This window comes from Nonomuraea sp. NPDC004354 (genome assembly GCF_053602555.1).
The window spans coordinates 228889-282653 of the sequence record NZ_JBSGDV010000012.1; the positions used below are offsets into that span (position 1 = coordinate 228889).

Consider the following 53765-nt stretch of genomic DNA (forward strand, 5'->3'; position numbering starts at 1 on the left):
GGCGGCCGACCGCCTCGATGACGACGTCGGCGCCGAACCCGCCGGTCAGCTCACGGACGGCGGCCACGGGGTCCTGCGTGCGCGAGTTCACGACGTCGGTGGCGCCGAAGTCGCGGGCCCAGCCCAGCTTCCGGTCGTCGACGTCGATCGCGATGATCTTCGAGGCTCCGGCGAGGGAGGCGCCCAGGATGGCCGCGTCGCCGACGCCGCCACAGCCGATGACGGCCACGCTGTCGCCGCGCGAGACGTTGCCCGTGTTGAGCGCGGCGCCGAGGCCCGCCATCACGCCGCAGCCGAGCAGGCCGGCCACCTCGGGCGGCGCCTCGGCGGACACCTTGGTGCACTGCCCCGCCGCGACCAGCGTCTTCTCGATGAACGCGCCGATGCCGAGCGCGGGGCTGAGCTCGGTGCCGTCCTTCAGCGTCATCTTCTGCGCGGCGTTGTGGGTGGCGAAGCAGTACCAGGGCCGGCCGCGCAGGCAGGCGCGGCAGTTGCCGCAGACCGCGCGCCAGTTGAGGATCACGTAGTCGCCGGGCGCCAGGCCGGTGACCCCCTCCCCGACCGCCTCGACGACACCGGCGGCCTCGTGACCGAGCAGGAACGGGTAGTCGTCGCTGATGCCGCCCTCCCGGTAGTGGAGGTCGGTGTGGCAGACCCCGCACGCCTTCACGGCCACGACCGCCTCGCCCGGCCCCGGATCCGGCACCAGCACCGTCTCGACGGTGACGTCCTGCCCCTTACCTCGGGCGACGACGCCCTGAACTTCGTACGGCATGCCGCTCATCATCCGCTCAGGACGAAGATCTTCGCAAGACATACGGCTGCACCACGCCGAGCCCTCGTGCGGGCCGGCGGCGAATCCTGTGCAGATCGACGTTCTCGCCTTCCAGACCGTCGGCCAGCTCGGCGTCGATGACGATGGTGCCCGGCCGCGCGATGGCCGTCAGCCTGGCGGCCAGGTTGACGGTCGTGCCGAACACGTCGCCCATCATCGGCAGCACGGGACCGTAGGCCATGCCGATGCGCAGCTCCCCCGTCTCGACGAGGTCCAGCGCGATCTCGGCGGCCTGCGCGGGCGTGGGCGCGGTGAACAGCACCTCGTCGCCCAGCGTCTTGACCAGCCGGGCGCCGTGGGCGGCGACCACGTCGGCGGCGCGCGACTCGAACCCCTCGACGAGCTCGGCCAGCTCCCGCTCCGACAGCTCCCTCGACCGCCTGGTGAAGGAGACGAGGTCGGCGAAGCCCACGGCCATCGACACGCGGGTGAGGACCCGCTCGTCGTTGATGTCGGCCATCGCGAGCAGGCGGGTGCCGGCCGCGGCCAGCTGGGCCCGCCAGACGTGCACGAGCACCTGCTCGAAGTCGGGAAGAAGCCGCTGTGACGTCTCCAGGATCCTGGCGAGGTCGCCGTCGGACGGCTTCTCGCCCGGCATCAGCGCCCCGATCATGATCTCGGCCTGCCACTGGGCGAGCCGCGCGGTGGTCTGGCCCAGCGCCCTGGCCAGGCGGATCACCGTGGGCTCGTCGAGCAGGCCGCTGTCGAGCATCGTGCGCACCCTGCGCAGCGTGACCACGTCGGCGTCGGAGAAGGCGACGGCGTCGTCGGCGAGCGTCGCGAACCCGAGCGCGCGCCAGATCCGCTCGGCCAGCTCCTGCGACACGCCCGCCCCGCCGGCCACCTCGCTCCTGGTGTAGCGGGCGGTGGTGCCGACCAGCAGGCGTTCGATCTCCTCCGCCGTGGGCCTCATCGCGCAGGTCTACTTTCCGTCGACGGCACCGTCGGAGACGTCCTCGACGGCGCGGAACAGGTCCGCCCGCACATCCTGGATCTTCGGGATGTCGCGCAGCGCGAGCTGGCCCTGGTCGCTGGCCGACTCGACGGTCAGCGTGCCGCAGCCCAGGATGCGCTCGACGAATGACTGGTCGGAGCTGACCGAGTTGACCTTGGTGAGGGGGATCTCGTCGGTCGACTTGTTCAGCACGCCGGTGCTGATCGTGAACCGGTGCGTGGTGAGCACGTAGCCGGTGTTCTTCCACTGCAGGTAGGGGACGAACGACCAGATCGTCAGCAGGATGACCGCGATGACGATCACCGTCGCCCTGCCGTAGAACGCGAACTCCCAGTCGCCGGGGATCAGGTAGAGGCCCGCGCCCATGGCGGCGAGGATGAGCACGAGCGCGACCGCGGGCCCGACGAGCCGCTTCCAGTGCGGGTGGAACGACCGGATGCGGCGTTCGCCCTGAGTCAGGTGGTGATCCGGGAGAGTCATGGCAGAAATCGTGGCACGGACCCCTCGCCGAACGCTATGACGACGGGCGAACGTGGACCACGTCCCCCGCGCTGAGCGTCTGCTCGCCGACCTGCAGTCGCCCGGACGGGTCGATGCCCGTGGCCGTGCCGGTCAGCGTGCGCTCGCCGGGCAGCTCCACCCGCACCTCGCGGCCGATCGTGGCGCTCGAGGCCTGGTAGGCGGCGCGCAGGCCCGCGGCGTCGGGGTCGCCGCCGACCGCGATCCAGTCGCGGTAGTGGGTCTCGATCTCCCGCAGGATGGCCCTGATCAGGGGATCCCGGTCGGTGCCTCTGGCGCGCTCCCGGTCGGGCTCGGCCGTGGAGGCGCCGAGCTCGATGGCGATGGAGGTGGCGGTCTCGACGGGCAGCTCCTCGGGGCGGAGCGAGACGTTCAGCCCCATGCCGATGATCACCGCGCCGTCCTCGATCCGCTCGGCCAGGATGCCCGCCAGCTTCCGATCGCCGACCAGCAGGTCGTTCGGCCACTTCAGCCTGACGTCCAGCTCGGCGACACGCCGGACGGCGGAGGCGGCGGCCACGCCGAACAGCAGCGACAGCCAGCCCTGCCGGGAGGGCGGCACGCCGGGGCGCAGGAGCACGGAGAAGGTGAGCCCGGACCGGGGTGGCGCGTTCCAGGTCCTGCCCAGCCTGCCCCTGCCCTTGACCTGCGTCTCGGCGATCAGCACCGTGCCCTCCGGCGCACCCGCCCTGGCACGCTCGGTGAGGTCCGCGTTGGTGGAGCCGGTACGGTCCACGACGGTGATCTCGGTCCACAGGCCGCCGGGCCTGACCAGGGCGCGGCTGAGCGCCGCCTGGTTCAGCGGCGGGCGGTCGAGGTCGGTGAAAGGTGAGTCGGACACCTGTCCATCCTCTCCCATCGCCCTGCGCCGCTGTATCGGGGCGCACCACAACCTTTCCCCAAGGTCGTACGCCCCTGACCACTCCGACGGACCTCCGGCGGCACCCCCGCCGGCTCGACGGCGGGGACGGGGCGACCTCGGCGAACGGTCCTGCGTAGGGTACGAAAGGTGACAACGCCCACCACGCGCGCCCAGATCACCGTCCTGTCCGGGAAGACCGCCCGGGATCGGCGCGATCACCTCGCCACCGAGGAACCCATGGAGATCCGCGTCACCTCCCCGGGTGGCGAGCGCAGGACCGTGGCGATCACCATGCGCACGCCCGGCCACGACTTCGAGCTGGCGGCCGGGTTCCTGCACGGCGAGGGGGTGGCCGGGCGTGGCGAGATCAGAGCCATCGGCTACTGCACCGACGAGGACGTGCCGCCGGAGGCCCGCTACAACACCGTCACGGTGGCGCTGGACCGCCCGATTCCCGACCTGCCGGCCCTCGACCGGCACTTCGTCACCTCCAGCGCCTGCGGGGTCTGCGGCTCGGCCAGCCTCGACGCGCTGCGCGACCGCTGCCGCCCGCTGCCGCAGGGGGAGCTGTCGATCACCCCCGAGACCCTGTACGGCATGCCGCACCGGCTCAGGGAGGCTCAGGGCGGCTTCGGCAAGACCGGTGGCCTGCACGCGGCCGGGCTGTTCTCGGCCGACGGCGCGCTGGTGGCGCTCAGGGAGGACGTCGGCCGGCACAACGCGGTCGACAAGCTGGTCGGATGGGCGTCCCTGACCGGCGCGGACCTGGCCGGGCACGTGCTGATGGTCAGCGGCAGGGCCAGCTACGAGATCATGCAGAAGGCGCTGGCCGCCGGCATCCCGATGGTGTGCGCGGTGTCGGCGCCGTCGTCGCTGGCGGTGGAGCTGGCCAGGGAGTTCGGGATGACGCTGGTCGGGTTCCTGCGCGAGGAGCGGTGCAACGTCTACGCCGGCAGGGAGCGCATCGCCCTCTAGCCGTTCGCGGCCCCTTCTCCCGCAAGATCGGGTCATGTATGGTCGTGGCGTTCGCCGAAGAAAAGTTTCAGGTAAGGAGAGGTAGTGGACAAGAAGCTTCACATGCTGGCGTTTCCCATCGCGGCCGTTGCGCTGTCCATCCTGCCCACCACTCCCGCCCACGCCGCCGACGGCTACGACCGCTGCCGCGCCGGCTACTACTGCATGTTCTCCGGCCTCGACGGCACGGGTGACATCATCGAGATCCAGGCCAACACGCCGGATCTCGCCGCTTTGAACATGGCCGACCGGGCCAAGTCCGACTGGAACCGTACGAGTTCGATCATCCACCTGTACTCCGAGGCAAACTACGGCGGCTGCTCGGCGGTGACCTCTCCGGGCGGCAAGGGCAACTTCTTCAGCACCTACCGCGACTTCTTCGACTCCGTCCGGATCGGTGGCCCGAACGGTCCCTCCTGCTACGAGCCCGAGGTCCTGGTGAAGGCCCACTGACACAGGCGGAGAACGGCCCGGCATGGCGAGATGCCGGGCCGTTCTTCTGTGGGCACCCGTGGCGGGTGTCCGGGGGCTCCGCGTCCACGGCTACCCGCGCGTCCCTGGCGATCCGAAGGGCGAAGGCGGGGACGACTTTGGTCGGATGCGCGAGGGCCCGAGGTTCGATGTGCCGTGCCGCGGGCGATCTCTAGCGTCGTCGTCATGACGCAGACCGTGGCACCCCCGACCAGGCGCATCCACGAGATAGACGCCGTCCGCGGCTTCGCCCTCGCCGGCATCCTGCTGGCGAACATCGGCTTCTTCGCCGACCCCGGCGCCGCCGCCGGAGGCGCGGCGCAGATCCCCGAAGGCGCCGTGGCCTCGGTCGTCACCACTCTGGTCCTGACGAAGTTCTACGTGATCTTCTCCTTCCTGTTCGGCTACTCCTTCACCCTCCAGATGCGCTCGTGGGGCGACCAGGTCAGGGGGCGCATGCTGCGCCGCTGCCTCGGCCTGTTCGCGCTGGGCGTGGCGCAGGGCTTCCTGCTGTGGATCGGCGACATCCTCACCCTCTACGCCGCCCTGGGGTTGATCCTGCTGGCCATGCGCAACGTCCGCCCGCGAACCGCCGTCATCACCGGTGTGACGATCATCGGTGTGCTGACGGTGCTCTGGCTGGCGCTGGCCGGGCTGACCCTGCTCGACCCCACCGCCGCCGCGGACCAGGCCGCCGACCCCACCGAGGCCGCGAGGGCGCTGGCGCTGTTCACCGGGAGCCCGCTGGACTTCCTGACCTACCAGGCCGAGACCTACCCGATGCTGGCGCTGTTCGTCTGGCTCGGGCAGGGGCCGATGGCGATGGCGTTGTTCCTGTTCGGGATGGCGGCCGGCAAGTCTCGGCTGTTCGAGGAGCCGGAGCGGTGGGCGCGCCTGGTGCCGCGCATCCAGCTCGTCGGCTTCGGCGTCGGCCTGCCGGCGGCGGCGTTCTTCACCTGGTCGAGCACCGCGTCGGGGAGCTGGGTGCTGGTCGGCGTCGCGGTCAACAACGTCACGTCGCTGTTCCTGTCGGCCGCCTACGTGGTCACGTTGCTCCAGCTGGTCAGGCGCTTCCCCCTGGTGGGCACGGTGCTGTCCGGCCCCGGCCGGGTGGCGGCGTCCAACTACATCGGCCAGTCGGTGCTGATGTGCCTGGTCTTCACCGGGTACGGCCTGGCGCTGGCCGGCCGGCTCGAACCGATCGCGGTGATGGGGGTGGCCGCGCTGATCTACGCGGTGCTGGCGGCGCTGAGCGCCTGGTGGCTGCGCGGGCACCGCTACGGCCCCGTCGAGTACGGCCTGCGCGCCCTGACGAACCTGCGGTGACGCCCGGGGCGGCCGCCGCTGACCGGTGGCCGCCCTGCGGAAGGCCGCGCGGGCCCCGGGCGAGGGGGAAGGGCCTGGGGCACGCGCGGATCGCGCCCTGGCGTGCGGGCGCTCACCGCCATTGTGGTCCGGAAGCACGCCAAGCGTCCGCTTTTCCGGATATTTCGGTAGTTGGGTTTTTCGCCGGCTCGGCCGGCTAGAGCTCCTTGCGCATGAAGACCACCTCGCGCGGCCCGACGGCCTCCACCGAGGTGACGGTGTAGCCGAGCCGCCGGTAGAGCGCGATGTTCGGGGTCATCTTGGCGTTGGTGATCAGCCGCAGCGCGGGCAGGCCCAACGCCACGGCCCGCGACTCGGCGAAGGCGAGCAACCGTTTCCCCAGGCCCTGGCCGTGCTGGTCGGGCCGGACCGCCACGTTGTCCACGTACAGCACGCCGTCCTCGGGCACCAGCACGATCAGGCCGCGCAGGTCGTCGAGGACGAACACGTGACCGGCCGCGAGGTGGGCGGCGTAGTCGTCGTCCATCGGCTTGGGGCGGATGCCGATGACCTCCGCCCACGGCTGGTAGGCGGCGGCGACGATCTTCTCGATGGCGGGCAGGTCGTCGGGGTGGGCGAGTCTGATCATCCGGTGTTCTGCAATCCCGCGGCGACGCCGTTCACCGACAGCAGCAGCAGCGTCGACAGCCGTTCTCGTTCGGTCTCGGTCAGGTCGTCGGTGGTCCGCAGGGCGGTGAGCGCGCGCAGCTGCAGGTGGGAGAGCGCGTCCACGTACGGGTCGCGCAGCTGGACGGCCCGCGACAGGACCTTCCTGTTCTCCAGCAGCCGGGAGTGCCCGGTCACCGACAGCACCAGGCGCCTGGTCCTGTCGTACTCCTCCAGCACCTGCGCCGCGAAGTCCGTCCTGCCGCCCAGAGCGAGGTAGCGGGCCGCGATGGACCGGTCGGTCTTGGCCAGCGACATCTCGACGTTGTCGAGCAGCGAGGCGAACAGCGGCCACTCCCGGTAGGCCGCCTGCAGCTCGCCGAGGTCCTCGACGGCGGCCAGGCCGCTGCCCAGGCCGTACCAGCCGGGCAGGTTGACCCGCGTCTGCGCCCAGGCGAACACCCACGGAATGGCGCGCAGGTCGTCGAGGGAGCGGGGGGCACCGAGCCCGCGGCGCGCAGGACGGGAGCCAAGACGCAGCGAGCCGATCTCCTCCAGCGGGCTGACCAGCGCGAACCACTCGGGGAAGCCGGGCGCCTCGGTGAGCGCGCGGTAGGCGCGCTCGGAGGCGGCGGCCACCTGCGAGGCCAGGCCGCGGAAGCGGGCGGCGGCGGCCGCGGTGCGCGCCCCGACGGTCGGCGAGGAGGCCAGCAGGACGGCGTTGGCGACCTGCTCCATGTGGCGGCGGGCGATGGCCTGGTGGCCGTAGCGGGCGAAGATGACCTCGCCCTGCTCGGTCACCTTGAACCTGCCCGCCACCGAGCCGGGCGCCTGGGCGAGCACCGCCCGGTTGGCCGGGCCGCCGCCGCGACCGAGCGCGCCGCCGCGACCGTGGAAGAGCCTGAGCTTGACGTCGTTGGCCAGCGCCCACGCGGTCAGCCGTTCCTGCGCCTCGTAGAGCTTCATCGTCGCCGCCGCGGGGCCGAGCTCCTTGGCGGAGTCGGAGTAGCCGAGCATGACCTCCAGGCGGCGGTCGTTGTCGGCCAGCCGGCGCCGCACCTGGGGCAGGTCGAGCATGCCGGCCAGCACGTCGGCGGAGTTGTCGAGGTCCTGGCCCGACTCGAACAGCGGCACCACGTCGAGGACGGGCGCGCGCTCGCCCAGCGCGTGGAAGGCCAGCTCGTGGACGGCGGCGATGTCGTCGGCGCCGCGGGTGAACGACACCACGTAGCGGGAGCAGGCGGTGGTGCCGAAGCGCTCCTGGATCCAGGCGATCACCCGGATGGTGGCCAGGACCTCCTCGGTGCGCTCCGACAGCGGCCCGCCGGCGCGGATCTCCTCCAGCGCGGCGGCGTGGACCTGGGAGTGCTGGCGCACCTCCAGCTCGGCCAGGTGGAAGCCGAACGTCTCGACCTGCCAGACGAGGTGCTGCAGCTCGCCGTAGGCCTGCCTGGCGGCGCCCGCCTCGATCAGCGACTGCTGGGCGAGGCGCAGGTCGGCCAGCAGGTCGGACGGCGCGCGGTAGGCGAGGTCGAGGTCGCGCCTGCGGGTGGCGCCCACGCGGGCGCCGACGAACAGCAGCCACTGCCGGTGCGGCTCGGACGGCGAGCGGGTGGCCAGCTCGGAGACCAGGTCGGGGTGGGAGTCCTGGGCGGCGGCCAGCGCCTTGCGCAGCTCGGCGGAGGGCGGGGTGAACTGGGCGGCCGGGGTGAGCGTGCGGGCGATGCGGACGGTGGCGGTCTCCAGCGCCGTCAGCACGTGCTCGGCCTGGATGAGGACGGCCTCGCGGGTGACCTTGGCGGTGACGTTGGGGTTGCCGTCGCGGTCGCCGCCGATCCACGACCCGTAGCGAATGAACGGCCTGGCCAGCGGCGCGCGGGTGCCCGTGCCGGGGCCGAGGGCGGCGTCGAGCGAGCGGTAGACCTGGGGCACCACCCGGAAGAGCGTCTCGTCGAAGGCGGCCATCGCGGTGCGCACCTCGTCGAGCGGGTCGAGCTTGGTGTTGCGCAGCTGGGCCGTACGCCAGAGGAGGTCGATCTCCTCCAGCAGCCTGCGCCTGCTCTCGGCCCGCTCGGAGGAGCCGCGCCCCGGGGTGTTGTACTCGGTGAGCTGGCCGCTGACGCGCTGGATGGCGGTGACGACCGCGCGCCTGCGCGCCTCGGTGGGGTGCGCGGTGAGCACGGGGTGCAGTTCGAGGCCCTCGACCAGCTCGGCGACGCGGTCGCTGCCCAGTTCCTCGACGGCGGAGGCCAGCGACTCGCGCTGGACGGCCTCACCCGTGTCGCGCTCGCGCAGGGTGCGGATGCGGTAGTGCTCCTCGGCCAGGTTGGCCAGATGGAAGTAGCAGGTGAACGCCCGGGCGATCTGGACCGCCCGGTCGATCTCCCATGCGCCTACGATCGCCGCGACGTCCTCGTGGGACACCTCGCCGCGGCGCGCGCCGATGACCGCTTTGCGCAGGCGTTCGACATCCTCCAGGAGGCCGGGACCGCCCTGCTCGGCGATCACCTGGCCCAGCAGCTCGCCGAGCAGCCGCACGTCGCGGCGGAGCTCGTCGGGCATCTCGCTGACGGCACTGTGGCGCGGGATGGCCTGGTCAATCATGCTTCGCACGATATCCACTCGTCTCGCGTGACTGGAGACCGGTCTCACCAAATGGACTAGACCATTAGGTGGGCCTGGAGACCGCCGCGAGCAGCTCCGGCATCCGCGGATAGCCCGCCCGGCCCGCCACGTGCCTGCCCGCCCACGCCAGCGCGACGCCGTACGGCAGCGCCACGACGCTCACCCAGCCGGCGCCCAGCAGGACGGGCAGCGCGACGGGGAGGGCGAGCACGGCGGTGGCGATCATGGCGGCGAAGGAGGCGACGAAGGCCACCCCGCCCTGGCCCGGCGCCGCGCCGGTGAAGGCGTTGAGCCGGTCCGGCACCGTGTACGGCACCAGCACGCTGGTCACCGCGCCGACGCCGAGCCCGACGCCGAGCACGCCCCACGCGGTCAGCGCGGCGGGCACCGCCCACGCCAGGCTGCCGGCGAACAGCCCGCCGACCACGGCGAGCGCCACCAGGACAGGGACCGCGATGACCGCCACGGCCAGGTGCCGGCCCGCCAGGTCGCCGCGCAGGTCACGGGCGTCGCCGTAGACGACGGCGTTCATCCACAGGGACCGGCCGTCGATGCCGAAGCTGTTGCACTGCTGCATGGCGATCATCAGCGCCCCGACGCAGGCCGGGCCGATCGCGGCGCCCGCTCCGCCGCCCGAGCCCTGCCCGTTGATGGAGAAGGCAAGCACGCACGTCACCGCGATCGAGGCGAACCAGCCGACGCGACCGCGCGGGTCGCGCCTGGCGTACTTCAGCTCCTTCGACGCCACGGCCGCCACCCGGCCGTCGGGCAGGAGCCGGTCGAGCAGGCCGCTGGAGCGGCGCACGGAGGCGGCCTGGGTGGAGGCGTCGGTGGTGACCAGGGCGCGGCCCAGCGCCCTGATCCACAGCCAGCCGAGCGCCAGGACGAGCAGGGCGAGGAGGGCCAGCTCGAGCGCGGCGGTCGCGCCGCCGTCGCTGATGGCGTGGGCGGCCCAGCCCGGCGGGGTCCAGCGCAGCACGGCCGCCAGGCTGTCGAGAATCGCGCGCGGGTCGCCGCTCAGGCCGCGGTTGACGATCAGGTTGGGCAGCTGGGCCAGCAGCACGACGACGATGACGCCGACGGCCAGCAGGTCGCGGCCCCTGCGCGAGCGCAGCAGCCCGGACAGCGCGGTGGTGATCAGCCGGGAGGTGACGATGCAGAGCGCGAACTGCAGGACCACCGCGACGACGCCGAGCAGGAAGCCACCCGCTCCGCGCGCGAGGCCCACCAGCGCGCCCGCCGTCACCACGAGAGAGACGATCGGCCACACGCCGGTGACCGACGCGGCGAACATGCCGGCCGCCAGCTGCCGCGTGCGCAGCGGGAAGAGGGCGAGCCTGGCCGGGTCCAGGGTGTCGTCGAGGCCGAAGGCCAGCAGGGGCACGGTGGCCCAGCAGACCAGCAGCCCGGTGAAGGCGATCACGCCGATGTCGGCGGCGATGTCCGACGGCGCCGCCCTGAGCAGCGCCAGCAGCAGGAAGCCGCCCGCCGCCACCACGAGCGCGGCCAGCAAGGAGAAGACGAAGCCGAGGATGCGCTGGGTGTCGCCGCGCAGGCCGCCCGCGATCAGCCTGAGCTTCAGTTCGACGAAGAGCCCAACCACGTCAGCCCCTCCTCCCCGCTCTGCCGTACGCCGACGAGGTCGAGGAAGGCCTGGTTGAGGCTGCGGCCCGCGCGGACCTCGGCGGTCGGGCCCTGGGCGACGATCCGGCCGCCGCTCATCACCGACACCCAGTCGCACAGCCGCTCGACCAGGTCCATGACGTGGCTGGAGAAGATGACGGTGGAGCCGGAGGCGGTGTAGCGCCGCAGCACCTCGGTCAGGGTGTTGGCGCTGACCGGGTCGACTCCCTCGAAGGGCTCGTCGAGGAAGAGCACCGCCGGGTTGTGCAGCAGCGCGGCGGCCAGGCCGATCTTCTTGCGCATGCCGGTGGAGTAGTCGACGACGAGCTTGTCGGCGGAATCGGTCAGGTCCATGACGCGGAGCAGTTCCTCGGCGCGCTGCTCGACGTCGGCCTTGGGGATGCCGCGCAGGCGGCCGTTGTAGTGCAGCAGTTCGCGGCCCGACAGCCGCTCGAACAGTCGCAGGCCCTCGGGCAAGACGCCGATGCGGGCCTTGACCTGGACGGGGTCGCGCCACACGTCGACGCCGCCGACCGTCGCGACGCCGCCGTCGGGGCGGAGCAGGCCGGTGATCATGCTCAGCGTGGTCGTCTTGCCCGCGCCGTTGGGTCCGACCAGTCCCGCGAAGCTCCCCGCGGGCACCGTGAAGTCGATCCCGGCCACCGCCACCTGCTGGCCGAACCGTTTGAACAGGCCTTCTGTACGCACCGCCTCCGTCATGCCCACCAGTCTGGTGCTTTGGGGGGCCTTGTGGGCAACCGTACCGCTTGGGAAGAATCACAGTTCGTCCACGCCGAGGTGGGCGCCGGTGCGGGTCTGGGTGTCATCGTGATCCCAGGGCTAGTCTTACGGCATGAGTGCCGCGCTGCCGTCCGGGCCCCCAGAGATCGACATCCACACCACGGCGGGCAAGCTCGCCGACTTCGAGCGGCGGCAGGACGAGGCCGTGCACGCGGGCTCGGCCCGCGCCGTCGAGAAGCAGCACGCCAAGGGCAAGCTGACCGCGCGCGAGCGCCTGGCGGCCTTCCTCGACGAGGGGTCCTTCGTCGAGTTCGACGAGTTCGCCAGGCACCGCGCGACGGCCTTCGGCATCGAGGACAACCGGCCCTACGGCGACGGCGTGGTCACCGGCCACGGCACCGTGGACGGCCGTCCGGTCGCCGTCTACAGCCAGGACTTCACGGTCTTCGGCGGCTCGCTCGGCGAGGTCTACGGCGAGAAGATCGTCAAGGTCATGGACCATGCGCTCAAGGTCGGCTGCCCGATCGTCGGCATCAACGACGGCGGAGGGGCGCGGATCCAGGAGGGCGTGGTCGCGCTCGGGCTGTTCGCCGAGATCTTCAAGCGCAACGTCCACGCCTCGGGCGTGGTGCCGCAGATCTCGCTGATCATGGGCCCGTGCGCGGGCGGCGCGGTCTACTCCCCCGCGCTGACCGACTTCATCCTGATGGTGCAGGAGAAGTCGCACATGTTCATCACCGGCCCCGACGTGATCAAGACGGTCACCGGCGAGGAGGTGAGCTTCGAGGAGCTCGGCGGCGCCCACACCCACAACTCCCGGTCGGGCGTGGCGCACTTCGAGGCCGCCGACGAGGCCGACTGCCTCGAGCTGGCCAAGGCGCTGCTGTCCTACCTGCCCTCCAACAACCTGGACGAGGCGCCCGTCTACGACGCCGAGGCCGAGCTGACGGTCACCGACGAGGACCGCGAGCTCGACACGCTCATCCCCGACTCGGCCAACCAGCCCTACGACATGCACACCGTGATCGGGCACGTGCTCGACGACGGCGAGTTCCTCGAGGTCCATGCCAGGTTCGCGCCGAACATCGTGGTGGGTTTCGGCCGGGTCGAGGGACGCTCGGTCGGGATCGTCGCCAACCAGCCGATGAGTTTCGCCGGAACACTCGATATTGCGGCGTCCGAAAAGGCGGCACGATTCGTACGGACCTGTGATGCTTTCAATATTCCCGTAGTGACATTTGTGGACGTCCCGGGATTCCTGCCGGGCACCGACCAGGAATGGAACGGAATCATCAGGCGCGGCGCCAAGCTCCTCTACGCCTACGCCGAGGCCACCGTGCCGCTGGTCACGGTCATCACCCGCAAGGCCTATGGCGGCGCCTACGACGTCATGGGCTCCAAGCACCTCGGCGCCGACATCAACCTGGCCTGGCCCACCGCGCAGATCGCGGTCATGGGCGCGCAGGGCGCCGTCAACATCCTCTACCGGCGCGAGCTGGCCGCCGCCGAGAATCCCGACGCCGAGCGGGCCCGACTGGTCACCGCGTACGAGGACACTCTGGCCAATCCGTTCCTCGCCGCCGAGCGCGGCTACGTCGACGCGGTCATCCGGCCCTCCGACACCCGGGTGCAGATCGTCAGGGCGCTGCGCGCGCTGCGGAACAAGCGGGCGTCGCTTCCCCCGAAGAAGCATGGGAACATCCCACTATGACGGTGCATCTGCGAATTATTCGCGGTGACGCCACCGCCGAGGAGATCGCGGCTCTGGTGGCGGTTCTCGCTTCCCGCTCCGCCGAACCCGATCGCCCGGCGGAGCCGAAGCGCGAAACATGGCGAAACCCGGCCAGAGCCATGCGTAAACCTCTCGTACCTGGGAAGTCGGCGTGGCGAAACAGCGCCTTGCCGTAGAGGATCCTGAGAAACGGGTGTCAAGTTCGCCGGGAGTTGGGACTATCTAGAAAAGTAGGCGTATATAGTCAGCCGATCAACGAGCACCGCGGCCTGGAGGACGACATGGCCATCCCAGACCTCACGCCGCACCCTGTCGCGGCAAAGTACGCCGTCCTAGTGGACGTCGGTTATCTCTATGCCGCCGCAGGTGAAGTACTGCTCGGCGCCAAGGAGCGCAAGGAATACCGGGTTGCCGCCGACGAGCTCATCCAATCCTTGCAGAAGCATGCTGAGCAACGCATTTCCGGGGAGCTCCTGCGGATCTATTGGTATGACGCCGCCCGTGACCGCGTGCCGACCGTGGACCAGCGGGTCATCGCCCAGCTCCCCTGGGTCAAGGTACGGCTTGGCAACCTGAACGCGCGTGGCCAGCAGAAGGGCGTGGACGCCCAGATCAGGAGCGACCTGGAGGCGCTGGCCCGCCACCACGCGGTGACGGACACGATCCTGCTGGCGGGCGACGAGGACATGGTGCCCGCCGTCGAGGCCGCGCAGGCCTACGGCGTGCGGATCCACCTGTGGGGCGTCGAGCCGCCGTACGGCACCAACCAGGCCGAGCGCCTGGTGTGGGAGTCCGACACCGTCGAAGTGATCTCCGCTGACTTCCTGAGGCCGTTTTTCAGCCGTGCGCCGCAGCCCGTGGCCGTGGTGCCGCCGGTGACGGCGCCGTCGCCCGCCCAGGTGTTCGCGGGCCGTACGGCCGCGCCCAAGCCGCACGTCAAGCCCGGCCAGGTGGCCAAGCTCGGCCCGTCGCGGCCCCGCGTGGAGGACGTCGGCGAGCACGTGGCGCAGAAGTGGATACTGACCCGCGGTCGCGACAACATCAGGGACCTGCTGCCCGGGCCGATCCTGCCGACGGTCATCGACACGGAGCTGCTGATCGAGGCGGAGAAGGAGCTCGGCCACTCGCTGCGGCCCTACCCCGAGGCGCGGGTGTGGCTGCGCGATGGGTTCTGGGCGCGGGTCTACCGCGAGTTCGACCTGGGAGTCGGGGTCTCCTCCAAGTAACGCCCGGTGCCGCCGACCGGGTCGGGCGGCCTGGAGCGGGACTCCGGCGTCCTGCGGGATCCCGGCCGGGGATCCCGCCGGCGGACGAGGCGCGGCCCTTCCGCCCGGCAGGGGTCACGCGGGGTTGAGGAGGGCTTCGGCGACGGTCGTGCGGGCGTACAGGACGTAGCGGCCGGTGCGGTGGGCGCTGCACAACCCCGCCTTCCGCAGCGCCGTCAGGTGCTGGTTGGCCCCGGGCTCCGACAGCCCGGTCCGCACCGCCAGCTCCCTGGTCGAGGCGGGCTGGTCCAGCTCGGCCAGCAGCCGGGCCCTGGTCGGCCCGAGCACCGCCGCCAGCGCGGCCGGCGGGTCCCTCCGCTCGCTCTCCCACAGCGTCGCCACCCCGCGGGGCGGGTAGCGCAGCGTCGGCTGGAACGGCGGCACCGTGATCGAGAAGATCCGCGGCCAGGCGAAGACGGAGGGCACCAGCAGCAGCCCCCGCCCGTCGAGCGGCCGCACGCCCCGGCAGAAGCGGTGCGCCAGGTGCAGCCGCTCACCCTGCCAGCTCACGTTCGCGTCGAGGTCGGACAGCATCCGGTGGACGCCGCCCTCGGCCAGCATGCGGGCGCGGTAGAGCAGGTCGCCTTCCATGAGCGTGCGGATGCGCGGCCAGTACGGCTCGATGGCCGCCGCCCAGTACGCCCTGATCTCGCCGGCCAGCCGGTCCAGGCCCTTCTCGGGGTCGTCGTACAGGGCCCGCAGGCGCGGCGTGCGGGGGACGTCCCACGCGTCGAGCTCGGCGCGGACGTCGGCGGCGCGCGCCAGCATGCCCGCCAGCTCCAGCTCCAGGTCGGGCACCGAGGTGGTGGGCGGCGGGGCGATGAAGGCGACCAGCGAGATGGTCGGCACGGGCACGAGGTCCGACAGCAGCCGCCAGTCGACGTCGGCCAGCCGGCGGCGCACCCGCTCGGCCCACGGCCGGTTGACGCCCGCCGGCTCCTTCACCACCCTGACGCTCGCGACCACCTCCCACAGGGGCGAGAGGGCGAAGCGCGTGTTGGCGATGTCCTGGACGGTGAAGGTGAGTTCGATTCGCTGTCTCCTTAATCCATCGCCATTAGACCATCGCCGCAGGCATGGTGCCAGGCATGGATCGCGCATTCCGGCGGCTGTACGTGGCCGCGTTCGGCAGCCAGTTCGGCACCCAGCTCTCCCACGTGGCGCTGCCGCTGCTGGCCGTGACCGTGCTCGACGCGAGCGCGGGCGAGGTCGGCCTGCTCAGCTCGCTGGCGACACTGGTCGTGCTGGTGATGGGCCTGCCCGCGGGCGTATGGGTCGACAGGGTACGGCGGCGCCCCGTCATGGTGGCCATGGACCTCCTCCGCGCGGCGGCGCTCGTCTCGGTCACGGCGGCCTGGTGGCTGGACGCGCTGACGATGGAGCAGCTGTACCTGGTCGCGATCGTCTCGGGCGTCGGCACCCTGTTCTTCGACGTCGCCTCGCACAGCCTGGTGCCCGCGCTGGTCGGCCGCGACCGGCTCACCTCCGCCAACTCGCTGCTGGTCGGGACGGCCTCGGCGATGTACATCTCGGGACGCAGCGTCTCCGGCCTGCTCACCCAGGTGCTCGGCGCGCCGCTGGTGCTGCTGCTCGACGCGGTGACGTACGTGTGGTCGGCCCTGTGGCTGCGGGGGATCCCCGCGGCCGGGCCGCCGCCTGCCGTACGGGAGCCGGTCGGGCGGCAGCTGCGCGAGGGCCTGCGGTTCCTGTTCGGCAACCGGATACTGGTGCCGATCGCGGCCCAGGGGGCGCTGGCCAACCTCGGCTTCCCGCTGGCCACGGTGCTGCTGCCGGTGCTGCTGGTGCGGGATCTCGGCTTCCCCGCGTGGGTGTACGGCGCCTTCCTGGCGGCCAGCGGGGTGGGATCGCTGGTGGGATCGGCCTGCGCGCACCTGTGCGCCAAGTGGCTCGGCCAGGGCCGCGCGGTCTGGCTGCTTGGCGTGCTGACCGGGCCGTTCTCCCTGCTGGTGCCGCTGCTCGACCAGGGCGTCTGGATCTGGCTGTCGGCCGCGGGCTTCTTCGTCCAGTCCGTGCGGACGGGGGTGAACAACGTGCTGCTGGTGAGCTTCAGGCAGCAGCTCACACCCGACCACATGCTGGGCCGGATGACCTCGATCATGCAGGTGATTTTGATGGGCGCGGTGGGGCTCGGCGGGCTGCTGGCGGCGGGCATCGGCGAGCTGTGGGGGGTGCGCGCCACGCTCTGGGCAGGCGCGATCCTCACCGCGCTGTCGTGGACACCGCTGATCACGGTGAGGTCTGAAATCCGCCAGTTGGGGGCACCCAGCAGGGGATAGCGTCGTGGCATGGAAACGTTGGACTTCGACGCCTGCTACCGCGCGGTGTCCGCGCGGGACTCCAGGTTCGACGGGCGCTTCTACACGGCGGTGAAGACCACCGGCATCTACTGCCGGCCGATCTGCCCGGCGCGCACCCCCGCCTCGCGCAACGTGCGCTTCTACCGGCACGCGGCCTCGGCCGAGGCCGCGGGCTTCCGGCCGTGCAAGCGGTGCCGCCCCGAGCTGTCGCCCGGCGACCCGGGCTGGGACGTGCGCGGCGACCTCGTGGGGCGGGCGCTGCGGCTGATCGACGACGGCGCGGCCGACGACCACGGCGTGGCGGGGCTGGCGACGCGGCTGCACATCACCGAACGGCACCTGCACCGGCTGTTCGTCGCCGAGCTGGGCGTCGGCCCGCTGGCGGTGGCCCGCACCAAGCGGCTGCTGCTGGCCAAGCAGCTGCTGACCGAGACCGCGCTGCCGGTGACGGAGGTGGCGTTCGCGGCGGGCTTCGGCAGCGTGCGGCAGTTCAACGCCACCATGCAGGAGACCTACGGCTTCACGCCGTCGGAGATGCGCGCCACCGCGCACCGGCCCGGCGCCCCCGCGGCGCTCAGGCTCCGGCTGAACTGGCGGGAGCCGTACGACGTGGAGGGGCTGTTCGCCTTCCTGGCCGCGCGTGCCGTCCCCGGGCTGGAGCGCGTCGAGCACGGCTCCTACCACCGGGCGGTGCGGGGCGGCTCGATCACGCTGACGCCGGGAGACGGGCACGTCCTGCTCGAGGCGTCGCTCGACGACACCAGGCATCTGGCCAGGCTCGTGGCGCGCTGCCGCAGGCTGCTCGACCTCGACGCCGACCCCGCCGCGATCAGCGAGGCGCTCGGCGCGACGTCGCTGGCCCCGCTGGTGGCCGCCCGTCCCGGGCTGCGCGTGCCTGGCGCGTTCGACGGGTTCGAGCTGGCCGTACGGGCGATCGTCGGCCAGCAGATCTCGGTCGCGGGCGCAAGGACGCTGCTCGGCAGGATCGTCGACAGGGCGGGCGGATTCCCCACCGCACCGCAACTCGCCGACATGGACCTGTCGGGGCTCGGCATGACCACCCGGCGCGTGGCCACGCTGAAGGACCTGGCGGGCCGCGTGGCCGCCGGCGCCATCGACCTCGACGGCGGCCAGGACCCCGCCGACGCGGTCGCCGAGCTGCTCACGGTGCCGGGCATCGGCCCGTGGACGGCCGGCTACATCTCCCTGCGCGCGCTGCGCGACCCCGACGCGTGGCCGGCCGGCGACCTCGTCCTGGACAAGCGCATGGCCGCGCTCGGCATCCCTCAGGACCATCTCGAGCGGTGGCGGCCCTGGCGGGCCTACGCCGCCCTTCACCTCTGGAGCTCTTCATGATCGAAGCACAGCTGCTGCCCACCCCTGCCGGCCCGCTCGCGCTGCTGGCGCGGGACGGCGTGATCGTGGCCGCTGGGTTCACCGCCGAGCCCGCCGACATGTTCGCCCGGCTCTCGCCCGAGCTGCAGGCGCTCGGCCTCGACGTCGTGGCCGACCTCGGCGCCCCGGCGGAGGCGGTACGCGCCTACCTGGCGGGCGACCTCGACGCCCTCGACACCGTTCCCGTCGAGCAGCCGGGCTCCCCCACCCGCAAGCGGCTGCACCAGGCGCTGCGCGAGGTGAAGGCGGGGACCACGGTGTCGTACGCGGAGCTGGCCGAGCGGGCGGGGCTGCCCCGGACCGCGGCCAGGGCGGCGGGGTCGGCCTGCGCCCAGAACCTGATCGCGCCGTTCGTGCCCTGCCACCGGGTGCTGCCCAGCACGGGCGGGTTCGGCGGCTACTACTACGGCGTGCCGGTCAAGGAGTGGCTGCTGGAGCACGAGTCGTCGCGCGCCTGACCGGCGCTCGCGGCGCCGGTTACTGATCGCGCGACGTATGCTGGCGCGCATGACCGTCCCCGGGGCGATCGGCACCCTGCGCTACCCAGTCAAGTCGTTGGTGATCGTCACCGGCCTGCCGGGCGCGGGCAAGACGACCCTCCTGCGCCGCCTGTACGGCATGGACGGCACCGAGCGCGTCCCGTTCACCGCGGGGCCGGTGACGGTGATCGACTCGCAGCAGTCACGCGCCCGATGGGACGGCAGGCTGCGCTGGGCGCCCAAACCGGTGCGCACCGGCGTGGTGTTCGCCACGCACGTGTGGCGGATCAGCCGCGGCCTGCGCGTGGGCGGCCCGGTCATCGCGCACAACAGGGGCTGCGGGCCACGCGTGCTGCGGGGCTTCGCGTGGCTGGCCCGCCGCCACCGCGCGCAGCTGCACCTGCTGCTGCTCGACGCGCCCCCTGAGGTCGCTCTCGCCGGGCAGTACGCCAGGGGCAGGGTCGTGGCGGGCGCGACCTTCACCCGGCACCGCCGCCACTGGCGCGCGCTCCTCGACCGGGTGCGCGCGGGCGACCCGGACCCCGCGGCGGGCGCGCTCGTGCTCGACCGCACGGACGCCGACCGGCTGATCGGCATCCACTTCGGTGACCATCAGGGGCTGGCGGTCTCCGGCGGCTGACGGCGCGTCTCGGAGACGGCGGCGCCCTCGGGGGATCGGCGGCGCGCACCCCCGGCCGCGGCGGCCTCCGGGGCGGGGCCCTGCGGCGCGTGTCCCCGGCGGAGGCGGGCTCCGGCGGTTGACGTCAGGGCTCCTGGATGGCGGCCGTCTTCTGCGACTGGCGGCCCGGACCCACGGCCGAGGCGGTCTTCGGGGACCGGCGGCGCGGGCCGGTGGCGGGCTCGGGCTCCGGTCGCAGGAGCAGCTGGTCGAGTTTGGCGTGCAGGACGGCCAGTTCCTCCTTGACCGCCGCGAGCTCGACCAGGGTCCGCGTCTCCGCGGCGGACGGCTCGGTGTCGTTCATGGCGTTGACGACGACCGCGATGAACAGGTTGAGCGCGACGAAGGTCGACATCAGGATGTAGACGATGAAGAAGAGCCACGCCCACGGCTTCTCCTTCATCACCTCCTGCGCCACGTTGCCCCAGTCGTCCCCCGTCATGATCTGGAACAGCGTGAACAGCGAGCGCGGCAGCTCGTCGAAGCGCTCGGGCACGATCTCACCGAAGAGCTTGGTCGCGATCACCGCGGCGATGTAGATCATCAGCACCAGCAGGCCGATGATGGAGGCCATCCCCGGCACCGCGGCGAGCAGGGCGCCGACCACGCGGCGCATGCTCGGCACCGCCGACACCAGGCGCAGCGCCCGCAGGATGCGCAGCGCCCTGAGCACCGAGGTGGGTCCGGAGGCGGGCACCAGCGCGACCGCCACGATCACGGTGTCGAACCAGTTCCAGGGGTCGGCGAAGAAGGACCTGCGGTAGGCGTACAGGCGCGCGGCGATCTCGGCGGCGAAGATCGCCAGCGCGATCCTGTCGATCGTGTGCAGCAGCCCCCCGATCCGCTCCATCAGGAATGAACTGGTCTCGCATCCGATGGTGATCGCGTTGATCACGATCACCAGGATGACCGCTCGCTGCACGAGCGAGCTTTCGAGGACCGCACGCACGCGTTCCTGACGAAACACCGGAACCGCTCCCCCAAGGGACGAAGGACACCAATCGATGATCATCGTAGGGGTGCGGGCGAGTGCCGACGATCATCGTCTTCCGGACGGTTCCCAGATCTTCAACGCGTCGTAGGCGGCACGCCACTCGTCGCGGTAGGCGGCCCGGATGTGGTCGGGCATGCGGCCGAGGATGAGCGCGGTCCGCTCCTCGCCCGCGCTGTCCAGCACCCAGGGTAGGTAGCGGGACGCGTCGGCGCCGATCCGCCTGGAGTGCTCCTGGCCGAAGGTCCGCCACTGCTCCTCGGTGACGCTCAGGTCGATCACTGCGAGCGCCTCACGCTCCTCGTGCCGGAGGTGGCCGCCGAGCACCGTGGTCAGGCTGTCGGCGAGGTCGCCGAGCCGTTCGTGGCCCGTGTCGGGGTCGGCGATGGCCGCGTCGAAGGACTCCAGGAGGGGGTCGATGAGCGCGTGCTCGGCCTCCATGGCGGCGAGGAGGGCCAGCTCGTCGGTCCGGCCGGCGAGGGCGCGTTCCATCACCGGCCACAGCATGTCGTCCTCGGTGGTGTGGTGCACGCGCAGGTAGGTCTTGAACATCTCCCAGCCCACGACCGCGCCGAGCAGCCGCCGCGGGTCGTCGTCCGTGCGGGCGGTGATGCGGGCGATGCGCTCCGCTTCGCGCCGGAGGGCGTCGTGCACCGTGACCATCATCGTCATGTCCAGCTTGTACGTCATGCCGGAACCGTAAAGCGACACATGCCAAACTGTCAACATTCCAACTATCAATGTGCTGATATGATGATTCTCGTGTCCACGACGCTGTCCGACCTGCTCAAACTCTCCCTCGGCAACCTGCTGCGCCAGGCGTCCGTACGGCTGGCCGGCGAGTCGCGCTCGCGCGAGTTCGTGGTGCTCGACGTCCTGGCCGACCAGGAGGGCTGCTCGCAGCAGGACCTGGTGGAGCGGCTGGGCATCAACCGGACGATCATGGTGCGGCTCGTCGACGCGCTGGAGGAGGCGGGCCACGTCACCAGGACCCGCAACCTCCGCAACCGCCGCTCCAACGAGCTGCGCCTGACCGCCAAGGGCCGCGAGGCGCTGAAAGGCATGCGCGAGGCCGCGGCCGCCCACGACGCCGAGGTGACCGCCGCCCTGACGCTGGCCGAGCGCACCCGGCTGAACGAGCTGCTGACCCTGCTGCTCCCCGAGCCCGAGCAGGTCCAGAGCACCGCGTACCTGATCACCCAGGCGCACTACCGGCTGCGCCGGCTCGGCGACGCCCTGCTGGCCGACAGCGGGCTGCGGACCAGGCACTTCGGCCCCCTCGCCGGGCTCGACGAGCTCGCGCCCTGCCCCCAGCACCGGCTCGCCCGCCACCTCGGGATCACCGAACCGGCCGCGGCGGAGGTGGTCAACGAGCTGGTCGACGCGGGCCTCGTGGCGCGCGGCAGAGACCCGCACGACCGCCGCCGCTACGCGCTGGATCTCACCGACCTCGGCAGGCTGCGGCTCGCCACGGCCGGCGAGGCGCAGCAGACGCTCCAGGCGCAGGTACGCGAGCTGCTCGGCGGCCCCGAGCCCGAGCGGGAACTGCGCGAGCTCCTCCAGAAACTGGTCAGCGACGCCTGACGGTGCGCACGGTCAGCCCTGGCCTGACGGTGTTCATGGTCAGCGACGCCTGACGGTGCACACGGTCAGCGACGCCTGACGGTGCACACGGTCAGCGACGCCTGACGGTGCTCTGGACCTCGCCGACGGGTACGTCGCGACTGGCGCCCACCTCGACCGGGTCGTAGGCGAACGGCACCACGTCGTCCTCCACCTCGACGGGCCAGACCGTGGTGACCGTCAGCACGTACACCTCCCGCGGCTGGTCGACGGAGGCCCGCAGGTAGCGCACGCCGCAGGTGAACTCGCCGCCCTTCCGGTACGGCCGGCCCGACGTCCCGCAGTCCTCGCGCACTTCGGCCCGGTCCGGCGACGTGCCCGGGTCGATCTTGATGTCCTGGAGCGAAGCGGTGACGGTCGCGCTCATCACACCCGGAATGGACGCGGTCACCGAACGCGTGCTCTCCCCCACCCCGCCGAGCCACACCCAGGTCGGCAGGTTGACGTAGCTCTTGGCGTCGGGGTTCAGCCGCACCTGCGGCTCCGGCACGGTCAGCGCGGCCCTGGCGATCTCCACCAGCTCGGCCAGCGTGATGCCGGCCGGCGGCGTGGTGCCCGGCGGCACCCACACGAACTGGTCGAGCGCGCCCCAGCAGGCCCTGCCCCGCGCGTCGGCCTCGTTGTAGGCGGGGGTCCACCAGCGGCCCGGCTGCCCGATCTTGTCCTTGAACTGCTTGAGGAAGGCCTGGAACTGCGCCTCCGTGCCGTCGGGGTGCATCCGGAACCAGTAGGCCCTGACGTCCTCCTGGGTCCTGAACATCTCCGAGGCGTCCGGCCCCGGCTCGTACCAGCAGGGGCGGTCGAGCTGGTAGCCGTCGCCCTTCCCGCCCCTGGCGCCGTTCCCGGTGATCACGATCTTGGAGTTCTCGAGGCGGACGCCGGCCGTCCGGCCGTCCTGGAAGCCGTCGCCGCGCGGACCACCCGGGTCGAGCAGCAGGAGTCCCGCGGCGGCGGCGGAGAGGAGGCGGTTCATCGGGCGCACCCTTCGTTGCCGTGTCTGAAGTCCTTGACCCGCCAGACGCCGTCGTCGCCCCGGGCGAGGATCATGGCCTGCAGGTAGGCGGCGCGCGTCCAGGCGGGCTGGGTCGGTACGGCGACGCCGCCCCTGCCCGTCAGCAGCCGCAGGCGCGTCTCGTCCACGCAGGCGGCGACCTCGGCGCCGCCGTCCATGACGGCCGTCACGTTCATCGCGTAGATCCGCGCGGTGCCGCGCACCGACCGTCCGGCGAAGCTCTCCACCCAGTCGAGCGCCGCGCGGCCGCCAGGGTCCGCCACCCTCGCCAGGTAGGCGTCGTCGCCGGTGAGAACCGCCTTCCACATGCCGGCGTAGATGTCGGTGAACGCCGTCAGCAGCGCGGCCTGCCGCGGGTCGGCGGTGGCGGGCCGTTCCACCAGCACCTTCGTCCTCGGCCCCACCGGGATCGTCTCGGTCGAGGGGACGGCGGCGGCCGTCGCGGGGGCGACCGCCTGGCGCGGCGCGAAGGGCCGGTCGCCGCCGGAGGCCGCGCAACCGGCCCCGAGCAGGGCGGCGACCACCGGTGCGATCAGCCCACGCATGCGGATCACGCTAGGTCTCCCCGCCGTCCGGGAGCCAATGAGGTGCGGGTTTCGGTATGGGTCATGCCGACGACTCCCTGACCACGTGGATCCGCCATGACGGAAGCAGGTCGTCGATGAGCGCCTCGGTCTCGGGCGCCATGCCGCCGCCGTACGGGTGCGAGGCGGCCCGGCGCGTCAGGCCCTCGACGACGGCGCGCAGCCGTACCGGGTCGGCCGTGGCGTGCGTGGCGCGCAACAGGTCACGCCAGAGGCCCTCGTCGTCGGCGGCGAGCAGCAGTCCCGCCCGCACCGCCGCCACCGCCGCGTCCGCGTCGCCGTGGGCCAGCCTGACCTCGCACAGCCGGTGGGCGGCGTCGGCGACGGCCGCCGCCACGTCGTACTCCAGCTCGTCGGCGGCCAGCCACGCGTACCTGCCGGCCGGCCTGCCCGCCAGCAGCGGCCCCCTGACCAGCCCGAGCGCCCTCTCCAGCAGGACGGCGCGCGCGGTCGGGTCGTCGTGCGAGCGCCTGACCAGCTCGCGGAAGAGCATCCAATCGGTACGCACCTCAGGGCCGAGCCTGAGACGGCCCGCCGCGTCGGTGTGCAGGTGCTCCTCGCCGAGCCAGTGCGCGACCCGCGCGATCGTGGCGTCGCGGACCAGCGCCTGCACGCCGCGCGGCCACAGCACGCCGCCGAGCACGACGGGATGGACCCCGCCTGGGTGCGTGGCCAGGTAGACCAGCAGCTCGGTGGCCAGCTCCATCCGCCCCTCCTCCATCGCCTCCGGGCCGATGACCTCGACCGGGCCGAGCAGCCTGATCTCGACGGCGGGCGGGTGCAGGTCCTCCAGCGGTTCGGGGTCCGGCATCGCCTCGCCCTCGTGGCGCCCGGCGGTGTCGAACAGGTCCAGCAGCGCGTGGTAGTGGCGGCGGGGCAGCAACTGCGCCGTCACCTCCAGGCCCAGCTCGGGGACGCGGGCGCGGCCGTCCTCGGTGATCTCCATGGTCCAGGTGGCGTGGGGCACCTCCCCCGTGACCACGAAGCCCGCCGTGTCCTTCCTGGCGAGCAGCGCCAGGCGGCGGGCCTCCTCCTGGGTGGGCGCGACGGCGCTGAGCAGGTAGTGGGCCAGATGCGAGCGGCCGTTGACCCGCCCGGTCAGCACCTCCTGGCGCGGCGCTGCCGACCTCTCCAGCTCCGGAAGGACCTCCGACAGGCTTCCCACGGACCTGACCCGGCCAGGGGCGATCGCGGTCAGCTCCTCGCCGAAGCCGACCAGCGTGACCCGCATCTCGTCCGACCACCTGTTGGTGGCCAGCTCGACCGCCAGGGCGGCCAGGGCGGCGGTGGTGTGCGGGCCTCGGATGTTGATCAGCCCGTGGGCGGCCTCCAGGTCGACGAGGACGCGGCCGCCGCCGTCCGTGCCCAGCGAGACCAGCCCCGGGTACGGCGCGCCGCCGTGCTGCTCCTCCAGCAGCCTGCCCGCGTGGGCGGCCAGCCGCCAGACCTGCCCGCCGTCCTGCGCCTCCCACGGCTCGGGGGCGTCCTGGCCGGCCGGATGGATCCACAGGTCGAGGGTCCTGGCGGACAGGTGCGCGGCGTAGACGGTGGGCGGGACACGGTCCTGGGCGGCCAGCTCGGCGCCGAGCAGGCGCAGGCCGATGTCCAGCATGCGGGCGCCGGGGGCGTCGGCGCCGAGGCGGAGCGCCACCTCGGCCTTGGCGGCGTCGTCGCGGGGGCGGGCGATGCGGTGGCCGAAGGCGCGATGCCAGAGTTGGCGGCGCCGCCTGCCGCCGAGGATCACCAGCAGACCGGCGGCGGCCAGTGACGCGCCCGCGAGGTAGTCGACGAGGTCCAGCCCGGGATTCAGGTCGGCGCGATCGGACCGGTCGGCCTCGTTCGCTCGCGCGGCCTCGTCAGCCCGCTTCGCCTCCTCCGCCTGGTTGGCCGCCTCCGCCTGCTTGGCCTCCTTCGCGTGCTCGGCGTTGGCCGCCCGCTTCGCCTCCTCGGCGCGCTTGGCCTCCTCCGCCTGCTTTGCCTCCCTCGCCTGCTCGGCCGCCTCCGCGCGCCTGGCGTCCTCTGCCTCTGCCTGCTTGGCGGCCTCTGCTTGCTTGGCCTCGGCCTGCTTGGCGTCCTCTGCCTGCTTGGCCGCCTCGGCCCGCTTGGTGGCCTCGGCCTGCTTGGTGGCCTCGGGTTTCGGCTGCTGGGTCCGCGAGTCCTGGCGGCCGGGTCCGGCCTTCTCCCCCACCGTGGCCGGCGTCTCGCGGGGCGGGCCGGGGTGCTCCTCCAGCGTCCGCTCCCGCGACTGCCCGGCGGGCACGATGTGCACGTTGACCGCGTCGTCCGGCATGTCCAGCACCCAGCCCGGCCTGATCAGGTCCGCCATCCGCAGGCGGGACCCGTCGGGCTGCTCCTTATGCTGGTTCAGCTGGAAGATCTCCGGATATCGCCGCCCGTCGCCCAGGCACTTCTCCGCGATCTCCCACAGGCTCTCGTGGTGCCTGCCGTGCGGCGGCTGCACGGTGTAGACCTTCTTGGCCTTGTAGGCGACCGTCTCCGCCTCGGGCACCGGGGCCGCGTACGCCACCGCGGTCATCGCGGGCCGCGCGACCGGTGCGCCCAGCCCGGACACCGGCACGACCACCGCCCCCGCCGTGAACAGCAGCAGCACCGCCGACACCAGCCTGTTGGCCAGCGCCTGCGTCGCCCCCGACAGCGGCACCCGCGCCGGCATGCCGACCCGGCGCACCCCGCCGTAGACCTCGACGACCACGCACACGAACAGCTGGAACCAGGCCAGCCACACCAGCAGCACCATCAGCGCGACGACCGTGCCGGGCCCGACCTGGCTGGTCAGGAGGTCGAGGTCGAGCAGTTCTGGCGAGATCGGCGGGCCCGCCAGCGTCAGCAGCGCGTACGGCACGCCGCCCACGAGCGCGACCAGCACCACGAGCGCGCCGAGCCCCGCGACGATGTCACCGGGCGTCCGTTTCGACGGGATGCGCACGGGAGCGGGCCTCGGCCGCTGACCGGCCCCCCTCGACCGGTCAGCCGGCCGCCCAACACCACCCGAAGGACGCCCAGCACCACCCGGAGGACGCCCAGCACCACCCGAAGGACGCATGGCACCACCCGAAGGACGCGCGACACCACCCGAAGGACGCATGGCACCACCCGGAGGACGCATGGCACCAGCCAGGGGACGCCCCGCACCACCCGGGGGCCCCTCCGAACCGCGCACCGGCCGGCCGGGATCGCCGGCCGGTCTCGTCTGCCGCCCCAACCCATCCGCCGATCCCGCCGGCCGCCCGGGGGCGGCCCCCGATCCCCCTGGCGGCCCGAGGTCTTCCGCGGGTCCCAAGGAACGTCCGAGGTCGTCGGTCGGTCGCACCGGCCGCTCCGCTGGTTTCGCGGGACCGGGCGCGGCAGGGGCCGTACCGTCTTCGGGGTGTGCGGGACCGTCCGCGCGCGCAGGTTCTCGCGTCGGCATGGCCTCTCCCTCCTTCACATCCAGCGTCGTCACCCGCCGCGGGCCGGGCCGGCGGGTGACGTGGTTGGGTCTGGTTCAGCGGGCGTCGGGCGCGGCGGTGGCCTGCCCATCCATCTGCGCGCCTGGGAAGCCCAGGGCTCCGAGGAAGTACGCCGTCCACCGCACCCGTACCGCGACCGTCACCTGCGTCTGCGCGTCGGTAACCGTGCAGGCGGCGGGCCGTACATCGGAGGAGTCGGCCGAGGAGGCGGCGGCGGAGTAGGCCTCGACCACCTCCGCGGCACGGGCGCACACCTCGTCCTGGCCCAGCAGGCGGGCCTGGCCGGTCTGGCGCAGGTGCTCCACGTCGATCCGGTCCGCGCCCGCCCTGGCCGCCTGCTCGGCCACGTCGGCGGCGCGCAGCCTGGCGTTGATCGCCGCACCGCCGTCCACGAGCAGGCCCGCCAGCAGGAAGACCACCACCGAGAACAGCACGGTGAACACCGACATCGACCCGCGCTCGCCGCTCACTCGACCCTCCTGAACTGCTCCAGGGGGACGACCGAGGTGCCGGTCATCCGTTTGCCGGCCCCGAAGCCCAGGAACTCCAGGTCCAGCTCGCAGGTGACGGCGGCCTGCACCTGGCCTCCCTCCTCCCACCGGGTCCCCGACAGCGAGACCCGCGGGGCGTCGCACTCGCCTTCCAGCGCCGACCGGGCGCTGTCCGTGGCGGCGGCCTCGGCGGCGTCGAGCGTGCGCTGGACGGAGGCGGCCCGCGCGGCGTCCATGGCCGCGCCGTTCACCTCGCCCTGCGCCTCGACCAGCCGTCCCGCGCCCGCCAGGAACAGCAGGAACAGCAGGAAGACCGGGGCCAGCAGCACGGTCTCCACGGCCATCGAGCCGCTGTCGGCGTTCGTCGTGCTCAACGGCAGTCCTCGCCTCCGTTGTCGGGGCGGAAGCACTCCACCGGGCCACCCGACGTCGCCGTGATCGTGAACGACAGGTCGGGGAGCAGCGGGATCACCTGGACGGCGCTGCCCGTCACCGTCACCCACCGTTCGTCGGTCCCCCTCGGTACGGCCGACGCGGCGGCGCCGCCGAGGATGCGAGGACCGATGGCGCGCGCGACGTCCTCGGCTCTGGCGACGGCCTCGTCCTGCCAGCTCGTCGAGTCGAACGGGGCCGACCTGGCGACCCTCGCCCCCTCCCGCGCGGCGGCGTCAGCCACCTGCCGTCCGTGGAACCAGAGCGCGACCTGCACGATGAGCAGGACCACGGCGAGCACGACCGGCATGACGAGCGCCAGCTCGACCACCGTGGCCCCTCGTTCCCGCCGCCCCGCGCCACCGGCGTCCACGCGTCGCCGCCGGACCTGCCACCGCCCCGCGCCACCGGGGCGCACTCGCCGGCGCCGGACCCGCCGCCGCCCCGCGCCACCAGGGTTCACTCGTCGCCGCCGGACCCGCCGCCGCCGAAGCTGTTCTGGAGGTCGGACTGCTTCTGCTCCACCAGCGTCTTGATGAGCGTCGCGAGCCCGAGCGCCACTCCCGCGATGATCGCGGTGATGATCACCCACTCGACGGCGGACGCCCCGCGGGTGGGGGCGGTGCGGGCGCGGTGCAGGCGAACCCCGAGGTAGGCCGTCAGGTAAACGATCCAGGGATGGTTCATCAGGACCCCAACATCTTCATCGCGGCGGGAAAACTGAGAAAGATCACGAACCCGGCGCACAGCAGGAGCTGGGCGACGAGCATGGACTGGGACCGCTCGCCCGCCCGCCCCTCGATCTCGGCGAGCTCGCGGCGGCGCAGGGTGGCGGCGCGGGCGGTCAGGGAGGCGCGCACCTTCGCGCCGTCGTCGGCGACCAGCCCGAGCGCCGCCGACAGGTCGCGCAGCTCGTCGACGTTGATCTCCTCGCCGAGCTGGCCGAGCGCCTGCCACGGGGTGATGCCGACGATCCGCGCGCCGCTGAGCGCCTCCCTGATGCGGGACATCGCCCAGTTCGGCGACTCGCCGCTGACCGAGACGGCCATCATGAGCGCCTCGGGGACGCCGCGCCCGCCGGCCAGGTTCATGGCGACCAGGTCGAGGAACGCGCCGACGACGTGGCGGAAGTCGCGCCGCTTGGCCGCGGCGTCGCGTCTGATCTGCAGGTCGGGCAGCAGGAAGAAGACCAGCGACACCGCCAGCGCCGCCCAGAACGGGACGGTCAGCGAGACGCCCCACTCCATCAGCGTCAGCCACCCGACGAGCACGGGGAAGGCGAGCAGTCCCGAGGCGGCCAGCAGCGCCTTGGTGGCCAGGAAACCCTCGAACGAGCGTCCGACGAGGGCGAGGTCGGCCTTGATCGAGCGGACCTCCCAGCCCCGCGTGGCGTAGAACCGGGCCAGCCGTACCCCGAGGCCGCGCCTGAACGCGCTGACCTCCTCCTCGGGCAGGATCGGCGGGAGCCGCGGGTCGTCGGCGTCCTGCCTGGCGGCGTCGAGGGCCATCAGGCGGGCGACGAGCCCGGGGCGGGCCGGGAAGATCGCCCGCGTCAGGAGGAAGACCCCGAGCCCGAGGGCCCCTCCGGCCAGCACGCCCTCAACCATCCAGGCCTCCTCTCAGGTACGGCGAGCCGCCCGGACCGCCCAAGCCACCCAAGCCGACGGGACCGCCCGGACCGGGACCGACACCGCCCGAGCCGGAACCGACCGGGCCGACCGGACCGGGACCGACCGGACCGGCCGAGCCGACCCCCGAGTCGCCTGCGGCGCCTGAGGCGTCCGAGGCGCTCGGCGGGCGGTGCGCGGCGGGCTTGGGCGGGTCGAGGGCGAGCAGGCGGGTCGGCTTGTCGAAGCGGGCCAGCCGCCGCATCCACGCGAACCCCGCCCCGAACAGCCCCGCCACCACGACGAGAACCGCCTGGCCCAGCCACGAGCGGTACTCGGCCACGTAGGACGGGTTGAACACCACCAGCGCCGCCGCGAACCCGAGCGCGGTGAGCACGACGATCTGCACGGACCTGCGGGTGGAGCGGCGCTCCGCCTCGACCCGGCGGCGCATGTCCAGCTCCTCCCTGGCCGAGACCGCCAGCGCCCCCAGCACGTCGCGCAGGCCGGGCCCGCGCAGCCTGGCGTTGAGGATGAGCGCCGCGACGACCAGGTCGGCGGAGGGGTCGTCGAGCTCGTCGGCGAACAGCCGCAGGGCCTGCGGCAGCGCCATCCTCGTGTGCAGCCGGTCGACCATGGCCCGCAGGTGGGGCCGCAGCATCGGCGCGGCCGCCCGGATCGAGGAGGGGATGGCCTGTTCCAGTCCGGCGGCGCCGGCGATCGTGTCGCGCAGTGACTCGGTCCAGGCCGCCAGGCCTTCCAGGCGCACCATGGCGGCCCGTTCGGAGGCCGCGCCGCCGGACAGGCCGCGCCAGGCGAAGACGAGCAGCGCGGCGCCCACCGCCATCACCGGCCACTGGGTGACGGCCAGGATCACCGTGGCGAGGACCGCGGCCACCGCCGTACGCGTGGACAGCGTGCGGAGCAGGCCGCGCGAGGCCGGCCGGGGGCGGGGGCGGACGCCGTGGATGGAGAGGACCAGCAGGAAGAGGCCGCCGCCGGCGCCGGCGCCGGCGAACATGGCCAGGGGGTCGAGGCCGATCATCACCATGCTCCCGGGACGTAGCCGTGGGGGGTGAGCTCGTCGAGGCAGGAGACGGGCGCGTGCGGTACGGCGGAGCCGTCCGGCCCTGCCGCGAAGATCTCGCTGGACAGGACGCGCCCGTCGACGCCGTTCACCTCCCTGACGCTGGAGACGAAGCGCCGCAGCGTGCCGCCGGAGGCGTAGTCGTTGCGCTTCTCGATGAAGACGACGAAGTCGATCGCGCCGGCGATGAGCATGTGGGTGGCGTCGACCGGGAGCCGTTCGGCGGCCTGGAGCGCGTAGGTGGCGATGCGGTTGAAGACCTCCATGCTGGAGTTGGCGTGGATGGTCGACAGGGAGCCGTCGTTGCCCTGCGTCATGGCGTTGAGCATGGTGACGATCTCGTCGCCGAGCACCTCGCCGACGATCACGCGGGACGGGTTCATCCGCAGCGACCTGCGCACCAGCTCGGCCATGGTGATCTCGCCCTGGCCCTCGGCGTTGGGCAGGCGCTGCTCGCAGGCGACGACGTTGGGGTGCAGGTCGGGGAACTGGTCGAGGCCGAGCTCCAGCGCGCGTTCGACGGTGATCAGCCGCTCGGCGGCGGGGATCTCGTTGGCCAGGGCCCGCAGGAGCGTCGTCTTGCCCGCGTTGGTGGACCCGGCGATCATGATGTTCTTCCTGGCGGCGACCGCGGCGGTGAGGAAGCGCGCCAGGGCGGGGCTCAGCGTGCCGTTGCCCACCAGGTCGGACAGGAAGACCTTGCCGAGCCTGGCGCGCCGGATCGACACGGCTGGCCTGACCGTCACGTCCATGACGGCCGAGAGCCGCGATCCGTCGGGCAGGCGCAGGTCGAGCTGCGGGTTGGCGGTGTCGAACGGCCGGCTGGACAGCCCGGAGTAGGCGGCCAGGATCTGGATGAGCTCGATCAGCTCCTCGTCGGACTCGGCGACGGGCTCGTGGGTGAGCTCCTGGCCGTCGGCGTAGCCGACGAAGACGCGGTCGCAGCCGTTGATGTCGATGTTCTCGACGTCGGGGTCGTCGAGCAGCGGCTGGAGGCGGCCGACGCCGAACAGCGCGGCGTGGATCCCGGCCGCCAGCGCCTCCTCCTCCTCCAGCGTCGGAGGGGTACGGCCGGAGCCGATCTCGCCGCGCGCGAACTCCTCCAGCACCTGGGAGATCAGCGCCCTGGCGAACTGCCGCTCGTCCTCGCCGGTCATCGCGGGCATGCCGTTGGCCTGGTCGAGGCGGCGCTGGTGGGCCAGCCGGTCGCCGACCTCCTGGCGGAAGCGCTTCACCAGCGCGTGGTCGAGCGTCATGGCACCCTCACCTGGGCGGACAGGCGTCCGGCGAGCTCGCGGGCCGTACGGATGAGCAGGGAGCGGTCGAGCCTGCCGCCCCACTGGCCGCGCAGCAGTTCGGCCCCCTTGGGGTCGTGCGCGAGCCCCGCCACGAACGCCGCCTGGCCGCCGACGATCCTGCGCACCTCGTCGACGGAGGCGCGGTAGCTGCGCGGGTCGGCGATGACGACCACCCCGACCTGTGGCCCTCTGGGCCGGACGGCGAGGCGTTCGCGCAGGTGGGCGACGTGGTCGAGGCTGGCCCTGGTGAACAGCACGAGGAGTTCGGCCTCGGCGATCAGCTCGTCCGTCTGCGGGTGGCCGCCGAGCCTGCCGCAGTCGGCCAGCACGTCCGCGTACGGCAGGCCGGCCAGCGCGCGGCCGAGCGGCCCCCACATCCAGGTGAGCCCCGCCGCCTGCTCGCCGTGGGTCAGCCCGGCCAGGACGTCGAGCCCGCCGATGATCTTCTGCGTGTGCTCGTGGATCTGCCCTGGTTCGAGCCCGCGCCTGGCGGTCGCGCCGAGGGTGAGCAGGCCCCTGCCTGGGTTGAGCATGCCGCCGTCGGCGGCGGGCAGCCGGTAGGCGAGGTCGCCGCCGGCCGGGTCGCACTCGGCCAGCAGGACGGCGCGCGGCCAGACGGCGCCGAGCGCGGTCGCCGCGGTGGTGACGCCCGGCGCGCCCTTGTCGGCGGCCAGCACGATCAGCGCCACGTCAGCGCGCTCCCGGCAGCTCGGCCACCGCGATCTCGCCGCTGGAGGCGTAGGCGGCGATCTGCGGCGACACGGTGGCGTCGACGATCACCGTGACCAGTCCGGCCGATCCTGACCTGGTGGGCGCGCCCACGATGTGGACCAGGGCGTTGGGGGCCAGCACCCTGCCCTGCGCGGTCGCCGACCTGCCGGGCACGTGGATGACCTGCACGCGGTCGCCCTCCTTCAGCCCGGCGGGCGCCTGTCCCGGCTTGAGCGCGAGCCCCACCTTCGCCTTGCCGGGGCCGAGCTCCTGGCTGGCGGTGACGGTCATCTGGTCGGTGAGGAGGGTGCCGGGCAGGAGGGTCACGCTCGCGTAGGTCTCGATCACCGCGAACCGCCGCGACCACGCCACATAATCGATGCCCGTATCGGCTATCTGCACTTCTTCCAGCGCGTTCGGGGAGATCTTCTGACCCGCGCCGATCTGTTGCACGACTCTGATCGCGGAAATGCGGTCGCCGCTGCGCATCACCAGCAGGGTGGTGGCCAGCGCGCCACCGAGAATGAGGAGGACGGCGAGCGCGGCGAGCGCGGGTTTCCGCTCGCGGGGCGGCACGGGGAGCTTGCGTGACGTGCTGCTGGAGAGCGCGCCTGCGGGTCCCGCCGCATTGGCGGCGGGTTTTTCGCTGGTCCTCATAGGTGGGGGGCTCCCATGATGAATTTGCGGAATTCAGGCCATTATGTGCATCTACCGGCCTGGCGCGGGGCCCGAATGCGAGGACTAATGCTCGTTTCGCAGGTGGGAGGCTGTCAACCAGACCCGTTCATTAAAGTCACTTGAATTGCCCCGTTATTCAGTGATAGCAACCACATTGGTCACAGAATTCACGCGCCCGTCACCCTGAACCTGTTCAAACTGTGCGATGCTGGGCGACATGAGCAGGATGGGTGGGTTCTTCACCCGGCTCCGCCGGCGTTGGGTGGCGCGGGTCGCCGGCGCTCCCGCGACCTCGCGGGTGGTCGGGCGGCTGCACCGCGCGGCGTCGAACCTGGTCGAGGTGACGGCCGAGGTGAACGCGTACGCCGGGCTGCTGGAGGAGAAGGCCGAGGAGCTGAAGGACCGCACGCGGGCGCACCGGCGCCCCCCTTCCTGACCCGGGGCGCGGGGTCGGGTCCCGCGAGGATTCATGCCGATGTCGTCGTCCGGGCGGCGGGTACGGCAGGCGCGCGTTAGCGTGGCCGCCGGTCCGATCCCGAGGAGACGGCACATGCGGATCATGCTCACCGTGCTCGACGAGCGCGGCGACCGTGACGTCGTGATCGAGGGCACCGCGGCCACGACGGTCGCCCAGGTGGCCGAGGCGCTGGCCGAGCCGCCCGGCGAGCCGCTGGCCAAGGTGGTCCGCCTGCCCAGGAGCCGCGCGCCGTACGGACTCGGCGAACCGCCCCGCATCCCCCGGCAGCGTGACGCGCCGCGCGTGTCGGCCCCTCCGGTGAGCGACACCGGTCTCGGGTTCGGGGGGCCGACGGTGTGGCGCGACGGCCGGCCCGCCGACCCGAGGGCGCCCGCCCGAGCGGTCCTGCGCGACGGCGACACGATCACCCTCGACCCCCGCCTGGCCGGCCTGACCGTGGTGGCCGAGCCCGGCGGGGTGGCCGAGGTCAGGGTCGTCGGCGGCCCCGACGCGGGCGCCGTCCACCGCCTGGGCCTGGGCGTGCACGTCATCGGCGCCGACCTCACGTGCGCGATGGCCGTACGGGATCCGGCGCTGGCCGCCGAGGCCGCGGTCGTGAGGATCACCCCCGCCGAGATCACCGTCGAGCCACCGCCTCGCCCGCCCGCCGAGCCGCCCAGGAAGAAGGCGAAAGGCAGGTACGCCGAGGAGCTCGACGAGCTGGCGCTGCGGGACACCTCGCCGGCGGGCGAGCCCCCCGGCATCCTGCTGGACGGCGAGCCCGTCACCGCCGCCGTCGAATGGCCCGAGCACGCCTTCCTCACCGCCGGCTCCTCGATCTTCACGCTGACCGCGATCGAGCCCGCCGACGCGCACCTGGCGCCGCACCCCGACGGCGGCCTGTCCTACAACCGCCCGCCACGGCTGAAGCGGCCCGACACGGCGCGCGGGTTCGAGGTGCCGCGGGAGCCAGGGCGCGTGGAGACGATGCGGCTGCAGCTGCTGGCCGCCTTCCTGCCCGCGGTGCTGGGCGTGACGATGATGCTGGTCACCGGCCAGTGGTACTACCTGCTCATCGCGCTCATGACGCCGCTCATCATGGTCGGTCAGTGGTGGAGCGAGCGGCGCCACGGGCGCAGGCAGCACAAGCGCTCCGTCAGGCGGTACCGCGAGGAGCTGGCCCTCTTCCAGGAGGAGGTCGAGCTGGCCCGCAGGAACGACCAGCGGGCCAGGAGGGCGGCGGCCCCCGACCCGGCCGAGGTGCTGCTGACGGCGACCGGGCCGCGCGGGCGGCTGTGGGAGCGCAGGATCCACGACGCCGACGCGCTCCGGCTGCGCGTCGGGCTCGCCGACCTGCCGGCCGAGCTGGACTTCGACGTGCCGTACCCCGTTCCGGTGTGCGAGAAGGTGCCGGTGGCGCTGCCGATGCGCAGGCTCGGGGTCGCGGGCGTCACGGGGCCGCGCGAGGAGGCCGCCGGCCTGGTGGCCTGGCTGGTCGCCCAGGCGGCGGCGCTGCACAGCCCGCGCGACCTGGCGATCGTGGTGCTCTCGGCGAGCACCGACGCGCGGGAGCGGTGGGGCTGGGTCCGCTGGCTGCCGCACTGCGCGCCGCACCGTGGCGAGGACTGCGTGGCGCTGGTCGGCGCCGACCCCGAGTCGGCGGGCAGGCGGGTGGCGGAGCTGACCGCGCTGGTCGACGAACGGCTCAGCACCTCGATCCCCGAGTTCGGGAAGGTCCCGACCGGCTGGGACGACCTGGGCGGCCCCGAGGCGGCCGACCGGCGGCCCGCCTACGACGAACGGCCCTACGACGTGCTGGTCGTGCTAGACGGCGCGCAGGTGCTGCGCGGCCTGCCCGGCATGCCGCAGGTGCTGCGGCAGGGCCCGCGCGCCGGCGTGTACACCCTGGCCGTCGACGACGAGCAGCGGCTGCTGCCCGAGGAGTGCGAGACAGTCGCCACGTGCGGCCCCGACGGCCTGGTACGGCTGCGCGGCGGCGGCCTCGACGCTCTCGGCGCCGCGCTCGCCGACCGGGTGCCGCCGTCGTGGTGCGAGCGCCTGGCCAGGGCGCTGTCGCCGCTTCGCGACGTCTCCCGTGACGACCCGTCGGGCAGCCTGCCCGAGGCCGTGCGCCTGCTCGACCTGCTCGACCCGCCGGTCCAGTGGTCCGCGCCGACCACGCGGGCGGTGCTCGGCGCCGGACCCGAGGGCCCGTTCACCGTCGACCTCGCCGCCGACGGCCCCCACGCCCTGGTCGCCGGCACGACGGGCGCGGGCAAGTCGGAGCTGCTGCAGACCCTCATCTGCGCGCTGGCCGCGCGCAACCGGCCCGACCAGCTGTCGTTCGTGCTGATCGACTACAAGGGCGGGGCGGCGTTCAAGGACTGCGCCAGGCTCCCGCACACCGTCGGCATGGTCAGCGACCTCGACGGCCACCTCACCCAGCGCGCCCTCACCTCGCTGGCCGCCGAGCTCAGGCGCAGGGAGCGGCTGCTGCTGGAGGCGGGCGCCAAGGACATCGACGACCACGACGGCACGCTGCCGCGCCTGGTGCTGATCATCGACGAGTTCGCGGCGCTGGTCGCCGAGCTGCCCGACTTCGTTGCGGGGCTGGTCGACATCGCGCGCAGGGGGCGGTCGCTCGGCGTCCACCTGATCCTGGCCACGCAGCGGCCGGCCGGTGTGGTGACGGCCGAGATCCAGGCCAACACCTCGCTGCGGATCGCGCTCAGGGTGACCGAGGCGGCCGAGTCGGCCGACGTGATCGGCCTTCCCGACGCCGCGCACATCTCCAAGGCGACGCCGGGCCGGTGCTACGTCAGGTCGGGCGCGGGGGCGGCGGTCGCCGTCCAGGCGGCGCGGGTGGGCGGCCGGGCGCCCGGCGACGCGCAGGCGCGGCTGCGGGCGGTCGAGCTGGGCTGGCACGCGCTGGGAAGGGCGCTGCCGCCGCCGCCCGAACCCCTCGAGGGGCCGGCGATCAGCGACCTGGCGATCCTGGCCGACACGATCGCGGTGGCGGCGGAGCGGGCCGGCGTGCCCGAGCAGCCGAGCCCGTGGCTGCCGCCGCTGCCCGAGCAGGTGGTCCTCGATCGGCCGGAGGGGCTGGCCTTCGGGGTGAGCGACCTGCCGTGGGCGCAGGCGCGGCGGCCGCTGCGGCTCGACCTCGAGCGGGGCGGGCACCTGCTGATCGCGGGCGCCGCGCGCAGCGGCCGGTCCACCGCGCTGCGCACGATCGCGGGCGCCATCGCCGCCGGGTACTCCCCCGCCGACGTGCACGTCCACGCCGTCGACTGCGGGTCCGGCGCGCTGCTGCCGCTGGTCGCGCTGCCGCACTGCGGCGCGGTCGTGACGCGCGACCAGCTCGACCGGGTCGAACGGCTGCTCGCCGGGTTGCGCGAGGAGATCGGCCGCAGGCAGCAGCTGCTGGCCGAGGCGGGTCACGCCTCGCTGGCCGAGTACCGGGCGGCGGGCCACCGGCTGCCGTGGCTGGTGCTGATGCTCGACAGGTGGGAGGGATACGTCGCCGCGTTCGAGGGCTACGACTACGGCAGGCTCACCGAGGGGCTGTTGCAGCTGCTCAGGGAGGGGCCGGCGGTGGGGCTGCGAGCGGTGGTGACGGGCGACCGTTCGGCGCTGCTCGGCCAGGTGTCGACGGTCTTCGACGAGCGGCTGGTCCTCCGCCTGGCCGATCCGGCCGACTACGGCCTGGCCGGGCTGCCGGTGAAGGACCTGCCCGCCGCGATGCCGCAGGGCCGCGCGCTGTCCGTGCGGGAGCAGGGCGTCGTGGAGAGCCAGATCGCGCTGCTCGACCCCGACCCGTCAGGTCCCGCGCAGGTCGCCGCGCTGCAGAAGCTGGCCCGCGCCCGCGAGCCCGAGGGCGAGCCGCCGCTGCGCGTCGACGCGCTGCCGATGCGCGTGACCGCGAGCCAGGCCCTGGAGCTCGGCCCCGCGCCGAAGGGTCCGCTGTGGGCCCTGCTCGGGGTGGGCGGCGACGCGCTCGCCCCGGTCGGCGTGGACCTGCTGGCGCACGGCCCCGGCGCGGTGATCGCCGGCCCGCCCCGGTCGGGGCGCTCCTCCTCGCTGCTGACCGCGGCCCGGTCGCTGGTCGCCACCGGCACGCCCGTCGCCGCCGTCTGTCCCCGCCGCAGCCCGCTGCGCGGTCTGGAGGGCGCGCTGGCCGTCCTCGACGGCGACGCCGCCGGGCTGGGCGAGCTGCTGTCCGGCCGTGACCGGTACGTCCTGGTCGTCGACGACGCCGAGCTGGTCAACCCCGACTCGCCCCTGGGACAGCTCCTGGAGGAGACGCTCAGAACCGGCAGGGACGGCGAGCACGGCCTGATCATCGCGGGCGCGACGGCCGACCTGGCGACCGCCTACCGCGGCTTCGTCGCCGAGACCCGCAAGTCGCGCACGGGACTGCTGCTGTCGGTGCAGAGCCCCGCCGACGGCGACCTGTTCACCGTACGGCTGCCGCGCGGCGCGGTCGGCGGGCCGCCGGGACGGGGGCTGCTGGTGACGCTCGGCACCGTCACCCCCGTCCAGGCGGCGCTGCCTGGCTAGACCTGTTGCTGGCTCGGGTTGGGGTTCTGGTGGCCCAGGGTGTGGTTGGTGACGCCGTCGGCGGCGCCGCCCCACACGTCCTCATCCTCGAGCAGCCAGGTCGAGTGGTCGCTCTGCTGCGCCTGCTGGCCGTGCGGCGCTCCGCCGCCCAGCGGCATCGGCATGCCCGTGCCGAGGCCGTTGGCGCCGCGCGCGCTCGCCGGGGCGACCGAGCCGTAGCCGCCCGATCCCGCTCCCGATCCCGTGCCGGTGCCCGTTCCCGTGCCGGTGCCGGTGTTCGAGCCGGTACCGGTGTTCGTGCCGGTGTTCGTCCCGGTGTTCGTGCCGGTGTTCGTGGGCAGCCCGGTGCGGGCGTCGATCTGCTGGTTGTTCGACGGGTTGTCGAAGTTGGGCCGCTGGAAGTCGGCCAGTTCGGTGGTGCGCGCGTCGGGAGTGTTCATACCTGTTGTGGGGTCGTGGGGCAGCTTCACGGGGTTGACTCCGCTTCCGCCTGGAGGAGCAGTGGACGAGCCGTCGCCCGATCCGGGGTAGTCGGGGTACTTCGGGTCGTTGCCGCCGGACCCGTTGCCGCCGGACCCGTTCCCGCCGGACCCGTTCCCGCCTGAGCCGTTGCCACCGGACCCGTTCCCGCCGGACCCGTTGCCGTCAGGGAAGGTGTAGTCCGGCCACTTGCCCGTGGAGTCGCCGTTCCCTGGCTTGTAGCCACCGGTGTTCGGGTCGTAGCCCGTGTTGGCGAAGTTGGGCGTCGGAACGGTGGGGTTCGGGATCTTGGGGGGCGTGATCTGGGGAGGCGGTACGTTCTGCTGCGTGATGTCCGGCAGGTCTTCGCGCACCGACTCCGGGAGCAGGTCGTGAATGGTCTGGAGTTCTTTCTGGAAGTTCTTGAGATGCTCCTTGGCGGCGCCGTTGTCGGAGGTGAACCACATGCCGCCGTCGCCCTTGGTGTTGACCCAGAGGTCCGGGATGCCGTGCGTCCATGAGGGCCCCTCGGCCCAGGAGTAATCCCCGCCGTAATCGCGGTAGGCGGGAATCACGGTCTTGCCGAGCGATTCGAGCTGACGACCTATCACATTGCAGGAGCCCGTCAGGTTTTTCGTGGTGACGTAGATCGCGCGCAGGGACTGCTGCGCGTCGACGGACGACTTCTCGCCCCAGATCTTCGCCATCGCGAAGGCGGCGTCCTCGATCGTCTTCATGAGCTGCGCCAGCATGGTGCCGGCGCTGAGGTACGCGGCCCCGGCCTTCTCGATGGCGCGCGCATCCAGGCCCTCGATGATGCTCTTGACCTTTTCCACCGCCTGGTCGCCGTGGACTTCGAAGTCAGCGCCCTTGACCTTGACGGGGTATTCCTTCGGCGTGACATCCACCATCAGACGCTCTGCCTCCCCTTGTTCAGATCATCGACGTCCACGAGGAGGCCGCCCCCGTCGTTGATCTTCTGGATCGCGGCTCGCAACTTGTAGTTAATGGACTCGTAGATATGGCTGACATAGGTATAGGCATTGGTGGTCGCGTCGAAGAAGTCATCGCCCGCCGGCCAGCCCCCCATGACGACCGGCTTCATGAGCAGGGCACGACGCTTGAGGTCGGGCAGCGAGCCGACCTCCAGTCCTTCGAGGCGTTCCAGCGCACCGGCCAGATCCTTGAGGATGTTGACAAGCTGCTCTTTCGACGTCAGGTCGATCTCGCCGGGCTTCGGGTCCAGACCGGGCCACCTGTCCTCGACGCTTACCGTTTCTCTTGGCTCTGCCATGTGCCCACCTCCGTCATCGTGATCTCGACTGTAGTGGAACCTGACCAAGTCATGTGGAACTTGGACATAGCCTCCTATGCTGGCCTCCATGCAGACCCGAAAGGATCTCTACCAGGCCCACCGGCTGATGATGCAGCGGATGGGCATGGCCCTCCTGCAGGCCGAACCGGACGTCCCCGAGTCGCCGATGCGCAGGCAGAACGTGGCGATGTTCTGCGGCGTGCTCATCGGGGTGCTGGTCGTCGCCGGGTTCGGGATCTGGGGTCTGATCAAGCCGGGCCACGCCACCAACCTCACCGACCCGGGGCAGTTGCTCGTCGAGGAGGACAGCGGCGCCACGTTCGTCTACAGCCAGCAGCAGGGCAGGTTGCTGCCCGTCGCCAACTACGTCTCCGCGCGGCTGCTGCTCGACAGCACGGACGTCCAGGTGCGCAGCGTGAAGGCCGCCTCGCTGGCGACGTTCGAGCGCGGCCCGATGGTCGGCATCCCGGGCCTGCCCGACTCCCTGCCGGCCAAGGACAAGCTGGTCAAGGGGCCGTGGTCGGCCTGTGTCATGGACAACCCCACGCTGTCGAGCGACCGCAAGCAGTTCGTGTCGCTGCTGGGCGGCATCCCGGTGGGCGGAAGGCCGGTCGGGTCGGACGCCATGGTGGTGGTCGAGGCCCGGCGCACCGGCCGGCCGACCGCATACGTGATCTTCAACGACCAGAAGATGCGGGTGGGGCCCGAGGGCCTGCAGGCGCTGGGCGCGAGCGCCACCCGGAAGGTGCCGGCCTCCTGGCTGAACGCCATCCCCGACGGCCCCGACTTCCGCGCGCCGGCCGTCGACGGCCTGGGCAGGCGGACGAAGGGCCCGGACGGGCGCACCGCGAGGATCGGCCAGATCTTCACCACGTCCGGCGTCGCGGGCAGCCCCGACCGGTGGTTCGTCCTGCTGTCCGACGGCCTGGCGCCCATCAGCCAGACCCAGGCGAGCCTGTTCCTCCAGGACACCAGGATCAAGGCGGCCTACCCCGGCGGCAGGGCCGTCGAGCGCGAGATCGACGCGGCCACCGCCAACAGCAGGCTGTCGGCGACGAAGAACTGGACGAGCAACGGCCTGCCGCAAACCCTCCCCAAGGTCGTCACGGTGCCGGGCACGTCGCCGCTGTGCGCGGTCTACTCCGACACCGCCAAGGGCTCGGTCAAGGCCAAGCTGACGATCGGCAGCACCATCACCATCAAGCCGCCCGCGGTGACGGGCAGCGAGCAGTACTTCGACCAGGTGATCCTCCCTGCGGGCGGAGCCGCGCTGGCCGGGCTGCTGCCGGGAGAGAACCAGCAGGCCGCGATCAACACCTACGAGCTCATCACCGACCAGGGCCGCAAGTTCCCGCTGCAGTCGGGCGACCTGGTGGGCAAGCTCGGCTACGACGCCGCCGACGTGACCCCGGTGCCGACCCATCTGCTCCACGCCATCCCGCCCGGCCCGACGCTCGATCCGGCCAAGGCGCTGAACCCCGTTGCGGTCGGGCAGTAGCCGCAGGGCGGTGCTGGCCGCCCTGCTCGCGGCCCCGCTCGGCGCGCCGGCCGGCTGCGCGGGCGGGCACGGGACGACGCCGCTGGTGATCGCCACGGGCCAGCGCGGCGGCGTGTACTTCGACTACGGCGAGGGCCTGGCCTCGGCGATCGCCGCGGAGGGCTCCGGCCTGCGGCCGAAGGTGATCGCCACGGGCGCGTCGCTGGACAACCTCAGGCTCGTGTCCGCCGGCCAGGCCGACGTGGCCTTCACGCTGGCCGACTCGGCCGCGCTCGCCGTCGCCGGCGAGCCGCCGTTCGAGGCGCCGCAGCCGGTGCGCGCGCTGGCCAGGCTGTACGACAACTACCTCCATCTGGTGGTGCGTACGGGCTCGGGCATCGTGGCGCTCGCCGGCCTGCGCGGACGGCGGGTCTCGTGCGGCGCCGCCGGCTCGGGCACCGAGATCATCGCCAGGCGGCTGCTGTCCCTCGCCAGGGTCAGGCCACGCGCGGTCGACCGGCTCGACCTGGCATCGTCGGCCGCGGCGCTGGCGTCGGGGTCGATCGACGCCTTCTTCTTCTCCGGCGGGCTGCCCACCCAGACGATCAGCCAGCTGGCCGCGCGCCGGCTGGTCCGCCTGGTGGACCTGCGCGACCACGCCGAGCCGATGCGGCGCAGGCACGGCGAGTTCTACAGCCCGCGCACCATCCCCGCCTCCACGTACGGCCTGCCCGCCTGCGGCTCGATCGGCGTGCCCGACTACCTGGTCGTCCGGCGGGGCATGGCCGAGGACCTCGCCTACGACCTGACGCGCCTGCTGTTCAGCGACAGGGACGCGCTCGAGCGGGCGCACCCGGAGGCGCGCAGGCTCAACGTCAGGTCCGCTTTCGCCACCCATCCCGTGCCGCTGCATCAGGGCGCGATCCGCTACTACCGGGAAAGCAGATCCTGACCTCCAAGCCCGTGGGCTCGCGGGCCTGGAGTTCGACGCAGCCGCCCGAGGCACCGGCCAGCACGTTGACGATCGACAGGCCGAGGCCCGTGCCGTCCACGTTCTGGTGCCTGGCCGAGCGCCAGAACCGCTCCGTGGCCCGCGCGAGCTCCTCCTCCGGCAGTCCGGGCCCGTCGTCCATCACGCGGATCACGGCCTGTCCCGCCACCCGCTCCAGGTGGACGGTGACCGTGCGGGCGCCGAACTTGAGCGCGTTGTCGATCAACGCGTCGAGGATCTGGTCCAGCGCCTCGGGCAGCGCGAGGACCGGCGCGTCCAGCCCGCCCGTACGGCGCAGCACCGCGCCCTGGCCCTGCCATGCCGCCACACGCCCGTCCACGACCTCCTCCGCGTCGACCTCGACCTGCCCGGGGCCGTCGTGGCGCTCCGCCGTGGCCAGCGCCAGCAGCCCCTCCAGGATGCGGGTGAGGCGGTCGGTCTCCTCCACCGTGAGCGCGTGCTCGCGCAGCCCGCTCTCGTTCAGGTGGTCGGCCAGGTTCTCCACGCGCAGCCGCAGCACGCCCAGCGGGGTGCGCAGCTGGTGGCTGGCGTCCGAGACGAAGGCCTGCTGGCGTTCGAGCAGGTCCGTGACGGTGTCGGCCATGCGGTTGAACGAGCGTGCCAGGCGCCGCAGTTCCGGTGGTCCGTCCATCCTGGCGACCCTGGCGGTCAGCCGTCCGTGGATGATGTCGTGGGTGACGGCGTCGAGCTCGAGCACCGGGCGGAGCGTCCATCGGGCCAGCCGTCTGGCCGCCAGCCAGGTCAGCGCCAGGGCGAGCAGGTAGCCGGCGAACAGGACCACCCAGGTACCGGCGATCCGCGCGCGCAGCGTGCCGGTGGGCGCGATCGTCACCGCGGCGCCGACCACCTCGCCCTCCTGGATCACCGGAACCGCGACGACGAGGTCGGCGGCCTGCCACGGCCAGATCGTCTCGGGGGGCCGCTGGTCGGCCGACAGGGCCCGCTCGACGGGCCTGCGCGCCGCGCCGAGCGACAGCGTCGGCGGGGCCACCGCGACGATCTTGCCCTCCGCGTCGAGGACGGCGGCGCCGATGCCGAACAGCTCGTGGTAGCGGATCAGCTCGGCCCGTAGCCCCACGTTCTTGGCCGGGCCGAGCGCCGGGTCGGCCTGCGAGGCGAAGCGCTGGGTGTCGCCCTGCTGCTCGATGAACGACTCGTGCGTCTCGCGCACGGCCAGGTTGACCGCCAGCGGCACCATGAGGACGGCCAGCGACAGCGCCAGCAGCGACATGTAGCTGATCAGCAGGCGGCGGCGCATGTCACAGCGTTCGCATGCGGTAGCCCATGCCGCGAACGGTCTCGATCAGGCCGGGGTCGCCGAGCTTGGCGCGCAGGCTGGCGATGTGGACCTCGAGCGTGCGCGCCCCGCCCTGCCAGGTGGTCTGCCAGACCTCGGCCAGCAGGCCGTCCCTGCCGATCACCGCGCCGTCGGCGCGGACCAGGGCGTTCAGCAGGTCGAACTCCTTGCGGGTGAGGCGGACGTCGACGCCGTTCACCCTGACCGCGCGGCCGACCTCGTCCACGTCGAGCGGGCCGTACGTGCTGGTGCCGCGCGCGGTGGGGCGGTGGCTGCGCACCCTGCGCATGACCGCCTCCATCCGCGCCTCCAGCTCGGCCACGCCGAACGGTTTGACGATGTAGTCGTCGGCCCCGGCGCGCAGGCCGCGCACCCGCTGCGCCTCCTCGCCCCGCGCCGTGACCACGATGATCCCGATCTGCGAGTCGGCGCGCAGGCGGCGCAGGAGGTCCACCCCGTCCAGATCGGGCAGTCCGAGGTCGAGCAGGACGAGCTCCCGCGCCGCGTCCTCCGCCGCGGCCTGCGCCTCGGCGGCCGAACGGGCCCGCTCGACATGGTGTCCGTGCCGCCGTAACGCGGTCGCGAGCGCGTCGGCGAACCTGTCGTCGTCCTCGACGAGCAGGATCCGCATGCTCAACAACTCCTCAAATCTGACACCGAATATTTCACCACCGTTAACTCGAGTTCCTATCCTCCCCCGTAAAACGGATGAGGAGTGTTTGTGGGGCAGGATTCACAAGGGTTCACCTACCTGCCGGATTCGCTCCGCAGGGCCATGCGGGTGTGTGCCGATCAGGTGGACGACGTCGCCGCGATGCGGCACGCCTTCGCACCGGCCGCGCTGACCCGGCAGGACTTCGGGCTCGCCCCGGGCGCCGAGAAGGTCGCCGACGCCTACGTCGGCGACCCGGGACGCTACGAGAGCGTGGACACCTACCTGTCCGACCTCCTTCAGGCGCTGCAGTTCATCGCCGTCGCGCTCGACCGGTCCGAGGACGCCTACGAGAAGGCGGCGCCCCGATGACGCGAGAGCCCAGCGTCAACCCGTTCACCTGGAACTGGAACCCCGCCTCGTGGGGCTGGGACTTCGATCCGGGCACGGTGCTCAATCCCGGGCCGCTGTTCAGCACGCTGGCCGCCATGTGGCACGCGCTGCCCCGGATGTTCGACGACCGCATCGAGGACCGCCTGATGGGGGCCGCCGGCGCCCACCGCCAGCTCGACCGCGACCTCGATCGCCTGCACCAGGCGATCGACCCGGCGGTGGCCAAGATCGTGCAGGAGTGGCAGGGCGGGGCCGCCGACCAGTTCAGAACGGCGTGGGGCAAGGTCGTCGACCCGAAGGCCCGCGCCGCCCTCAAGCAGAGCTGCGTCGGCGTCGCGGAGGTTCTCGAGGCCGTCCTCTCCGCCACCAAGATGACCAAGCAGGCCATCGTCGAGCTGGTCAGGACGGCCGTGCTCTGGGCGGCGCTGTTCTTCGCGCTGCGGCTGGCCGCCTCCCTCTGGGCCGCCTACCTGGCCTACCTCAGGACCACCAGGCTGGTCATGGCCGCGGTCGCGCTGTTGCAACGGCTCTCTGGGTTGCTCAAGGCCGCGGGAATGGTCCTGTCCAGGCTGCCGCTCGCCGGCCGGCTGACCGTCGTGCCGAAGATCGGGAACATGCTCAAGACGGCCGCTCTGCGCCCCTTCGACGTCAAGGTCATGACCAAGCTGGCCTCGGCGAGCTTCAGCTCCTACGCCAAGACCTCCGCCTGGGTCTACGGCGGCGTCATCGGCACCCAGATGGCCGCACAGGGAATGAAGGGCGAGAGCATCTTCAACCTCTCCCCCCTCACGTTCGCGCAGGCAGGGCGCATCACCACGGCGGCCACCCTCGCGGGCGTCTTCCTGCCCATCGCAGGGCCGTTCAGCAAGGGCCTGTTCCAGGGCGGCTCGGCCGCCTCCTGGGCGGCCACGCTGACCAAGAGCGGTACGGCGGTCGCCGAGTCCGGCATGGCCTTCGGCAGCTTCGTCGCGGCGCGCAACTGGGCCACCTCGAAGCTTCCGTGGCTGGCCAAGCTGGGGCCCGACGCGCAGAAGCAGGCGCTCGGCTTCACGCCGACGGCCGTGTTCCGGGTGTGGCGGCCGCTGCACACGTCGGACGTGCCCGAGCAACTGCCGTCGTGGGAGCGGCCCACCGTCGACCGGTGGTCGGTGAACGAGGGCTCGCTGTGGGAGGTCGCCGACAAGGTGTGGGGCGACGGCTCCCGGTGGCGGGAGATCTACAACGCCAACCGCGACCTGATCGGCCCCGACCCGACGGTCCTGCGGGTGGGGCAGGTCCTCACCATTCCCGGCTGAGGCCCGCCCCGCCGTACTCAGACCGGGAACGTGTCCGGCAGGCCCGTCGACCCCTGGGGCATCCCCGGCAAGGTCTGGTTGCCGACCGTCTTCGGCATGATGCGGCCCGAGGCCTTGTCGTACTGCAGGCCGAGGGCGTCGAAGGCGGGCATCGCCTTCATGTCCTGGAACTTCGCCGCCTGCTGCTGGCCGAGCTGCATGACGGCCATCACGATGGGGGTGATGGCGAGGCCGACGAGCGTCATCTTCTTGAGCGCCCCGGTGGAGATCCGGCCGATCTGCGGACCCACGGTGCTCGCGGCCGTCTCACCCGCCACCACTCCCGCGGGGCCTGCCGCCCACGTCCCCCGCATGAAGACGGCCAGAGACAGCATGGCCAGAGAGGTGACCTCGGCGAGGTAGGCGCCGGCCTCGATCAGCCCCTTGGGGGAGCCGACCGCCTCGCCCAAAGTGTTGCGATGTTCGCCCTTCTTGTTCCATTCATTCTTGAAGTCGTCGAGGTACGGCTTGAAGGAGGCCCAGGCCGGGCCCTCCCACTCGGCGCGTTCCTGCAGGTCCTTCTCGAACTTGGCCAGCGCGTCGCGCACGGCGGCGATCTCCGTCGTCTCGCCGCCGTTCTCCGTGGACTTGTACGCCCGCCCGCCACCATCGATGGGTTCGGTGTCCGCGGCGCACGCCGCGAACGCCAGGGGAACCGCGCCCGCCCACAGCCGCCTGATCCACAAGGCGGCGCCCGCCATGATGCTGATCGCGGTCACGTAGCGCGTCAAAGTGGGTCCCATGGTCACACCTCGTGAGTCAGCGTCTGGGGCGCGATACCGTCCTGGTCCATCCAGACACCCTCGTCCTCGCGAAGCTCGTAGGTGTCCCTTTCCCTTTCCTTGTTGTCGCCCTGGCCGCCGCCCGCGCCCATCGGCGGCATCATCGGCATCATCGGCGCGCCGCCCGCGCCGTTGAGGCCACGCGCGCCGCCCAGGCCGGCGCCCGCGCCACCGAGGCCGGAGCCGGGCCCCGTGCCGGTACCCGTGCCCGTCCCCATGCCCGTGCCTGTCCTGCCGTACGACGCGGTCGGGTCGCCCGTGTAGGTGGTCGGCGTGACTTCAGGGGTGCGCAGGTTCGGTGTCTGCAGGTTCGGCGGCTGGTAGTCCGCCAGGCCCGTCGACCGCGGGTCGTTCAGGTCCGGGGTCTTGAGGTTCGGGTTGTTCAGGTCCGGGGTCTTGAGGTCCGGCCGGTTGAGGTCGGGACTGTTGAGGTCCGGTGTCCTGAGATCCGGCGTCTTCAGATCCGGGTTGTTCAGGTCCGGAGTCTTGAGATCGGGGGTCTTGAGATCGGGGGTCTTGAGGTCAGGGGTCTTGAGATCGGGGGTCTTGAGATCGGGGGTCTTGAGGTTCGGGTCGTCGAGCGGCAGCTTGGGCGTGTGGAGGTCCGGCCGGTCGAGACCGGGGGTGTTGATGCCGCCCGGGTTCAGGCCGGCGCCGCCAAGGTTGCCCAGGCCGCCCAGATTCCCGAGACCGCCGAGGTCACCGAGCCCCGCCGGGGTGATGCCAGGCGGCTTGAACTGGCTGTCTTCATCCGACTTGCGGTAGTTGGCGTCGGCCATCGTGAGCGCGGTGCGCCACGTCTTGAGCGCCTCGCCGGCGACCCTGGCCGACTCGGCCTCCTGGTCGCGGGCCTGCTCGTGGGCGCTCTTCACGCCCATGAGCGCCATGGGGTAGTAGATGCTGACGCTGCTCGTCCGCGTGGCCAGCGCGTCGGCCGTCTCCGCGTTGTCCTCCAGACCGGCCGACGTCGGCTTCAGCTGATCCTTGACGAAGCGGATGCCGGAGGACGGCGACTGGTTCACCGCGCCCACGGTCGTCATCTCCGGCCACTGGCCGGTGGGGGAAGCCATCAGGCCTCGCCCGTCCTGCCGAGGAGGTCCGTGGTCACGTCATGCGAGGAAGCCCACGGGTTGCGGTCCTCCCGCAGGTTCGTCGTGTGTGTGTTCTCCTCGTTCTCGCCACCGCCGCCGATGGTGCCCCCCAAGCCGCCCATCAGGTGCGGCATGCCCGTGCCGTAGCCGGCGCGGGCGGCCGCCGAGGTCACCGCGTTCTGCCCGCCGAGGGTCCCGCCGCCGATCACCGAGGGAACGCCGGGCGCGCCGTTCGTCGGCCCGACGACGGTGTTCGGCAGCCCCGGCGTGGTGGAGATGGTGGGCGGCGTGGTCGCCGGGATCTGGGTGTACGGCGCCGTCGGGGTGGTCAGCGTCGGTGTGGTCGTCGGCGTGGTCGACGGTGTGGTCGGCGGGGTCTGGAGCGGCCTGTAGGAGGCCGTCTCCGTCTGGCGGGAGCCGTCGTCCTGGCCGATCACCGGTGGCGTGGTGCCGTCGCCCCTGCCCGTGCCACCCGGGCCCGTCCCCGTGCCGGGGTCGCCGTTGCCGCCGGGAACGGTCGGGTCGCCTCCGGGCGGGGTGCCGGTGCCCGGAGGCGTGCCCGGCGGGGTACCCGGGGGCGTGCCCGGCTTCTCGGGGTTCGTCGGCGTGGATCCGTCACCGTCACTGTCACCGTCACCGGAGCCCGTGCCAGGGCCCTGCCCCGGTCCGCCGGTGCCGGGCCGGTCGACACCGCCACCCGTGCCGGGTCGCGTGTCGCCGTCCTCGAAGGCCGGCGCGTCGGGGGTGCCGCCCCTGAAGGCCGGCTGGTACCGGTCCCGGGAGGTGTAGCTGGTGGACTGGTATCCGTCGGTCGCGCTGGGCGGGGCCGGGATCTCCAGGTCGTAGGAGACCTCGTCCGGCACCTGGGCGTAGAGGGAGACGATCTGCTTGTTCAGATCCTCCAGGATCTGCCGCGCCTTCTCGTCCCGCCTGGCCTTGGCCTCCGCCACCGGGTCCGAGCCCGGCGGGAGCGGCGTCGGGCCCGGCGAGGGCTTGGGCGTGGCGGTCGCCGAGGGCTTCGACGTCGGACTGGGCGTGGTGGTGACCGTGGGCGTCGGCGCGGGCTCCGAGCTGCCCGAAGACGTGCCGGGCAGCGGCTCGATGGCGTTCACCTTGGTGACCGCGTCGGGAAGGTGCGTGCCGCCGTAGTCGCTGAGCGCCGTCGAGACCGCCTTCATCTTGGTGGCCAGCTCGTCGCCCGTGGTGTCGAGCTTGTGCAGCCCGGCCTGGAAGAGCGCGGCGGTGGGGCCGCCCCACATCTCGCTGAGCCCCTTGGCCGCGGCCATCAGCGACTCCCTCGCCAGCCCGATCATCGAGGCGGCGCTGGAGTAGGCGTCGGCGGCCCGGACCACGGCAGCGGAATCGGTGTTGTCCAGCCAGACCTTGATCTGGTCGGCGGACGCCGTCACCTGACCGGCTTCGGGAGCCTCGCCGGTCTTGATCGTGTAGGTGTTCGACTCGCTGGCCACCCTGCACCTTCCAATTGGCGGACGTCAGCCGCCGTTGAAGACGTTGCTCTTCTCGTACTCGACCGCGTGGTCCTCGAGCGCCTGCACGACCTTCTCGAACGTCGAGACGAACTTCGCGTAGACCGCTTCGAAGCCGCGCGAATTGCCTTCGAGACTGACCACGCCGCCGGGGTCCGGGTCGGTCGAGCCGACCGCGTGGGCGAACCTGCTCGCCGTGGACCAGCTGCCGATCTCGTTGTGGCTGATCCTGGCGTGCCCCTGAACGCTCTCCAGGGCGCCGGTCATGTACCGGTCGCCGGGGTTGGCCGGGCCGCCCATGCCCCTGCCGTTCATGACCGTGAGGATGCCGCGCATCTCCTTGGCGATCGCGCGCATCCGCTCGACGCTGAACTCGACGGTGTTCTCGTCACCCTTGAGACCCGGCCACCCGCCGTCAGGTCCTGCCATGATGCCCTTCCATCCTCATGACGACGACAAATCCGGCCACCACCCGAAAGCGGTGACCGGTGAGTCGACCGGCCTCAGTACTGCGACCACATGGCCTTGTTGTGGCGCTCGGCGATCTGGTAGTTCTCGCTGGCCTGGTTGACGTGGTTCTTGGCGGCGAGCAGTTCGTTGCGCATCTGCTCGGCCTGCTGGTTCCACTTGACCTTCTTCTCCTCGAAGAAGGTCTTCGCGCCACCGGACCAGGCGTTGACGTCGCCCTTCTCGTCCTGGCCGTCGCCGGTGCCGAGGACCAGCGCGAGATCGCGCAGCAGGTCGGTGGTGATCTGCTCGAACCTGTTCACCATCGCCGTGAGGTCACCGGTGACGACGTCCATCGTCCCGAAGTTGACCTTGACGCGGTCGCTTGCGCCGTGCGCGCCGACATCGTTGTGCTGAGGCATGATGATCTCCTAGCGGTTGATGAGACCCTGGACGAAGTTCGCGCCGTCGGCTTCGTCGTCCGCCTTCTGGTAGGTCTCGGCGTTCGCGCCGAGCCTCTCGGCGACGGTGAAGAGGTCGTCGCGGACGAGAATCATGTTGTCGTCCCAGCCGATCATGGCCTGGCCGAACGTCTGCGCCGCCTTGCCCGCCCAGCCGGTCGCGAGGTTCTCGCCCGTCATGATGACGGCCTGGCGCAGGCCCTCCATCTCCTCGTGCGCGGCGACCACGAGGTCCCTGGCCCGAACGAGCTGGCTTTTGCTCGCCTGATAGAAGTCGATGTCCGCCACTGGTACCTCCTGTGCCGTGTGGCCCTGTGCAAGAGCAGTGCCACCCCCCTTACGGCCTCAGCCGTCAAGAGACGGGGAGCGATCACCGCATCCAACATCAAAGGGCACATAGGACCCCCGTCGCAACATAACTAACAAGCATGCAGATCACAGCTCGATAACGACACGGCGGCTCGGCGGCAAACGCGCAGGTAGGTGGATTGCGGGCCATTGACCCCGGCTGTCGATTCGGAGTCAACGAAAAGGACGATCGGCCCCTCCGCCTGCCCGGAGTGCCCCGACTTGAGCTACTGTTTCGGATCACTGAAAGCCGGGGGACGGAGGCCGGGTGAGCGAACAACGCAGCATGGACAGCCTTCTGAACTGGGGGCTGGCCGCCGAGCCTGATCGCTTACGGGACATCGACGACGCGCGGGGCGCGAGCGGTGCAACCATAGCGTTCGGCGAACCGGCGCCCTCGTCGCCCGTCGACACGAGCGGCGCGCCCGTCACGGGCCCCGCCGCGCCGGCCGACCTGGAAGGGTCGAGCGCGGCCGAGACAGAACTGGCCTCCAGCGATCCCGCCCAGTCCGGCCCGTCCGGTCAGCCCGACGGCTCGGGCGAGGCCACCGACTCCGGCGCCGTCGACCCGGGCGAGCCGGAGGACACCGAGCCGGGGCTCGTCGAGCCCGAGGCGGCCGAGGGAGATCCCGCCTGGGACCCGGCCGACGAAGCCGGCGTCGACCCGTCCGGGGACGACGGCTACGTCGAGGGCAGCGGCGACGCCGACCCCGCCGATCTCGAGGGCGGCCTGGACGACATCGACGACCCGGACACCGGCTCCGACGGCCAGGGCGACCAGGACGGCAACGGCGGCGACGGCAACGGCGACGGCGACGGCGACGGCGACGGCGACGGCTCAGGACAGAACGACTCCGACCAGGGCAACTCCGGCGGCGACGGCTCGGACCAGCAGCCCGGCGAGACCCCCGGTGACAACGGGACCGGCGACCCGACCAACCCCGGCGGAGACCCCATGAACCCGGGCGGCGACAAGCCCGGCGACAACAAACCAGGCGAAGAGAAGCCGGGCGAAGAGAAGCCGGGCGAGGAAAAGCCCGGTGAAGAGAAGCCCGGTGAGGAAAAGCCGGGCGAAGAGAAGCCCGGTGAAGAGAAGCCCGGTGAAGAGAAGCCGGGTGAAGAGAAGCCCGGTGAAGAGAAGCCGGGCGAAGAGAAGCCCGGCGAGGAAAAGCCCGGGGAAGGCGACGGTACCGGGGACACCCCTGCCCCGGAGACGCCGAACATCCCGGGTGGCGGTGGCGGCGGCCCCAGCGGAGGCGGCGGAGGGCCCAGCGGTGGCGGAGGGCCCAGCGGCAACCCCCCAGGGACGGGAAACCCTGACGGAAAGAAGGACAACCCGAAGAACGGCAACCAGAACAAGGACGACGGCAAGAACAAGGACGACGGCAAGAACAAAGGGGGCTCGGACGGCCAGACCAAGGTCGTCTCCAAGGAGGACTACAACAATGTGGCCAACATCGTGATCAATGAAGCCGCTCCCCACATGAAGAAGGTCCACGACATGCTCAAGGGCAATCATGTCGACCTCATGACCTTCGGCCTCGCGGGCACACCCATGCGGATGCAGCACGACAGCTCGCGCGACGCGGCGGCTAAATACACGAACTCCGGCGTCGAGCTCCTTGGCCGTTGGAACACCGCGTTGAAGAAGTCCGGCCTGGTCTGGGAGGGCGCCGACAACGCCAGCGAGTACAAGAAGGGCTGAGCCAATGGGCTATCTCAGCGTCTATCACACAGCAGCGACACTCGCCACGTTCGCCGCCCTCATCAACATGAAATTCGGGCCGAACCCGAGATCCTCGGCAAACGCGGCGATCAAGATGAATCCGAAGGCTGCTTTCGGCCTTCCTGGCGCCATCGAGACATTGGCCTGCGAACCTGAAAAGCAGAAGGCGCTGACCGAGAAATGGGACGAGACCGTCAAGCTGCTGGACACGGCCACCGCGGCATTGACGAAGGCCCTGAACGCCAAGCCGCCTGCGGACTGGACCAGCGAGGACAAGGAAGAGTTCAAAAAGAACGTCGAGGCGTTTCTCAAGGACGCCGAAAGAGATAAGGCGATCTGCACGAGCAGGTCCGGCACTGTCGGTCAGACCAGCCTCGAGGGCAAGGTCATGGCCTACGCAGCGCTGACCCTCGCAACCACTGCCCTCACCATCGCCATGGTGTTGCTGGCCATCAAGGCGCTGCCCGGGGTCGGGACGGCGGCGGCCGGAATCAAGGGCTGGCTCGCCAACGCGACGCTGGAGCAAATCGCTCTCAACCTACTCAACAAAAGAGTGATTGTGATCTCCGCAGCCGCAGCGATCTTTGCCGCCGGTGAAGCGTGGCACATCGCGAATGCCGCACAGCTCGACACCAAGGTCAACGATCCCCACGGCGGCGGCGAGGCCACGTTCAATCTGCCTGAGGCGAACTGGGAGAAGAAGCTGAACGAGAAGGCAACGGCGCAGGCATAGCACCCCGCCGGCCCTCGGAACGCGGCGAGAAGGGTGTTGAAGTCCGCCTTCGCGAGCTGATCGTCAACACCCTGGTCGTTCCCCCATCCCGCACGGCTCTAGGAGCTGTTTCCTGGATCACGTGCGGAGCCAGATGACCAAGGCTGCGACCGTGACGGTTCCCAGGAACATGTAGGCGCGTTTGTCGTAGCGGGTGGCCACCGCGCGGAAGTTCTTGAGCCGGTTGATCGCCCGCTCCACCACGTTGCGCTTCTTATACCGCTCGG

The 53765-nt window shown here is 72.0% G+C and carries 52 protein-coding genes and 1 pseudogene (1 of these 53 running past the window's edge); 19 read left to right on the forward strand and 34 right to left on the reverse strand.

The features are described 5' to 3' along the window. The 4 genes in view from ACWENQ_RS29440 to ACWENQ_RS29455 are tightly spaced (at most 34 nt apart) and all read right to left on the reverse strand, a layout consistent with a single transcriptional unit that may run on beyond the window. On the reverse strand, window positions 1-775 hold the 5' portion of the coding sequence (locus tag ACWENQ_RS29440) for an S-(hydroxymethyl)mycothiol dehydrogenase (protein WP_449920288.1). It extends 311 nt beyond the left edge of the window; only the first 775 of its 1086 coding nucleotides appear in the window; the start codon lies at window positions 773-775; the stop codon falls past the left edge of the window. Between the two features lie 16 nt (window positions 776-791). After that, the gene (locus ACWENQ_RS29445) at window positions 792-1748 is read right to left on the reverse strand and encodes an adenylate/guanylate cyclase domain-containing protein (RefSeq protein WP_449920286.1); all 957 of its coding nucleotides are present in this window, start codon (window positions 1746-1748) and stop codon (window positions 792-794) included. 9 nt (window positions 1749-1757) lie between these two features. Next, window positions 1758-2270 (reverse strand): PH domain-containing protein, encoded by a 513-nt coding sequence (locus tag ACWENQ_RS29450; protein ID WP_449920284.1) that lies wholly within the window; start codon window positions 2268-2270, stop codon window positions 1758-1760. Between the two features lie 34 nt (window positions 2271-2304). Continuing rightward, window positions 2305-3150 carry a biotin--[acetyl-CoA-carboxylase] ligase gene (locus tag ACWENQ_RS29455; protein WP_452417150.1) on the reverse strand — a complete coding sequence of 282 codons (846 nt, stop codon included), beginning with the start codon at window positions 3148-3150 and terminating at the stop codon, window positions 2305-2307. A gap of 168 nt (window positions 3151-3318) precedes the next feature. Here ACWENQ_RS29455 and fdhD point away from each other — a divergent pair, with 168 nt between their 5' ends. The 3 genes from fdhD to ACWENQ_RS29470 all read left to right on the forward strand — a co-directional run bounded on the left by fdhD (window position 3319) and on the right by ACWENQ_RS29470 (window position 5982). After that, window positions 3319-4146 (forward strand): formate dehydrogenase accessory sulfurtransferase FdhD, encoded by an 828-nt coding sequence (gene fdhD / locus ACWENQ_RS29460; protein WP_449920278.1) that lies wholly within the window; start codon window positions 3319-3321, stop codon window positions 4144-4146. Between the two features lie 84 nt (window positions 4147-4230). Further along, the gene (locus ACWENQ_RS29465; RefSeq protein WP_354906104.1) at window positions 4231-4638 is read left to right on the forward strand and encodes a peptidase inhibitor family I36 protein; all 408 of its coding nucleotides are present in this window, start codon (window positions 4231-4233) and stop codon (window positions 4636-4638) included. A 204-nt stretch (window positions 4639-4842) separates the two neighbouring features. Next, a complete protein-coding gene (locus ACWENQ_RS29470; RefSeq protein ID WP_449920274.1) occupies window positions 4843-5982 on the forward strand; it encodes a DUF418 domain-containing protein in 1140 nt (379 codons plus the stop codon). 196 nt (window positions 5983-6178) lie between these two features. On the opposite strand, the gene ACWENQ_RS29475 is transcribed toward ACWENQ_RS29470, so the two are convergent. The 4 genes from ACWENQ_RS29475 to ACWENQ_RS29490 all read right to left on the reverse strand — a co-directional run bounded on the left by ACWENQ_RS29475 (window position 6179) and on the right by ACWENQ_RS29490 (window position 11595). Further along, complete coding sequence (locus ACWENQ_RS29475; RefSeq protein ID WP_449920272.1) at window positions 6179-6610, reverse strand: GNAT family N-acetyltransferase; 432 nt, start codon at window positions 6608-6610, stop codon at window positions 6179-6181. Beyond that, a complete protein-coding gene (locus ACWENQ_RS29480; RefSeq protein ID WP_449920269.1) occupies window positions 6607-9231 on the reverse strand; it encodes a phosphoenolpyruvate carboxylase in 2625 nt (874 codons plus the stop codon). Before ACWENQ_RS29480 ends, ACWENQ_RS29475 begins: the two co-directional genes overlap by 4 nt. Window positions 9232-9295: 64 nt before the next feature. Beyond that, window positions 9296-10855, reverse strand: a complete 1560-nt coding sequence (locus ACWENQ_RS29485; RefSeq protein WP_449920266.1) for a hypothetical protein — start codon at window positions 10853-10855, stop codon at window positions 9296-9298. Further along, window positions 10831-11595: an ABC transporter ATP-binding protein gene (locus ACWENQ_RS29490; protein ID WP_354906111.1), complete on the reverse strand. Its 765-nt coding sequence runs from the start codon at window positions 11593-11595 to the stop codon at window positions 10831-10833. The genes ACWENQ_RS29485 and ACWENQ_RS29490 overlap by 25 nt, the downstream gene beginning before the upstream one ends. A 133-nt stretch (window positions 11596-11728) precedes the next feature. On the opposite strand from ACWENQ_RS29490, the gene ACWENQ_RS29495 reads away from it, so the two are divergent. The 3 genes from ACWENQ_RS29495 (at window position 11729) to ACWENQ_RS29505 (ending at window position 14574) form a co-directional block, all read left to right on the forward strand. Further along, the gene (locus ACWENQ_RS29495; RefSeq protein ID WP_354906113.1) at window positions 11729-13327 is read left to right on the forward strand and encodes an acyl-CoA carboxylase subunit beta; all 1599 of its coding nucleotides are present in this window, start codon (window positions 11729-11731) and stop codon (window positions 13325-13327) included. Next, complete coding sequence (locus ACWENQ_RS29500; RefSeq protein WP_354906115.1) at window positions 13324-13524, forward strand: acyl-CoA carboxylase subunit epsilon; 201 nt, start codon at window positions 13324-13326, stop codon at window positions 13522-13524. Before ACWENQ_RS29495 ends, ACWENQ_RS29500 begins: the two co-directional genes overlap by 4 nt. A gap of 105 nt (window positions 13525-13629) precedes the next feature. Continuing rightward, window positions 13630-14574, forward strand: coding sequence for an NYN domain-containing protein (locus ACWENQ_RS29505; protein WP_354906116.1), 945 nt, complete (start codon window positions 13630-13632; stop codon window positions 14572-14574). Between the two features lie 114 nt (window positions 14575-14688). Here the strand turns inward: ACWENQ_RS29505 and ACWENQ_RS29510 are convergent, their stop codons facing one another. Further along, on the reverse strand, window positions 14689-15714 hold the full coding sequence (locus ACWENQ_RS29510) for an ArsR/SmtB family transcription factor (protein WP_449920262.1): 1026 nt from the start codon (window positions 15712-15714) through the stop codon (window positions 14689-14691). On the opposite strand from ACWENQ_RS29510, the gene ACWENQ_RS29515 reads away from it, so the two are divergent. Genes ACWENQ_RS29515 through ACWENQ_RS29530 form a run of 4 tightly spaced genes read left to right on the forward strand, consistent with a single transcriptional unit; the run spans window position 15702 to window position 19445 of the window. Continuing rightward, window positions 15702-16910, forward strand: coding sequence for an MFS transporter (locus ACWENQ_RS29515; RefSeq protein WP_452417152.1), 1209 nt, complete (start codon window positions 15702-15704; stop codon window positions 16908-16910). The two genes, ACWENQ_RS29510 and ACWENQ_RS29515, sit on opposite strands and share 13 nt — an antisense overlap. Before the next feature lie 9 nt (window positions 16911-16919). Then, a complete protein-coding gene (locus ACWENQ_RS29520; RefSeq protein ID WP_449920257.1) occupies window positions 16920-18287 on the forward strand; it encodes a DNA-3-methyladenine glycosylase 2 family protein in 1368 nt (455 codons plus the stop codon). Next, on the forward strand, window positions 18284-18784 hold the full coding sequence (locus ACWENQ_RS29525; protein ID WP_354906122.1) for a methylated-DNA--[protein]-cysteine S-methyltransferase: 501 nt from the start codon (window positions 18284-18286) through the stop codon (window positions 18782-18784). The genes ACWENQ_RS29520 and ACWENQ_RS29525 overlap by 4 nt, the downstream gene beginning before the upstream one ends. A 49-nt stretch (window positions 18785-18833) precedes the next feature. Next, complete coding sequence (locus tag ACWENQ_RS29530) at window positions 18834-19445, forward strand: AAA family ATPase (protein WP_452417153.1); 612 nt, start codon at window positions 18834-18836, stop codon at window positions 19443-19445. Between the two features lie 124 nt (window positions 19446-19569). On the opposite strand, the gene ACWENQ_RS29535 is transcribed toward ACWENQ_RS29530, so the two are convergent. Further along, entirely contained in the window at window positions 19570-20433 is an 864-nt protein-coding gene (locus tag ACWENQ_RS29535) for an ion transporter (RefSeq protein WP_452417155.1), read from the reverse strand. A gap of 90 nt (window positions 20434-20523) precedes the next feature. Then, on the reverse strand, window positions 20524-21165 hold the full coding sequence (locus ACWENQ_RS29540; protein WP_452417156.1) for a hemerythrin domain-containing protein: 642 nt from the start codon (window positions 21163-21165) through the stop codon (window positions 20524-20526). Window positions 21166-21237: 72 nt separating this feature from the next. Here ACWENQ_RS29540 and ACWENQ_RS29545 point away from each other — a divergent pair, with 72 nt between their 5' ends. After that, window positions 21238-22059: a MarR family winged helix-turn-helix transcriptional regulator gene (locus ACWENQ_RS29545; protein ID WP_452417157.1), complete on the forward strand. Its 822-nt coding sequence runs from the start codon at window positions 21238-21240 to the stop codon at window positions 22057-22059. Between the two features lie 91 nt (window positions 22060-22150). Here ACWENQ_RS29545 and ACWENQ_RS29550 read toward each other — a convergent pair whose 3' ends face one another. The 12 genes from ACWENQ_RS29550 to ACWENQ_RS29605 all read right to left on the reverse strand — a co-directional run bounded on the left by ACWENQ_RS29550 (window position 22151) and on the right by ACWENQ_RS29605 (window position 33447). Beyond that, window positions 22151-23071: a hypothetical protein gene (locus ACWENQ_RS29550; protein ID WP_449920243.1), complete on the reverse strand. Its 921-nt coding sequence runs from the start codon at window positions 23069-23071 to the stop codon at window positions 22151-22153. After that, complete coding sequence (locus ACWENQ_RS29555; RefSeq protein ID WP_452417159.1) at window positions 23068-23655, reverse strand: hypothetical protein; 588 nt, start codon at window positions 23653-23655, stop codon at window positions 23068-23070. Before ACWENQ_RS29555 ends, ACWENQ_RS29550 begins: the two co-directional genes overlap by 4 nt. A gap of 61 nt (window positions 23656-23716) precedes the next feature. Next, the gene (locus tag ACWENQ_RS29560) at window positions 23717-26641 is read right to left on the reverse strand and encodes a hypothetical protein (protein ID WP_452417160.1); all 2925 of its coding nucleotides are present in this window, start codon (window positions 26639-26641) and stop codon (window positions 23717-23719) included. 558 nt (window positions 26642-27199) lie between these two features. Continuing rightward, a complete protein-coding gene (locus tag ACWENQ_RS29565) occupies window positions 27200-27634 on the reverse strand; it encodes a pilus assembly protein TadG-related protein (RefSeq protein WP_452417162.1) in 435 nt (144 codons plus the stop codon). Then, window positions 27631-28029, reverse strand: a complete 399-nt coding sequence (locus ACWENQ_RS29570) for a TadE/TadG family type IV pilus assembly protein (RefSeq protein ID WP_452417164.1) — start codon at window positions 28027-28029, stop codon at window positions 27631-27633. The genes ACWENQ_RS29565 and ACWENQ_RS29570 overlap by 4 nt, the downstream gene beginning before the upstream one ends. Further along, a complete protein-coding gene (locus ACWENQ_RS29575) occupies window positions 28026-28418 on the reverse strand; it encodes a TadE/TadG family type IV pilus assembly protein (RefSeq protein WP_452417166.1) in 393 nt (130 codons plus the stop codon). Before ACWENQ_RS29575 ends, ACWENQ_RS29570 begins: the two co-directional genes overlap by 4 nt. A 128-nt stretch (window positions 28419-28546) precedes the next feature. Beyond that, entirely contained in the window at window positions 28547-28774 is a 228-nt protein-coding gene (locus ACWENQ_RS29580; RefSeq protein ID WP_354906138.1) for a hypothetical protein, read from the reverse strand. Further along, a complete protein-coding gene (locus ACWENQ_RS29585; protein ID WP_452417167.1) occupies window positions 28774-29694 on the reverse strand; it encodes a type II secretion system F family protein in 921 nt (306 codons plus the stop codon). The genes ACWENQ_RS29580 and ACWENQ_RS29585 overlap by 1 nt, the downstream gene beginning before the upstream one ends. Further along, entirely contained in the window at window positions 29687-30739 is a 1053-nt protein-coding gene (locus tag ACWENQ_RS29590; RefSeq protein WP_449920224.1) for a type II secretion system F family protein, read from the reverse strand. The genes ACWENQ_RS29585 and ACWENQ_RS29590 overlap by 8 nt, the downstream gene beginning before the upstream one ends. Further along, complete coding sequence (locus tag ACWENQ_RS29595; RefSeq protein ID WP_449920222.1) at window positions 30739-32037, reverse strand: CpaF family protein; 1299 nt, start codon at window positions 32035-32037, stop codon at window positions 30739-30741. The genes ACWENQ_RS29590 and ACWENQ_RS29595 overlap by 1 nt, the downstream gene beginning before the upstream one ends. Next, the gene (locus tag ACWENQ_RS29600) at window positions 32034-32768 is read right to left on the reverse strand and encodes a hypothetical protein (protein ID WP_354906144.1); all 735 of its coding nucleotides are present in this window, start codon (window positions 32766-32768) and stop codon (window positions 32034-32036) included. The genes ACWENQ_RS29595 and ACWENQ_RS29600 overlap by 4 nt, the downstream gene beginning before the upstream one ends. A 1-nt stretch (window position 32769) precedes the next feature. Continuing rightward, complete coding sequence (locus ACWENQ_RS29605) at window positions 32770-33447, reverse strand: hypothetical protein (protein WP_452417168.1); 678 nt, start codon at window positions 33445-33447, stop codon at window positions 32770-32772. Between the two features lie 238 nt (window positions 33448-33685). On the opposite strand from ACWENQ_RS29605, the gene ACWENQ_RS29610 reads away from it, so the two are divergent. Both ACWENQ_RS29610 and ACWENQ_RS29615 read left to right on the forward strand, forming a co-directional pair. After that, window positions 33686-33904: a hypothetical protein gene (locus ACWENQ_RS29610; protein ID WP_449920215.1), complete on the forward strand. Its 219-nt coding sequence runs from the start codon at window positions 33686-33688 to the stop codon at window positions 33902-33904. A 114-nt stretch (window positions 33905-34018) separates the two neighbouring features. Then, on the forward strand, window positions 34019-38485 hold the full coding sequence (locus ACWENQ_RS29615; protein ID WP_452417169.1) for an FtsK/SpoIIIE domain-containing protein: 4467 nt from the start codon (window positions 34019-34021) through the stop codon (window positions 38483-38485). Here the strand turns inward: ACWENQ_RS29615 and ACWENQ_RS29620 are convergent. Next, window positions 38482-39855, reverse strand: a complete 1374-nt coding sequence (locus ACWENQ_RS29620) for a hypothetical protein (RefSeq protein WP_452417171.1) — start codon at window positions 39853-39855, stop codon at window positions 38482-38484. The two genes, ACWENQ_RS29615 and ACWENQ_RS29620, sit on opposite strands and share 4 nt — an antisense overlap. Next, the gene (locus ACWENQ_RS29625) at window positions 39855-40238 is read right to left on the reverse strand and encodes a hypothetical protein (RefSeq protein ID WP_449920209.1); all 384 of its coding nucleotides are present in this window, start codon (window positions 40236-40238) and stop codon (window positions 39855-39857) included. The genes ACWENQ_RS29620 and ACWENQ_RS29625 overlap by 1 nt, the downstream gene beginning before the upstream one ends. A gap of 88 nt (window positions 40239-40326) precedes the next feature. Here ACWENQ_RS29625 and eccB point away from each other — a divergent pair, with 88 nt between their 5' ends. Beyond that, window positions 40327-41757 carry a type VII secretion protein EccB gene (gene eccB, locus ACWENQ_RS29630; RefSeq protein ID WP_452417172.1) on the forward strand — a complete coding sequence of 477 codons (1431 nt, stop codon included), beginning with the start codon at window positions 40327-40329 and terminating at the stop codon, window positions 41755-41757. Next, window positions 41741-42688 (forward strand): TAXI family TRAP transporter solute-binding subunit, encoded by a 948-nt coding sequence (locus ACWENQ_RS29635; protein WP_449920204.1) that lies wholly within the window; start codon window positions 41741-41743, stop codon window positions 42686-42688. The genes eccB and ACWENQ_RS29635 overlap by 17 nt, the downstream gene beginning before the upstream one ends. On the opposite strand, the gene ACWENQ_RS29640 is transcribed toward ACWENQ_RS29635, so the two are convergent. Continuing rightward, on the reverse strand, window positions 42612-44006 hold the full coding sequence (locus tag ACWENQ_RS29640) for a sensor histidine kinase (RefSeq protein ID WP_452417173.1): 1395 nt from the start codon (window positions 44004-44006) through the stop codon (window positions 42612-42614). The two genes, ACWENQ_RS29635 and ACWENQ_RS29640, sit on opposite strands and share 77 nt — an antisense overlap. Window position 44007: 1 nt before the next feature. Next, a complete protein-coding gene (locus ACWENQ_RS29645) occupies window positions 44008-44676 on the reverse strand; it encodes a response regulator transcription factor (protein ID WP_449920199.1) in 669 nt (222 codons plus the stop codon). A 90-nt stretch (window positions 44677-44766) separates the two neighbouring features. Between ACWENQ_RS29645 and ACWENQ_RS29650 the strand changes: the two genes are divergently transcribed. Both ACWENQ_RS29650 and ACWENQ_RS29655 read left to right on the forward strand, forming a co-directional pair. Beyond that, window positions 44767-45069: a hypothetical protein gene (locus ACWENQ_RS29650; RefSeq protein ID WP_452417174.1), complete on the forward strand. Its 303-nt coding sequence runs from the start codon at window positions 44767-44769 to the stop codon at window positions 45067-45069. Beyond that, a complete protein-coding gene (locus ACWENQ_RS29655) occupies window positions 45066-46385 on the forward strand; it encodes a LysM peptidoglycan-binding domain-containing protein (protein WP_449920195.1) in 1320 nt (439 codons plus the stop codon). Before ACWENQ_RS29650 ends, ACWENQ_RS29655 begins: the two co-directional genes overlap by 4 nt. A gap of 17 nt (window positions 46386-46402) precedes the next feature. Here the strand turns inward: ACWENQ_RS29655 and ACWENQ_RS29660 are convergent, their stop codons facing one another. The 6 genes from ACWENQ_RS29660 to ACWENQ_RS29685 form a co-directional block, all read right to left on the reverse strand. Beyond that, entirely contained in the window at window positions 46403-47167 is a 765-nt protein-coding gene (locus tag ACWENQ_RS29660) for a hypothetical protein (RefSeq protein WP_449920193.1), read from the reverse strand. Window positions 47168-47169: 2 nt separating this feature from the next. Continuing rightward, window positions 47170-48276: a hypothetical protein gene (locus ACWENQ_RS29665; protein WP_449920191.1), complete on the reverse strand. Its 1107-nt coding sequence runs from the start codon at window positions 48274-48276 to the stop codon at window positions 47170-47172. After that, window positions 48276-49766, reverse strand: a complete 1491-nt coding sequence (locus ACWENQ_RS29670) for a hypothetical protein (protein ID WP_452417176.1) — start codon at window positions 49764-49766, stop codon at window positions 48276-48278. The genes ACWENQ_RS29665 and ACWENQ_RS29670 overlap by 1 nt, the downstream gene beginning before the upstream one ends. 24 nt (window positions 49767-49790) lie before the next feature. Next, a complete protein-coding gene (locus ACWENQ_RS29675; RefSeq protein ID WP_449920185.1) occupies window positions 49791-50213 on the reverse strand; it encodes a hypothetical protein in 423 nt (140 codons plus the stop codon). Window positions 50214-50287: 74 nt separating this feature from the next. After that, window positions 50288-50653, reverse strand: coding sequence for a WXG100 family type VII secretion target (locus tag ACWENQ_RS29680; RefSeq protein ID WP_452417178.1), 366 nt, complete (start codon window positions 50651-50653; stop codon window positions 50288-50290). Between the two features lie 9 nt (window positions 50654-50662). After that, window positions 50663-50980, reverse strand: coding sequence for a WXG100 family type VII secretion target (locus tag ACWENQ_RS29685; protein WP_449920180.1), 318 nt, complete (start codon window positions 50978-50980; stop codon window positions 50663-50665). A 328-nt stretch (window positions 50981-51308) separates the two neighbouring features. Between ACWENQ_RS29685 and ACWENQ_RS29690 the strand changes: the two genes are divergently transcribed. Both ACWENQ_RS29690 and ACWENQ_RS29695 read left to right on the forward strand, forming a co-directional pair. Next, on the forward strand, window positions 51309-52745 hold the full coding sequence (locus ACWENQ_RS29690; protein ID WP_452417180.1) for a hypothetical protein: 1437 nt from the start codon (window positions 51309-51311) through the stop codon (window positions 52743-52745). A 4-nt stretch (window positions 52746-52749) separates the two neighbouring features. Beyond that, window positions 52750-53499, forward strand: coding sequence for a hypothetical protein (locus ACWENQ_RS29695; RefSeq protein ID WP_452417182.1), 750 nt, complete (start codon window positions 52750-52752; stop codon window positions 53497-53499). A gap of 117 nt (window positions 53500-53616) precedes the next feature. Here the strand turns inward: ACWENQ_RS29695 and ACWENQ_RS29700 are convergent. Then, window positions 53617-53765, reverse strand: a pseudogene (locus tag ACWENQ_RS29700) (IS5/IS1182 family transposase); the annotation flags it as partial.

Bases quoted from the DNA above. Each gene is read 5' to 3' on its own strand.
- ACWENQ_RS29660 (WP_449920193.1), bottom strand. From the start codon at position 47,167: ATGGGACCCACTTTGACGCGCTACGTGACCGCGATCAGCATCATGGCG.
- ACWENQ_RS29585 (WP_452417167.1), bottom strand. From the start codon at position 29,694: ATGGTTGAGGGCGTGCTGGCCGGAGGGGCCCTCGGGCTCGGGGTCTTC.
- ACWENQ_RS29520 (WP_449920257.1), top strand. From the start codon at position 16,920: ATGGAAACGTTGGACTTCGACGCCTGCTACCGCGCGGTGTCCGCGCGG.
- ACWENQ_RS29450 (WP_449920284.1), bottom strand. From the start codon at position 2,270: ATGACTCTCCCGGATCACCACCTGACTCAGGGCGAACGCCGCATCCGG.
- ACWENQ_RS29510 (WP_449920262.1), bottom strand. From the start codon at position 15,714: ATGCGCGATCCATGCCTGGCACCATGCCTGCGGCGATGGTCTAATGGC.
- ACWENQ_RS29665 (WP_449920191.1), bottom strand. From the start codon at position 48,276: ATGGCTTCCCCCACCGGCCAGTGGCCGGAGATGACGACCGTGGGCGCG.
- ACWENQ_RS29515 (WP_452417152.1), top strand. From the start codon at position 15,702: ATGGATCGCGCATTCCGGCGGCTGTACGTGGCCGCGTTCGGCAGCCAG.
- ACWENQ_RS29590 (WP_449920224.1), bottom strand. From the start codon at position 30,739: ATGATCGGCCTCGACCCCCTGGCCATGTTCGCCGGCGCCGGCGCCGGC.
- ACWENQ_RS29480 (WP_449920269.1), bottom strand. From the start codon at position 9,231: ATGATTGACCAGGCCATCCCGCGCCACAGTGCCGTCAGCGAGATGCCC.
- ACWENQ_RS29625 (WP_449920209.1), bottom strand. From the start codon at position 40,238: ATGGCAGAGCCAAGAGAAACGGTAAGCGTCGAGGACAGGTGGCCCGGT.
- ACWENQ_RS29445 (WP_449920286.1), bottom strand. From the start codon at position 1,748: ATGAGGCCCACGGCGGAGGAGATCGAACGCCTGCTGGTCGGCACCACC.
- ACWENQ_RS29550 (WP_449920243.1), bottom strand. From the start codon at position 23,071: ATGAACCGCCTCCTCTCCGCCGCCGCCGCGGGACTCCTGCTGCTCGAC.
- ACWENQ_RS29470 (WP_449920274.1), top strand. From the start codon at position 4,843: ATGACGCAGACCGTGGCACCCCCGACCAGGCGCATCCACGAGATAGAC.
- ACWENQ_RS29595 (WP_449920222.1), bottom strand. From the start codon at position 32,037: ATGACGCTCGACCACGCGCTGGTGAAGCGCTTCCGCCAGGAGGTCGGC.
- ACWENQ_RS29580 (WP_354906138.1), bottom strand. From the start codon at position 28,774: ATGAACCATCCCTGGATCGTTTACCTGACGGCCTACCTCGGGGTTCGC.
- ACWENQ_RS29525 (WP_354906122.1), top strand. From the start codon at position 18,284: ATGATCGAAGCACAGCTGCTGCCCACCCCTGCCGGCCCGCTCGCGCTG.
- ACWENQ_RS29505 (WP_354906116.1), top strand. From the start codon at position 13,630: ATGGCCATCCCAGACCTCACGCCGCACCCTGTCGCGGCAAAGTACGCC.
- ACWENQ_RS29640 (WP_452417173.1), bottom strand. From the start codon at position 44,006: ATGCGCCGCCGCCTGCTGATCAGCTACATGTCGCTGCTGGCGCTGTCG.
- ACWENQ_RS29680 (WP_452417178.1), bottom strand. From the start codon at position 50,653: ATGCCTCAGCACAACGATGTCGGCGCGCACGGCGCAAGCGACCGCGTC.
- ACWENQ_RS29620 (WP_452417171.1), bottom strand. From the start codon at position 39,855: ATGGTGGATGTCACGCCGAAGGAATACCCCGTCAAGGTCAAGGGCGCT.
- ACWENQ_RS29695 (WP_452417182.1), top strand. From the start codon at position 52,750: ATGGGCTATCTCAGCGTCTATCACACAGCAGCGACACTCGCCACGTTC.
- ACWENQ_RS29605 (WP_452417168.1), bottom strand. From the start codon at position 33,447: ATGAGGACCAGCGAAAAACCCGCCGCCAATGCGGCGGGACCCGCAGGC.
- ACWENQ_RS29495 (WP_354906113.1), top strand. From the start codon at position 11,729: ATGAGTGCCGCGCTGCCGTCCGGGCCCCCAGAGATCGACATCCACACC.
- ACWENQ_RS29675 (WP_449920185.1), bottom strand. From the start codon at position 50,213: ATGGCAGGACCTGACGGCGGGTGGCCGGGTCTCAAGGGTGACGAGAAC.
- ACWENQ_RS29475 (WP_449920272.1), bottom strand. From the start codon at position 6,610: ATGATCAGACTCGCCCACCCCGACGACCTGCCCGCCATCGAGAAGATC.
- ACWENQ_RS29530 (WP_452417153.1), top strand. From the start codon at position 18,834: ATGACCGTCCCCGGGGCGATCGGCACCCTGCGCTACCCAGTCAAGTCG.
- ACWENQ_RS29645 (WP_449920199.1), bottom strand. From the start codon at position 44,676: ATGCGGATCCTGCTCGTCGAGGACGACGACAGGTTCGCCGACGCGCTC.
- ACWENQ_RS29555 (WP_452417159.1), bottom strand. From the start codon at position 23,655: ATGCGTGGGCTGATCGCACCGGTGGTCGCCGCCCTGCTCGGGGCCGGT.
- ACWENQ_RS29610 (WP_449920215.1), top strand. From the start codon at position 33,686: ATGAGCAGGATGGGTGGGTTCTTCACCCGGCTCCGCCGGCGTTGGGTG.
- ACWENQ_RS29655 (WP_449920195.1), top strand. From the start codon at position 45,066: ATGACGCGAGAGCCCAGCGTCAACCCGTTCACCTGGAACTGGAACCCC.
- ACWENQ_RS29540 (WP_452417156.1), bottom strand. From the start codon at position 21,165: ATGACGTACAAGCTGGACATGACGATGATGGTCACGGTGCACGACGCC.
- ACWENQ_RS29500 (WP_354906115.1), top strand. From the start codon at position 13,324: ATGACGGTGCATCTGCGAATTATTCGCGGTGACGCCACCGCCGAGGAG.
- ACWENQ_RS29490 (WP_354906111.1), bottom strand. From the start codon at position 11,595: ATGACGGAGGCGGTGCGTACAGAAGGCCTGTTCAAACGGTTCGGCCAG.
- ACWENQ_RS29615 (WP_452417169.1), top strand. From the start codon at position 34,019: ATGCGGATCATGCTCACCGTGCTCGACGAGCGCGGCGACCGTGACGTC.
- eccB (WP_452417172.1), top strand. From the start codon at position 40,327: ATGCAGACCCGAAAGGATCTCTACCAGGCCCACCGGCTGATGATGCAG.